55 protein-coding genes, 2 tRNA genes and 1 other RNA gene (1 of these 58 only partly in view) are annotated in these 55,683 nt (G+C 69.2%); 29 read left to right on the top strand and 29 right to left on the bottom strand.

Annotation, left to right across the window (positions count from 1 at the left end; genetic code table 11):
• From murD to mraZ, 8 genes are all read right to left on the bottom strand, one after another.
• A protein-coding gene (gene murD / locus BLW27_RS02730; RefSeq protein WP_089878905.1) for a UDP-N-acetylmuramoyl-L-alanine--D-glutamate ligase crosses the window boundary here: on the bottom strand, window positions 1-1,142 show its 5' portion. The gene continues 304 nt to the left of window position 1, outside the view; 1,142 of the gene's 1,446 nt are visible here — the first part of the coding sequence; its start codon is at window positions 1,140-1,142; its stop codon lies beyond the left edge, outside the window.
• 37 nt (window positions 1,143-1,179) lie between these two features.
• On the bottom strand, window positions 1,180-2,262 hold the full coding sequence (gene mraY, locus BLW27_RS02725; protein WP_089878901.1) for a phospho-N-acetylmuramoyl-pentapeptide-transferase: 1,083 nt from the start codon (window positions 2,260-2,262) through the stop codon (window positions 1,180-1,182).
• 9 nt (window positions 2,263-2,271) lie between these two features.
• Window positions 2,272-3,720, bottom strand: coding sequence for a UDP-N-acetylmuramoyl-tripeptide--D-alanyl-D-alanine ligase (locus BLW27_RS02720; protein WP_089878898.1), 1,449 nt, complete (start codon window positions 3,718-3,720; stop codon window positions 2,272-2,274).
• Window positions 3,721-3,734: 14 nt separating this feature from the next.
• Window positions 3,735-5,231, bottom strand: coding sequence for a UDP-N-acetylmuramoyl-L-alanyl-D-glutamate--2,6-diaminopimelate ligase (locus BLW27_RS02715; RefSeq protein WP_089878895.1), 1,497 nt, complete (start codon window positions 5,229-5,231; stop codon window positions 3,735-3,737).
• 124 nt (window positions 5,232-5,355) lie between these two features.
• Window positions 5,356-7,152, bottom strand: coding sequence for a peptidoglycan D,D-transpeptidase FtsI family protein (locus BLW27_RS02710; protein ID WP_089878891.1), 1,797 nt, complete (start codon window positions 7,150-7,152; stop codon window positions 5,356-5,358).
• Window positions 7,149-7,505, bottom strand: coding sequence for a cell division protein FtsL (gene ftsL / locus BLW27_RS02705; RefSeq protein ID WP_089878888.1), 357 nt, complete (start codon window positions 7,503-7,505; stop codon window positions 7,149-7,151). Before ftsL ends, BLW27_RS02710 begins: the two co-directional genes overlap by 4 nt.
• 3 nt (window positions 7,506-7,508) lie before the next feature.
• Window positions 7,509-8,489 carry a 16S rRNA (cytosine(1402)-N(4))-methyltransferase RsmH gene (rsmH, locus tag BLW27_RS02700; RefSeq protein WP_089878886.1) on the bottom strand — a complete coding sequence of 327 codons (981 nt, stop codon included), beginning with the start codon at window positions 8,487-8,489 and terminating at the stop codon, window positions 7,509-7,511.
• Window positions 8,490-8,492: 3 nt separating this feature from the next.
• On the bottom strand, window positions 8,493-9,002 hold the full coding sequence (gene mraZ, locus BLW27_RS02695) for a division/cell wall cluster transcriptional repressor MraZ (RefSeq protein ID WP_089878883.1): 510 nt from the start codon (window positions 9,000-9,002) through the stop codon (window positions 8,493-8,495).
• A gap of 702 nt (window positions 9,003-9,704) precedes the next feature.
• Here mraZ and BLW27_RS02690 point away from each other — a divergent pair.
• The 3 genes from BLW27_RS02690 (at window position 9,705) to BLW27_RS02680 (ending at window position 12,301) form a co-directional block, all read left to right on the top strand.
• On the top strand, window positions 9,705-10,499 hold the full coding sequence (locus tag BLW27_RS02690) for a TatD family hydrolase (RefSeq protein ID WP_089878880.1): 795 nt from the start codon (window positions 9,705-9,707) through the stop codon (window positions 10,497-10,499).
• A complete protein-coding gene (locus BLW27_RS02685) occupies window positions 10,496-11,293 on the top strand; it encodes an MBL fold metallo-hydrolase (protein ID WP_089878878.1) in 798 nt (265 codons plus the stop codon). Before BLW27_RS02690 ends, BLW27_RS02685 begins: the two co-directional genes overlap by 4 nt.
• Before the next feature lie 78 nt (window positions 11,294-11,371).
• A complete protein-coding gene (locus tag BLW27_RS02680) occupies window positions 11,372-12,301 on the top strand; it encodes an AEC family transporter (RefSeq protein ID WP_089879699.1) in 930 nt (309 codons plus the stop codon).
• Between the two features lie 73 nt (window positions 12,302-12,374).
• Here the strand turns inward: BLW27_RS02680 and BLW27_RS02675 are convergent, their stop codons facing one another.
• A complete protein-coding gene (locus BLW27_RS02675; RefSeq protein ID WP_089878876.1) occupies window positions 12,375-13,061 on the bottom strand; it encodes a thiamine diphosphokinase in 687 nt (228 codons plus the stop codon).
• A 248-nt stretch (window positions 13,062-13,309) separates the two neighbouring features.
• On the opposite strand from BLW27_RS02675, the gene BLW27_RS02670 reads away from it, so the two are divergent.
• A complete protein-coding gene (locus BLW27_RS02670) occupies window positions 13,310-15,703 on the top strand; it encodes a hypothetical protein (RefSeq protein WP_143042196.1) in 2,394 nt (797 codons plus the stop codon).
• Between the two features lie 30 nt (window positions 15,704-15,733).
• Here BLW27_RS02670 and BLW27_RS02665 read toward each other — a convergent pair whose 3' ends face one another.
• The gene (locus tag BLW27_RS02665) at window positions 15,734-15,964 is read right to left on the bottom strand and encodes a DUF2842 domain-containing protein (protein WP_089878871.1); all 231 of its coding nucleotides are present in this window, start codon (window positions 15,962-15,964) and stop codon (window positions 15,734-15,736) included.
• A 10-nt stretch (window positions 15,965-15,974) separates the two neighbouring features.
• Window positions 15,975-17,270, bottom strand: a complete 1,296-nt coding sequence (locus tag BLW27_RS02660; protein ID WP_089878869.1) for an adenylosuccinate synthase — start codon at window positions 17,268-17,270, stop codon at window positions 15,975-15,977.
• 198 nt (window positions 17,271-17,468) lie between these two features.
• On the opposite strand from BLW27_RS02660, the gene secG reads away from it, so the two are divergent.
• The 13 genes from secG (at window position 17,469) to BLW27_RS02595 (ending at window position 30,320) form a co-directional block, all read left to right on the top strand.
• Window positions 17,469-17,834 (top strand): preprotein translocase subunit SecG, encoded by a 366-nt coding sequence (gene secG / locus BLW27_RS02655; RefSeq protein WP_089878866.1) that lies wholly within the window; start codon window positions 17,469-17,471, stop codon window positions 17,832-17,834.
• 168 nt (window positions 17,835-18,002) lie between these two features.
• Window positions 18,003-19,646, top strand: a complete 1,644-nt coding sequence (locus tag BLW27_RS02650; RefSeq protein ID WP_089878863.1) for a CTP synthase — start codon at window positions 18,003-18,005, stop codon at window positions 19,644-19,646.
• Between the two features lie 52 nt (window positions 19,647-19,698).
• Window positions 19,699-20,169, top strand: coding sequence for a hypothetical protein (locus BLW27_RS02645; protein WP_089878860.1), 471 nt, complete (start codon window positions 19,699-19,701; stop codon window positions 20,167-20,169).
• Window positions 20,170-20,310: 141 nt separating this feature from the next.
• Window positions 20,311-21,096 carry a 23S rRNA (adenine(2030)-N(6))-methyltransferase RlmJ gene (gene rlmJ, locus BLW27_RS02640; RefSeq protein ID WP_089878857.1) on the top strand — a complete coding sequence of 262 codons (786 nt, stop codon included), beginning with the start codon at window positions 20,311-20,313 and terminating at the stop codon, window positions 21,094-21,096.
• Window positions 21,097-21,250: 154 nt separating this feature from the next.
• Window positions 21,251-21,691 carry a tellurite resistance TerB family protein gene (locus tag BLW27_RS02635; protein WP_089878854.1) on the top strand — a complete coding sequence of 147 codons (441 nt, stop codon included), beginning with the start codon at window positions 21,251-21,253 and terminating at the stop codon, window positions 21,689-21,691.
• An 82-nt stretch (window positions 21,692-21,773) separates the two neighbouring features.
• Complete coding sequence (locus BLW27_RS02630) at window positions 21,774-22,562, top strand: ABC transporter ATP-binding protein (RefSeq protein ID WP_089878851.1); 789 nt, start codon at window positions 21,774-21,776, stop codon at window positions 22,560-22,562.
• A gap of 112 nt (window positions 22,563-22,674) precedes the next feature.
• Complete coding sequence (locus BLW27_RS02625) at window positions 22,675-23,400, top strand: transporter substrate-binding domain-containing protein (protein WP_089878848.1); 726 nt, start codon at window positions 22,675-22,677, stop codon at window positions 23,398-23,400.
• An 84-nt stretch (window positions 23,401-23,484) separates the two neighbouring features.
• On the top strand, window positions 23,485-24,366 hold the full coding sequence (locus BLW27_RS02620) for an ABC transporter permease (protein ID WP_089879696.1): 882 nt from the start codon (window positions 23,485-23,487) through the stop codon (window positions 24,364-24,366).
• A gap of 154 nt (window positions 24,367-24,520) precedes the next feature.
• Window positions 24,521-25,327, top strand: coding sequence for an ABC transporter permease (locus BLW27_RS02615; protein ID WP_089878844.1), 807 nt, complete (start codon window positions 24,521-24,523; stop codon window positions 25,325-25,327).
• 107 nt (window positions 25,328-25,434) lie between these two features.
• Window positions 25,435-26,781 (top strand): glutamine synthetase family protein, encoded by a 1,347-nt coding sequence (locus BLW27_RS02610; RefSeq protein WP_089878841.1) that lies wholly within the window; start codon window positions 25,435-25,437, stop codon window positions 26,779-26,781.
• 23 nt (window positions 26,782-26,804) lie between these two features.
• The gene (locus BLW27_RS02605) at window positions 26,805-27,488 is read left to right on the top strand and encodes a type 1 glutamine amidotransferase (RefSeq protein WP_089878838.1); all 684 of its coding nucleotides are present in this window, start codon (window positions 26,805-26,807) and stop codon (window positions 27,486-27,488) included.
• Entirely contained in the window at window positions 27,485-28,846 is a 1,362-nt protein-coding gene (locus BLW27_RS02600; RefSeq protein WP_089878835.1) for a glutamine synthetase family protein, read from the top strand. Before BLW27_RS02605 ends, BLW27_RS02600 begins: the two co-directional genes overlap by 4 nt.
• 172 nt (window positions 28,847-29,018) lie before the next feature.
• On the top strand, window positions 29,019-30,320 hold the full coding sequence (locus BLW27_RS02595; protein ID WP_089878833.1) for an NAD(P)/FAD-dependent oxidoreductase: 1,302 nt from the start codon (window positions 29,019-29,021) through the stop codon (window positions 30,318-30,320).
• 12 nt (window positions 30,321-30,332) lie between these two features.
• Here BLW27_RS02595 and phaR read toward each other — a convergent pair whose 3' ends face one another.
• Both phaR and xseA read right to left on the bottom strand, forming a co-directional pair.
• Window positions 30,333-30,911, bottom strand: a complete 579-nt coding sequence (gene phaR, locus BLW27_RS02590; protein WP_089878830.1) for a polyhydroxyalkanoate synthesis repressor PhaR — start codon at window positions 30,909-30,911, stop codon at window positions 30,333-30,335.
• A gap of 89 nt (window positions 30,912-31,000) precedes the next feature.
• Window positions 31,001-32,539, bottom strand: a complete 1,539-nt coding sequence (xseA, locus tag BLW27_RS02585; RefSeq protein ID WP_089878827.1) for an exodeoxyribonuclease VII large subunit — start codon at window positions 32,537-32,539, stop codon at window positions 31,001-31,003.
• Window positions 32,540-32,662: 123 nt separating this feature from the next.
• Between xseA and BLW27_RS02580 the strand changes: the two genes are divergently transcribed.
• Together BLW27_RS02580 and purD are read left to right on the top strand one after the other, a co-directional pair.
• Window positions 32,663-33,967, top strand: a complete 1,305-nt coding sequence (locus BLW27_RS02580) for a glycosyltransferase family 4 protein (RefSeq protein ID WP_089878824.1) — start codon at window positions 32,663-32,665, stop codon at window positions 33,965-33,967.
• 58 nt (window positions 33,968-34,025) lie between these two features.
• Window positions 34,026-35,291, top strand: a complete 1,266-nt coding sequence (gene purD / locus BLW27_RS02575) for a phosphoribosylamine--glycine ligase (protein WP_089878821.1) — start codon at window positions 34,026-34,028, stop codon at window positions 35,289-35,291.
• Window positions 35,292-35,475: 184 nt separating this feature from the next.
• On the opposite strand, the gene BLW27_RS02570 is transcribed toward purD, so the two are convergent.
• The 4 genes from BLW27_RS02570 to mgtE form a co-directional block, all read right to left on the bottom strand.
• Window positions 35,476-36,159, bottom strand: a complete 684-nt coding sequence (locus tag BLW27_RS02570; RefSeq protein ID WP_245710752.1) for a hypothetical protein — start codon at window positions 36,157-36,159, stop codon at window positions 35,476-35,478.
• A gap of 135 nt (window positions 36,160-36,294) precedes the next feature.
• Complete coding sequence (locus BLW27_RS02565) at window positions 36,295-36,816, bottom strand: DUF2799 domain-containing protein (protein ID WP_089878818.1); 522 nt, start codon at window positions 36,814-36,816, stop codon at window positions 36,295-36,297.
• Window positions 36,817-36,882: 66 nt separating this feature from the next.
• Window positions 36,883-37,458: a 5-formyltetrahydrofolate cyclo-ligase gene (locus BLW27_RS02560; protein ID WP_089878815.1), complete on the bottom strand. Its 576-nt coding sequence runs from the start codon at window positions 37,456-37,458 to the stop codon at window positions 36,883-36,885.
• Window positions 37,459-38,850 carry a magnesium transporter gene (gene mgtE, locus BLW27_RS02555; RefSeq protein ID WP_089878813.1) on the bottom strand — a complete coding sequence of 464 codons (1,392 nt, stop codon included), beginning with the start codon at window positions 38,848-38,850 and terminating at the stop codon, window positions 37,459-37,461.
• Between the two features lie 136 nt (window positions 38,851-38,986).
• On the opposite strand from mgtE, the gene guaD reads away from it, so the two are divergent.
• Window positions 38,987-40,279, top strand: coding sequence for a guanine deaminase (guaD, locus tag BLW27_RS02550; RefSeq protein ID WP_177177804.1), 1,293 nt, complete (start codon window positions 38,987-38,989; stop codon window positions 40,277-40,279).
• Window positions 40,280-40,282: 3 nt separating this feature from the next.
• On the opposite strand, the gene BLW27_RS02545 is transcribed toward guaD, so the two are convergent.
• From BLW27_RS02545 to BLW27_RS02535, 3 genes are all read right to left on the bottom strand, one after another.
• Window positions 40,283-40,762 carry a CAP domain-containing protein gene (locus BLW27_RS02545; protein WP_177177803.1) on the bottom strand — a complete coding sequence of 160 codons (480 nt, stop codon included), beginning with the start codon at window positions 40,760-40,762 and terminating at the stop codon, window positions 40,283-40,285.
• Between the two features lie 165 nt (window positions 40,763-40,927).
• A complete protein-coding gene (gene hisN / locus BLW27_RS02540) occupies window positions 40,928-41,731 on the bottom strand; it encodes a histidinol-phosphatase (protein WP_089878805.1) in 804 nt (267 codons plus the stop codon).
• 82 nt (window positions 41,732-41,813) lie between these two features.
• Window positions 41,814-42,191: a helix-turn-helix domain-containing protein gene (locus BLW27_RS02535; protein WP_089878802.1), complete on the bottom strand. Its 378-nt coding sequence runs from the start codon at window positions 42,189-42,191 to the stop codon at window positions 41,814-41,816.
• Between the two features lie 297 nt (window positions 42,192-42,488).
• Between BLW27_RS02535 and BLW27_RS02530 the strand changes: the two genes are divergently transcribed.
• A complete protein-coding gene (locus tag BLW27_RS02530; RefSeq protein ID WP_089878799.1) occupies window positions 42,489-43,457 on the top strand; it encodes an NADPH:quinone oxidoreductase family protein in 969 nt (322 codons plus the stop codon).
• 61 nt (window positions 43,458-43,518) lie between these two features.
• Here the strand turns inward: BLW27_RS02530 and BLW27_RS02525 are convergent, their stop codons facing one another.
• The 3 genes from BLW27_RS02525 to BLW27_RS02515 form a co-directional block, all read right to left on the bottom strand.
• Window positions 43,519-44,508 carry a Gfo/Idh/MocA family protein gene (locus BLW27_RS02525; protein WP_089878796.1) on the bottom strand — a complete coding sequence of 330 codons (990 nt, stop codon included), beginning with the start codon at window positions 44,506-44,508 and terminating at the stop codon, window positions 43,519-43,521.
• 57 nt (window positions 44,509-44,565) lie between these two features.
• Window positions 44,566-45,459, bottom strand: a complete 894-nt coding sequence (gene rpoH / locus BLW27_RS02520) for an RNA polymerase sigma factor RpoH (RefSeq protein WP_089878793.1) — start codon at window positions 45,457-45,459, stop codon at window positions 44,566-44,568.
• A gap of 219 nt (window positions 45,460-45,678) precedes the next feature.
• On the bottom strand, window positions 45,679-46,707 hold the full coding sequence (locus BLW27_RS02515) for an RluA family pseudouridine synthase (protein ID WP_089878790.1): 1,029 nt from the start codon (window positions 46,705-46,707) through the stop codon (window positions 45,679-45,681).
• Between BLW27_RS02515 and BLW27_RS02510 the strand changes: the two genes are divergently transcribed.
• Window positions 46,706-47,044, top strand: coding sequence for a DUF6476 family protein (locus tag BLW27_RS02510; RefSeq protein ID WP_089878787.1), 339 nt, complete (start codon window positions 46,706-46,708; stop codon window positions 47,042-47,044). The genes BLW27_RS02515 and BLW27_RS02510 overlap by 2 nt on opposite strands.
• Before the next feature lie 64 nt (window positions 47,045-47,108).
• Entirely contained in the window at window positions 47,109-47,588 is a 480-nt protein-coding gene (locus BLW27_RS02505; RefSeq protein ID WP_089878782.1) for a hypothetical protein, read from the top strand.
• A gap of 37 nt (window positions 47,589-47,625) precedes the next feature.
• On the opposite strand, the gene BLW27_RS02500 is transcribed toward BLW27_RS02505, so the two are convergent.
• Window positions 47,626-47,702: transfer RNA gene (locus BLW27_RS02500), tRNA-His, on the bottom strand.
• 142 nt (window positions 47,703-47,844) lie between these two features.
• On the opposite strand from BLW27_RS02500, the gene BLW27_RS02495 reads away from it, so the two are divergent.
• Complete coding sequence (locus tag BLW27_RS02495; RefSeq protein WP_089878778.1) at window positions 47,845-48,054, top strand: DUF6324 family protein; 210 nt, start codon at window positions 47,845-47,847, stop codon at window positions 48,052-48,054.
• Here BLW27_RS02495 and BLW27_RS02490 read toward each other — a convergent pair whose 3' ends face one another.
• Window positions 48,055-48,489: an MmcB family DNA repair protein gene (locus BLW27_RS02490; RefSeq protein WP_089879685.1), complete on the bottom strand. Its 435-nt coding sequence runs from the start codon at window positions 48,487-48,489 to the stop codon at window positions 48,055-48,057.
• A gap of 129 nt (window positions 48,490-48,618) precedes the next feature.
• Between BLW27_RS02490 and BLW27_RS02485 the strand changes: the two genes are divergently transcribed.
• The 3 genes from BLW27_RS02485 (at window position 48,619) to ssrS (ending at window position 50,934) form a co-directional block, all read left to right on the top strand.
• A complete protein-coding gene (locus tag BLW27_RS02485) occupies window positions 48,619-49,947 on the top strand; it encodes a hypothetical protein (protein ID WP_245710751.1) in 1,329 nt (442 codons plus the stop codon).
• Window positions 49,948-50,691 carry a COG3904 family protein gene (locus tag BLW27_RS02480; protein ID WP_089878773.1) on the top strand — a complete coding sequence of 248 codons (744 nt, stop codon included), beginning with the start codon at window positions 49,948-49,950 and terminating at the stop codon, window positions 50,689-50,691. It abuts the gene before it with no gap.
• Between the two features lie 87 nt (window positions 50,692-50,778).
• Window positions 50,779-50,934: non-coding RNA, 6S RNA (gene ssrS, locus BLW27_RS22060), on the top strand.
• A 307-nt stretch (window positions 50,935-51,241) separates the two neighbouring features.
• Here ssrS and nusB read toward each other — a convergent pair.
• The 4 genes from nusB to rlmB form a co-directional block, all read right to left on the bottom strand.
• Entirely contained in the window at window positions 51,242-51,715 is a 474-nt protein-coding gene (gene nusB, locus BLW27_RS02475) for a transcription antitermination factor NusB (RefSeq protein ID WP_089878770.1), read from the bottom strand.
• Window positions 51,712-52,224, bottom strand: coding sequence for a 6,7-dimethyl-8-ribityllumazine synthase (locus BLW27_RS02470; protein WP_089878765.1), 513 nt, complete (start codon window positions 52,222-52,224; stop codon window positions 51,712-51,714). Before BLW27_RS02470 ends, nusB begins: the two co-directional genes overlap by 4 nt.
• Window positions 52,224-53,351, bottom strand: a complete 1,128-nt coding sequence (gene ribB, locus BLW27_RS02465) for a 3,4-dihydroxy-2-butanone-4-phosphate synthase (protein WP_089878762.1) — start codon at window positions 53,349-53,351, stop codon at window positions 52,224-52,226. The genes BLW27_RS02470 and ribB overlap by 1 nt, the downstream gene beginning before the upstream one ends.
• Window positions 53,352-53,419: 68 nt before the next feature.
• On the bottom strand, window positions 53,420-54,208 hold the full coding sequence (gene rlmB / locus BLW27_RS02460) for a 23S rRNA (guanosine(2251)-2'-O)-methyltransferase RlmB (protein WP_089878759.1): 789 nt from the start codon (window positions 54,206-54,208) through the stop codon (window positions 53,420-53,422).
• A 128-nt stretch (window positions 54,209-54,336) separates the two neighbouring features.
• Here rlmB and BLW27_RS21105 point away from each other — a divergent pair.
• Window positions 54,337-54,420 (top strand) — tRNA-Tyr (locus tag BLW27_RS21105).
• A 52-nt stretch (window positions 54,421-54,472) separates the two neighbouring features.
• Window positions 54,473-55,591, top strand: a complete 1,119-nt coding sequence (locus BLW27_RS02455) for a site-specific integrase (RefSeq protein WP_089878755.1) — start codon at window positions 54,473-54,475, stop codon at window positions 55,589-55,591.
• The last annotated feature ends 92 nt before the right edge of the window (window positions 55,592-55,683 follow it).

Raw genomic sequence — 55,683 nt, 5'->3', positions numbered from 1 at the left:
CGCGGAAAGGCCCGCAGCGCCTGTAGCGCCGCGTCCACGTTGGTCGCCTTGCTGTCGTTGACGAAGCGCACGCCGCCCCGTTCGCCGACCAGCTGGCTGCGATGGGGCAGACCTTCGAAGCTGCGCAGCCCGGTCTCGATCTCGCGCGGACCCAGGCCCAGCGCCCGCAGCGCGCCGAAGGCGGAACAGGCGTTCTGGTGGTTGTGCGCGCCGGGCAGCCCCTTGATGTCGCGCAGGTCGATCGAGGCGACCTGCCGGCCCTTGCGCCACTCGGTCAGGAACCCCTTGCGCGCGTAGACGAGCCAGCCCGGCCCGGTCAGCTTGCAGCCGCTCGCGACCCGGATCACGCGGTCGTCGGCCCGCCCCTCGGCGAGCTGGCCCGCCATGTAGCGCCCCTCGATCTCGTCCACGCCGATCACGGCTCGGTCGGGTCCACCCTCGGCGAAAAGGCGGCGCTTCGCGGCGAAGTAGCCGCCCATTCCGGCGTGGCGGTCCAGGTGGTCGGGCGTCAGGTTGGTGAACACCGCGACATCCGGCGTCAGAGCGCGGGCAAGTTCGGTCTGATAGCTGGACAGTTCCAGCACCACGACGCCCCCGTCGCCCGGCGGGTCGATGTCCAGCGCGCCGCGGCCGATATTGCCCGCAAGCTGGCATTCGCGCCCGGCGGCGCGCAGGACGTGGTCGATCAGTGCCGACGTCGTGGATTTTCCGTTCGAGCCGGTCACCGCCACCACCCGCGGCGCGCGGTCGAAGCCGTCCCAGTCGTCCGTCGCCAGCGACCGGAAGAACAGCCCGATGTCGTTGTCTACCGGCACCCCGGCCTCGAGCGCGGCGGCCACGGCGGCGTTCGGCTGCGGGTAAAGATGCGGGATGCCGGGCGAGACGACCAGGCAGGCCACGTCCTCGAACGCGGTCGGATCACGCAGGTCGCGACAGGCAAAACCCTCGGCCTCGGCGCGTTCGCGGGTTTGCGGCGTGTCGTCCCAGACGACCACGTGAGTGCCGCCCGCCTCCAGTGCCCTCGCCGTCGCAAGGCCGGACCGGCCCATGCCCAGAACGGCGACAGTCTGGTCCTCGAAGCCCCTGACTGGGATCATCGCGCGTCTCCACTTGCCGCGCCGGATCGTCCCGGCGCAGCCCATCGCGTAGCGCGCCCGATCGGCCCGCGCAAGCCGCCGCTCAGCGGACCTTCAATGTGGCCAGACCGATGATCGCGAGGATCAGCGAGATGATCCAGAACCGGATGACGATCTGCGGCTCGGCCCAGCCCTTCTTCTCGTAGTGGTGGTGGATCGGCGCCATCAGGAACACGCGCTTGCCGGTGCGCTTGAAGTAGAGCACCTGGATGATCACGCTCAGCGCCTCGACCACGAAAAGCCCGCCGACGATGCCCAGCACAAGCTCGTGCTTGGTGGCGACGGCGATGGCGCCCAGCGCGCCGCCCAGGGCCAGTGACCCGGTGTCACCCATGAACACGGCGGCCGGCGGCGCATTGTACCACAGGAAGCCCAACCCGCCCCCCACGACGCCGGCGGCGAAGACGAGAATCTCGCCGGTGCCGGGAACGTAGTGGACTTCGAGGTATTCGGTGAAGTCGACGCGCCCCACCGCATAGGCGATGACCCCCAGCGTCGCGGTCGCGATCATCACCGGCATGATCGCCAGCCCGTCAAGCCCGTCGGTTAGGTTGACGGCGTTCGCCGCCCCCACGATCACGATCATCGCGAAGGGCACGAACAACGCGCCCATGTACAGCAGCGTGTCCTTGTAGAACGGCAGCGCCAGCGCGTTCGTCAGCTCGTCCGGGTGGACCCAGGCCGACCAAAGCGCGGCGATCAGCGCGACGCCGAAGCCGATCGCCAGACGGATCTTGCCCGATACGCCGTCGACGTTCTGCTTGCTGACCTTGGCGTAGTCGTCGGCGAAGCCGATCAGCGCGTAGGACAGCGTGACGAACAGCACGATCCAGATGAAAGGATTGTCCAGCCGCGCCCAGAGCAGCGTCGAGGTCAGCACCGCGCCGATGATCAGCAGACCGCCCATCGTGGGCGTGCCTGCCTTGATGATGTGCCCCTCGGGTCCGTCGGCGCGGATTGGCTGGCCCTTGCCCTGCGTGCGACGCAGCGCGTTGATCAGCGGCAGGCCGAACAGGAATCCGAAGATCAGCGCTGTCATGAATGCGGCGCCCGCGCGGAAGGTAATGTAGCGAAAAAGGTTGAACACCCCGCCGCCGTCGCTCAGTTCGGTGAGCCAGTAGAGCATCGCAGATTCCTAAAGATCGCCGCCCGCCGGGGCGTGTCCCATTTTCCGGATGGCGTCAACCACGCGCGCCAGCCCGACCGATTGAGAGCCCTTGACCAGCACCACGTCGCCGGCGTCAAGCTCGCTTGCCAGCCCGGTGGAGGCCTCGGCCGCAGAGTCGCAGCACCGCCCGCGCTTGCGCTCGGGCAGCGCTTCCCACAGGTGGCGCATCAGCGGACCGATACAATGCACCACGTCGATGTCGCGCATCGCCGGCAGGTCGGCGACGCCCGCGTGCAGCGCCCCCTCGGTCGCGCCGAGTTCCTTCATGTCGCCCAGGTAGGCAATCCGGCGGCCGCGGTCCTTCTTGCCCAGCCCATCGCGCGTCCGCGCCGCGGCCAGCACTTCCAGCGAGGCGGCAAGCGAGGCGGGGTTGGAATTGTATGCATCGTCGATCAGCTCGAGACTGAGATCCGTCGCCACCGGATCGAGATGGATCACTTCGCGCGCACCGCGGCCCGCGCCCGCGCGCCACTGGCCCAAGGCCGTGACCGCAAGCGCCGGGTCGAGATCCAGCGCATCGGCCACCGCCAGCACGCCCATGGCGTTTACCGCGAAATGCCGGCCCGGCACCATGACCTTGAACAGCCTCTTGTCGCCCGGCGCCAAACCGGTGACCACCGTGCAGTCGTCACCGATGCGGGCTTCGAGCATGCGGTAGGCCTGACCTTCCGCCTCGCCGAAATCCACGACGCTGGCGGCCTTCTCCTGCGCCCGCGCACGCAGGACGTCGCTGACCTCGAGATCGCCGCGGAGCACGGCGGTGCCGCCGGGTTCCAGACCGTCGAAGATCGCCGCCTTCTCGTGCGCGATGCCGCTCAGGTCGTCGAAGGCAGCGAGATGCGCGGGCGCCACGATGGTCACCACCGCTACGTGCGGCCGCGCGAGGCGCGACAGGGGCGCGATCTCTCCGGGCGCGTTCATGCCGATCTCGATCACGGCGAAATCCGCGTCCGCCGGCATCCGCGCCAGCGTCAGCGGCACGCCCCAGTGGTTGTTGTAGCTTTTCTCGGCGGCGTGCACGCGGCCCAGCGCGCCAAGTAACGTGCGCAGCATCTCTTTGGTCGAGGTCTTGCCGACGGACCCGGTGACCGCCACGACTCGGCCGGTGAAGCGCGCGCGCCCTGCCCGGCCAAGCGCCTCGAGCCCGCGCTGCACGTCGTCCACGACCAGCAGCGGCGCGTCGTCGGGCAGACCGTCGGGGACGCGGCTGACAAGGGCGGCCGCGGCTCCCTTGGCCAGCGCGTCCACCACGAAATCGTGCCCGTCGCGCGCCGAGGTCAGCGCCACGAACAGGTCGCCGGGCTCGATTGTACGCGTGTCGATCGATACACCCGTGGCGCTCCAGGCGGCGGTTGCCCGTCCGCCCGTGGCAGCCGCCGCGTCGGCCGACGTCCAGAGCGTCGCGTGTCCGCTCATCCCACACTCTTCCGTCATGATCTCCGCCCGTCCAGCGCCGACACCACGACGCTAGCCTGTTCGGCGTCGTCGAACGGATAGACCGTGTCGCCGACGATCTGCCCCGTCTCGTGACCCTTGCCGCAGATCAGCAGCGCGTCCCCCGGCCCCAGCGCGTCGACGCCGCGCAGGATCGCCTCGGCCCGGTCGCCAACCTCGAGGACTTTCGCCGAACCGCTGTCCCGCGCGCCGGCCAGTACGGCGGCACGGATGGCGGCCGGGTCCTCGGATCGGGGATTGTCGTCGGTGACAATCACCATGTCGGCCTCCTGCGCCGCAGCGCGCCCCATCAGCGGGCGCTTGCCGGTATCGCGGTCGCCGCCGGCGCCGACGATGGCCACGAGGCGCCCCATCACATGCGGGCGCAGCGCTGCACAGGCCTTGGCCACCGCATCCGGCGTATGGGCATAGTCGACGAAGGCGGCGGCGCCGTTGTCGCGCGTCGCGGCCAGCTGCATCCGGCCGCGCACCGTGCCCAGCATCGGCAGCATGTCGAAGACGTCGTCGGCCTCGGCTCCGCACGCGATGACAAGGCCGGCGGCCAGCAGCACGTTCTCGGCCTGAAAGCCGCCGATCAACTCCAGCCGCTCCTGCCGGGCGCGCCCGTGCCAGCTCAGCCGGATCTCCTGCCCGGTCGCGTCGAAGCGCTGCGCCTCGAGGCACAGGTCCGCGGCCTGCCGCCCGACAGTGATGACATCCTGCCCGCGCGCCTTGGCGATCGCCAGCATGTCGACGCCGCGCGGGTCGTCGATGTTGATCACCGCCGTCCCGTCCTCGGGCAGCACGCGCGAGAACAGCGCGGCCTTCGCCGCGAAATAGGTTTCGAAGTCCGGGTGATAGTCCAGGTGGTCCTGCGTGATGTTGGTGAAGCCCGCCGCCCGCAGGGTCACGCCATCCAGCCTGCGCTGGTCAAGCCCGTGCGAGGACGCCTCCATCGCGGCGTGGCTGATGCCGGCCTCGGCCGCGCCGGCCAGCACGCGGTGCAGGGTGATCGGCTCGGGCGTGGTGTGGCGCAGCGGGGTCTGCCAGTCGCCCTCGACGCCCGTCGTGCCGATGTTGACGGCGCGCAGGCCCAGCTCTTGCCAGATCTGGCGGGTGAAGCTGGCGACCGAGGTCTTGCCGTTGGTGCCGGTCACCGCGACCATGCTTTCCGGCTGCGCGCCGAACCACAGCGCCGCAGTGCAGGCGAGGGTCGAGCGCGGGTCGGCGGCGACGATCAGGGCTGCGTCAGAAGCGTCCAGCGCGGCCTCGGCGATGCGTGCGCCCTCCGCGTCGGTCAGGATGGCGCCCGCGCCGTTGCGCAAGGCGGCGTCGATGAAGGTGGCGCCGTGGATGCGCGTGCCTGGCATCGCCGCGAAGAGGCACCCGTCGACCACGTCGCGGCTGTCGACGGCAAGACCCGTCACCTGCGCCTCGCGTCCGCCGCGCGCCGTCAATCCCAGCTGCGCCAGGCTTTTCGCCCGCTGCCCCATGTCGCGCCCCCAATCGGTTCGTTTGCCCCCAGATACGCGAGCGGCCCGCCGCTCGCCAGAGGCGACTTGGCCTTGACGGCCGAAGGCTGCGCATCGGCGTCCGCGCGGGGCCTTTCGGCACCGGTCAGTTGGACGACAGCACCATTGTCTCGGGCGCGGCATCGAGGCCGGGGCCATAGTCCGGCCGCAGGTCCAGCAACGGCGCGATGCGCGCGATCATCTCGGCGGCCACCGGCACTGCGGTCCAGCCGGCCGTGCGGCGCGGTTTCTCGCCCGAGGTCTCGACCGGCTCGTCCAGCGTGACGATCAGCACGTAGCGCGGCTCGTGGGCCGGGAACATCGCGGCGAAGGTGTTGATCACCTTGTCGTCGTAGTAGCCGCCGCCGTTCTCGCGCGGCTTGTCCGCAGTGCCGGTCTTGCCGGCGACGTGGTAGCCCGGCACGTCGCCCATCGACGCGGTGCCCCGGGTCACCACGGCGCGCAGCATGCGCTGCGCCGCCTTGGCGCTTTCCGCGCCGAGCACTCGTTCGCCCCGCTGCGGAGCGTCCTGGCGCAGCAGGGTGGGCTTGACGGCAAAGCCGCCGTTGGCGATCGCCGCGTAACCTGCCGCCAGGTGCAGCGGTGAGCTGGACAGCCCGTGCCCATAGGAGATCGTGACCGAGCTGAGGTCGGTCCAGCGCGCTGGCAGAAGCGGCTTGCCGCCGGGGGCCTCGACCATCTCGAACGGCACGGGGTCGAAGAAGCCCAGCCGCTTGAGGAAGGCCTGCTGCCGCTCGGTCCCGATTGCCAGGGCCAGGCGCCCGGTGCCCCGGTTCGACGACTTGATGATGATGTCGGCAACCGACAACTCGCCGTAGTTCTTGTTCTCGAACTCGCCGATCCCGTGCCCGCCGACCCGGAAGGGCGGCCGCGTGTCGATGACAGTTTCAGACGTCACAAGGCCTAGGTCCATCGCCTGCGCGGCGGCGAAAATCTTGAAGGTCGAGCCAAGCTCGTAGACCCCCTGCACCGCGCGGTTGAACAGCGGGCTGTCGCCCGGACTGCCCGCGACCGGCGCTGCGGGGCGGCTGTTTGGGTCGAAATCGGGCAGCGAGACCAGGCTGATCACCTCGCCGGTATGGGCATCCATCAACACGCTGGCGGCGCCCTTGGCGTTCATCAGCGACATGCCCGCCTCGAGCACGCGTTCCGATGCGGCTTGCACCGTCAGATCCAGCGCCAACTCCAGAGGCGCGCCCTCGCGCGCGGGGTCGCGCAATTCCTCGTCGAAGAACCGCTCGATTCCGGCGCGGCCGACCACCTCGGCCGAATGCACGCCCTCGATGCCGTAGCCCGCGCCGCCCAGAACATGCGCGGCCAGCGCGCCGTTGGGGTAAAGCCGCATCTCGCGTGGGCCGAACAGCAGGCCGGGTTCGCCCAGGTCGTGGACGGCCTGCATCTGCTCGGGGCTGAGCTTGCGCTTGACCCAGACGAAGGTGCGCTTGCCGGTGAAGTCCTTCAGCAGGCGCTCATGCGACAGGTCGGGGAAGATCTGCGCCAGTTCGGCCGCGGCGCGCTCGGGTTCGATCATCTGGTGGGGATGTGCGTAAAGAGAGTGCGTCTCCATGTTCTTGGCGAGCACCCGGCCGTGCCGGTCGACGATATCGGCGCGGGTGGCAATGATCGACGCGCCGGTCGCCTGCGCGCGCGGCTCCTCGGCCTCGGAGGCGGCCAGGATGCCCATGCGAGCGCCCACCAGGCCGAAGGCGCAGAAGAACATGACGCCCAGCACCAGCAGGCGGCCCTCGGCACGGATGCGGGCGCGATCGCGCATGTCCTCGTGGCGCAGGCGGCGGTTCTCGCGCTCGATGGCGTCGGGGTTCTCGCCCTTCTGACGGGCTTCCAGGATGCGGGCCAGCGGGCGCAGCGGGATCCGGGTCATGGCTGGTTGGCTCCTGCGCTGGAGACTTCGATGCTGTCGGTGATGTCGATCTGGTCGAGCATCGCGGGTGCGACGCGGCGCAGTTCGCGCGGGTCCGAGAATTGCTCGGCCCGGAGCGGCATCAGCCCCAGCCGGTCGAAGTTCAGCTCGGCCAGGTCGCGCAGGCGGTCGGGACGGTTGAGATAGGCCCACTCGGCCTCGAGCACCGCCAGCCGTTCGCGCGCGGCGCCGATCTGGCGCTGCAGACCGGCGACGCGGTCCAGCTGCGCCTGTGTCGCATAGTTCTCGCGGTAGGCCCAGAAGCCCGAGCCGATGACGGCGATCGCGGTGAGAAGGAACAGCAGAGTGCGCATTCCCTAACGTCCTTTCGGAAGGTCCGGCATTGAAAGGGCGCGCGCGTCGATGGCGCGCGCCGGGGCGTCTGTGCGCCGCGCCACCCGCAGCTTGGCGGACCGGGCGCGCGGGTTGTCGCGGGTCTCGTCGGCATCCGGGCCCACGGCCTTGCGGGTCAGCGGCACGAACGGGTCGTCCGTGGGCGCGGTGTCTTCGGTGGCGGCGTAGCGGTTGACGCGTTCCTTCTTCGCGCCGTGCTCCTGAAAGAAGCGCTTGACCATGCGGTCCTCGACCGAATGGAACGTCACCACCGCCAGCAGCCCGCCGGGCTTCAGCGCGCGTTCCGCCGCCATCAGCCCCTGCCACAACGCCTCGTATTCGGCGTTCACCGCTATGCGCAAGGCCTGAAAGCTGCGGGTGGCGGCGCGGCTTTGGCCGGGCTTGGGGCGCGGAAGGCATCGCTCGACGATCTCGGCCAGGCGCAGGGTGCCGGTGATGGGCGATTCAGCGCGCGCCCGCACGATGGCCTTGGCGATGCGGCGCGAGGCGCGCTCCTCGCCGAAATGATAGAGAATGTTCGCCAGTTCGGCCTCGGGCGCCTCGTTGACGATGTCCGCGGCGGTCGGGCCGGCATCACCCATGCGCATGTCGAGCGGCCCGTCGCGCAAGAACGAGAAGCCGCGCTCGGGCCGGTCCAGCTGCATAGAGGATACGCCGAGGTCCAGCACCACGCCGTCGACCGGCGTGCCGGTCGCCTGGTCCATCTGCGCGAAGTTGCCCTTGTGGAAGGTCACGCGCTCGGCCAGCGACCCCAGTCTTTCGCGCGCGAGTTCGAGCGCCGAAGGATCGCGGTCGATGCCGATGACATGGTCCGCACCCGCCTCGAGCAGGCCGCGCGTGTAGCCGCCCGCGCCCAGCGTGCCGTCGATCCACGTGCCCGAGACAGGCGCCACGGCGCGCAGGAGCGGCGCCAGCAGGACGGGGACATGCGGCGCGCCCGCCACGGCCTAGACCTCGACTCCGGGGTCGAGCAGCATCAGCGGATCGAAATCGTCCGGCAGGTCGTCGAGGAACGCCTCGGTCCGGGCCTGTTCCTCGGCCTCGTAGGTGGCGGGGTTCCAGATCTCGAACGTGTCGCCCGACGCGATGAAATACGCCTCGTTCGACAGGTCGATTTTGCCGCGCAGCTTGACCGGCAGGACGATGCGCCCGCTTTCGTCTACCGAGGATTGCACTGACTGCCCGCTGAACAGCTTCTCCAGCACGCGCCGGCGCTGCGAGCCGCGCGGCATGGCCGCGATCTGCTCGTCGACCTCTTCGATGGCCTCGACCGTGTAGCACTGAAGGTATTTGCGGCGATGGTCGCCGTAGACGATCACGAAGTTGGGGCACTTCCCCTCGACCCAGTCGGGATCGCCGGCCTCGAGCACGCGACGAAAGCCCGCCGGGATGGAAACTCGGCCCTTGCCGTCCACCTTGTGGGTGCCTTCGCCTCTGAACTTCAGCCTGCGGCCCACTGTCCCTGCGGTCCCTTCATGCGCCCCCCGTGAAACGGAAAGCGGCGGGTCGATCTGCTGCCACCGATCGACCCGCCGCCCGACCCGCTTCCGGCGGGTATGTCCGATCGCACGCGCCACCTGGGGGGATGTCTGCTCGCCCGCGCGCCGGATCCTTTGTCACGATGAAGGGCGGGCCTGTATGATGCCTGCCTTTGTTATCGTTGGGAGTTCTGCATCGGGGTCTTTGTTGCCCCTTAAACCGTCCCTCATCGTGTACATAGGGATGCCATGGGAATTCATCCCACGCAACAAGTTTTTGCCGCAGTGACACAGGTCAACGCTGATCTACCTGAGGGCAAATACGCGGAACTTAACGGTCTTTTAAGGTGCTTTAGCAGATCTCGATGGCCGGTAGGGATCTTACACTACATCTTGCGAGGCCCCCCTCGCTGCAATTCGTACCGTGAAATCCCGAAAAATCTGAAGCTGAGCCTAGGCGATCTTTCCGGAGCACGAGGAATCCCGCGAATCTCTGCGCCGAATCCACCTCAATCCGCGCCAAAGGCCACCGACGAAGCATCTTGATTCCGTAGGGTGGCGTGAATTCCCGTGCTCAGATGCCGTCGTTCCGGGAACCTATCCCGCCCGGTCGCGTCCATCCGGCCGCGCCTTGACCCCGTTCGCCGGCGCCGATACCTCGCCAAGACAAGAGAGGCGCCCATGAAGACCATCACCGACAGCCACTGCCACCTGGACTTTCCGGACTTCGACGACACGCGCTCCGAAGTCGTCGCCCGCGCGCGCGAGGCCGGCGTGCACCGCATGGTCACCATCTGCACCCGCCTGCGCAACGAACCCGCCGTGCGCGCCATCGCCGAAGCCAACGAACCCGTCTTCTACGCCGCCGGCACGCATCCCATGTCCGCGGCCGAGGAGCCGATGGCAACCGCCGACCAGCTCGTCGCGCTGGCCAAGCACCCCAAGATGGTAGGCATCGGCGAGACCGGGCTCGACTACCACTACACCGCCGACACGGCCGAGGTGCAGCGGCAAAGCCTGCGCATCCACATCGAGGCGGCGCAGGAGACCGGCCTGCCGCTCATCATCCACGCCCGCGACGCCGACGACGACATGGCCCGCATCCTGCGCGAAGGCTACGAAGCCAGGCCCTACAGCTGCGTGATGCACTGCTTCTCCTCCGGCGAAGCCCTGGCGCGCGCCGCGCTGGACATGGGCTTCTACCTGTCGATGTCCGGCATCGCCGCCTTCCCGAAGTCGAAGGAGCTGCGCGCGATCTTCTCCGCCGCACCGCTCAACCGTATCCTGGTCGAGACAGACAGCCCGTACCTCGCGCCGCCGCCCCATCGCGGCAAGCGCAACGAGCCCGCCTACACCGTGCACACCGCCAAGGTCGGCGCCGAGGCCTTCGGCCTGACCTACGAGGACTTCGCCGCCGCAACCGAGGCGAACTTCGACCGGCTGTTCTCGAAGGCCGCCGCGTGGGCTCCCGCATGACCGAGCTGCGCTTCACCATCCTGGGCTGCGGATCGTCGGGCGGCGTGCCGCGGCTGGGCGGCCACTGGGGCGAATGCGACCCGGAGGATCCGCGGAACACTCGGCGGCGCTGTTCGCTCCTGGTCGAGCAGGAAGGCGACGCGGGCACCACCCGCGTGCTGATCGACACCACACCCGACATGCGCCAGCAGCTGCTGGATGCGGGAGTGGGCGAGCTCGACGCGGTGATCTGGACGCACAGCCATGCCGACCACGTGCACGGGCTGGACGACCTGCGCCAGATCGTCTTCAACATGAAGCGTCGCCTGCGTGTCTGGGCCGACGGCGACACGCAGAACGACCTGATCTCGCGCTTCGGCTACGCGTTTATCCAGCCCGCGGATTCGCCCTACCCGCCGATCCTCGACCTGCACACGATCGACGGGCCGGTCACGATCGACGGCGCCGGCGGCGCCGTCATGCTGACGCCGTTCAAGGTCAACCACGGCAGCATTGACGCGCTCGGCTTCCGCATCCGCGACCTCGCCTACCTGCCGGACGTCATCACCATCCCCGACGAGGCATGGGACCACCTGCAGGACCTTGACTGCTGGATCCTGGACGCCCTGCGCCGCAAGCCGCATCCGACCCATGCGCACCTGGACCTGGCGCTCGAATGGATCGCCCGCGCCGCGCCCCGCCGCGCCATCCTGACCAACATGCACATCGACCTCGACTACGCGACGGTCGAGGCGGAAACGCCGGACCATGTCACCCCCGCCCATGACGGGCTGGTCGTTCGCTATGCGCTCTGAGCGCTCCGCCGCCGCGCCTCTTCGGCCTGAAAGCATACCCGCGAGGGGCCCCCGCCTGCTGCCTTGCGCTTGCGCGACATGCAGGCGCTGATCGACGTCATCCTGCCGGTCTTCCTGGTGATCGGCGCCGGCTACGCGACCGTCTGGCGCGGCCTGCTGGGCGAGGACACGATCGACGGGCTGATGGCCTTCACGCAGAACTTCGCGATCCCCATCCTGCTGTTCCGCGCGATCTGGACGCTCGACCCGGGCGGCGACTTCGACTGGGCGATCCTGTTCAGCTTCTACACCGGCTCGGCCGCCGGCTTTGCAGTCGGGCTCCTGGGCGCGCGGTATCTCTTCGGCCGCGACTGGGAGGACAGCGTCGCCATCGGCTTCTGCTGCCTCTTCGCCAACTCGCTGATGATGGGCCTCGCGCTGACCGAACGCGCCTACGGCCCGGATTCGCTTCAGGCGAACTACATCATCATCGCGATGCATTCACCCTTCTGCTACGGCATCGGCATCACCGCGATGGAGATCGTCCGCGCCCGCGGGCGCCCGGCGCGGGAACTGCCCGGCACCGTGGCGCGCGCGATGTTCCGCAACGCGCTGGTGATCGGCATCCTCCTGGGGCTGGCCGCGAACCTGACCGGCCTCGCCCTGCCCGTGCCGGTGACGGACGCGATCGACATGATCGTGCGCACCGCCCTGCCCGCGGCGCTGTTCGGCATGGGCGGCGTGCTCTACCGGTACCGCCCCCAGGGCGACGGACGGATCATTGCGTTCATCTGCGTCGTCACGCTGATCATGCACCCGACGATCACCTGGACGCTGGGCACCCTGACGAGCCTGTCGCGCGACGCCTTCCGTTCGGCCGTGATCACGGCCGCGATGGCGCCGGGCATCAATTCGTACGTCTTCGCCAACATGTACGGCCGCGCGCGTCGCGTGGCGGCGTCCAGCGTGCTGGTCGCCACGGCCTTGTCGGTCCTTACCGCGTGGTTCTGGCTGTCGATCCTGCCATGACTTGCGCGGCCTGCGGGTCGGCGGGCGGGCGATGCCATCCCGCAGGGAGGGCGAGAGCCGACACCGACCCTCATCAAACCCGTGCGGGCCATCCCAGAGTCTGATCGCCCAGCGCCGCCTGCAGGGCCGGCAACTCCGTCGCCGGCAGGATCAGAACCATGCCCGGCGCGTCGAATTCCAGCCGAACCGGCCCTGAAACCTCGTTCGAGGTGCCGATCACGCCGTCGGGGGCAAGGACCAGGCCGTCGATCGGCCAGCGCAGCCCCTCCGATTGCCCCGTCACCCGCGCCATGGGAAACAACGAGACTCGCGTGCCCGCCTGCAAGTCCAACGCCAGCGCCGGCGGCGCCAGGACCGCCACGTCGGGCCGTCCCACCAGGATGCAGCGCCGCTCGGGCCGCCGCGCCAGCACGCTCAGCACTGCAAGCTGGTGGTCCAGCCGCGCGCCGAGAAAGCCGTGCGCGAACACCAGCGGCGCATCAATGTTGCGCAGCGCCTTGTCGAAATCCGTGCTATCCTGCTCGGCGATCCGGTGCACCAGCCGCGCCGGCATCCGAGCCAGGCCAAGGTCCGGCAACGAGTCCATGTCCCCGATCACTGCGTCGGGGATCACGTCCATCGCCAGCAGAGCGAGCGCACCGCTGTCGGCGGCCACGCGCACCGGACAGTCGTCCAGCGCGGCGCGCAACGCGTCCGGGTCGGTGGGTCCGCCGCCGACCAGAAGGACCGGCGCCGCGCTGGATACAATTGGCGCTTTCATGGCGCGTTAATCGCGGATGCCGATACAGAACACAATCCGGCCATCAAATGATACGCTTCGGAACAAGGAATCGGTCAGCTTTCGACGTGGCAGTCGTGGTAAACGTTGCCTGACCTCGCATTAAAAGGCAGCTCATGGGCGGCTCAAGCAAGATCCTGACGGTCAAGTACGGCACCTTCTCCTGCACGGCGGAGGGGTTCGAGGATCCGTTGGGCGCCGTGAAGGATGCCACGCACTTCTTCCGCCACGTGGTCAAGACCGACCGCTTTTTCGGAGCCGAGCCACCGCGTTTCGATCCGGACCTGGCCGAGGAGATGCTGCGCCGCCAACTGGCGTCCGATCTGCGCGACGGGCACCTGACGGTGCGCGCGGCCCCGACCAGGCAGGCGGCCCTGCCCGCGGATGCGGTGAGCGCTGCCGGCGCGGTGCCGGCCGGGCCTGCAGGCCACGGCAGCGCAGACAGCGCCGGCGACGGCGACGCGCCGCCGCGCAGCGATAGTGTCGCGGCCGAATGCGAGGATGGTTGCGAGGATGGTTCGGACGACGCAGGTTCGGACGAAACGGATTTGCCGCCGGCCGATCCACTGGCCACCCCCTGCGAAGAGCCGGCCGACGCTGCCGCGCCAAGCGCGGAGGAAGCGGACGATCCGATCGCCGCGAAACTGGCGCGTATCCGCGCCGTGGTCGGTGCGCCACCTCGCGAAGCCGCTGATCCCGAGGGTCACGCCGCCGCCGCGGATGCCCATCACACGGCACATGCCCACGTCGCGCAAGTATCTGGCGAGGATGCGGCGCAGGACCTTGGCTGCGCCCCCTATGCCAGCGCCGAACAGGCCGTCGCCCACGCGCAGAGCGCGGCATCGGACAGCGCCCGGCACGAAGACGACGGCCATTCCTTGTCCGCGCCGGACGCGGCCACGGGACCGTGCGACACTGCGTCGGACGCCCCGATCGGCGCGTCGTCCGGGGAGACTGCCAGCCCCGTCTCCGAAGGGGCCCCCGCCACCTTCGACTGCGACGACACCACTGCCGCGCAGCGGTCGGACGATGGCGAATGCCTGACGGCGTCCTGGCCACAGAGCGTCGATGCATGGACGCCCGAGCTCGGGCGCACGGCCGTTGATCCGACCTCCACGGCTTCGGCCGAGCCGGATGTTTCCGAAGCCGCCGTGGCTGATAGCATTCCCGAGGCCAGCACCGGGAGCGCGCCGCAAGACCGGCCTTCCCCGGACGCGCGACCGACTGAATCCGAGGTGCCTGAGCCCGTGCAAGCCGACACGGCCGATGCGCATGGCACCGAAAGCACTGGCGCGCAACCTGACGATACGGCCGCGCCCGTCCGGGGCGAGCGTGGCGACGACACGATCGCGAACGGTGGTGCAGGCGCCTCCGTGGAAGGCGCTGCGGAAGACGGCAAAGCCGTCCCCGTCCGCGAAGACGTGACGCCAGAGGATCCCAAAGACCGCCACGCGTTCGCCGCGGACGGCGCGCAGTTGGAAAGCGATGCCTGGGCCGCGGATGCCCGCGCCGAGACCGAATGCGACGACGCCGGGGACGCCTTGTCCGAGGCGGCCGACCTTACGCAGGCGGAGGAGCCGCACGATCACGCGCGCCCGCCTCTTCTGGGCGCGCTCTCCGACCGGCTTCGCGCGGAAAGCAGCCTGCCCGCCGAGGAAGAAGAGGATCTTGCCCGGGAGCTGGCGGCCGTGCGCGCCGAGCTTCAGGCCTCGACCGGCACAACCCCCGCCAAGACTCCGTTCCGGCTCGACAATCCGATCCTGCCCGAGGAGGACGGAGAGCCTTCCGAGGAAAACATCGACGCCGAGCACGCCAGCGAGCCTTCCGAAGATACCCGCAGTGACGAACACGACGGGGCCGATGACAATTTCCTCGCCCGGGCATCCGCCGGCGCGCGCAAGGCCGTGCGCCTGGCAAGCCCCGCGCGTGCCATGCTGACCGAAAACTTGGTGGGTGACACTGATGCGTCGCGGCTTCTGGCGCAGACGGATTCGCAACTCGACGAGCCCGAGGGCAACCGCCGGCGCAGCGCCATCGCCCATCTGCGCGCCGCGGTCGCCGCAACGCGGGCGGACCGGGCGCTGCAACCAGACGACACCGACGCCGAGACGGCGCGCTATCGCGAAGACCTCGCAAAGGTGGTGCGTCCCCGCCGTCCGAAGGTGCTACGCACGATCCGCACGGAGCGGCCGTCGGCCGAACCCGCGGCGGCGCCGCTGCAGCTGGCGGCGCAACAGCATGTGGACGACGCGCCCTCCCAGCCGGTGCGCCCGCGCCGCGTCAGCATCGCCGACGACATCGGGCCGCTTCCCGGCTCCGACCCCCAGGACGATGCGGGGAGCGGATTTGCCGATTATGCGGCCTCGGTCGGCGCCACGCAGCTGCCTGACCTTCTCGAGGCGGCGGCCGCGTACATGGCCTTCGTCGAGGGGCGCGACCAGTTCTCGCGCCCGCAACTGATGACCGTCCTTCAGCGCGTCGAGGACGGCACCGCCACGCGCGAGGAGCGGCTGCGCAGCTTCGGCCGCCTGCTGCGGGACGGAAAGATCGAGAAGACGCGCGGCGGCCGGTTCACGGCCTCCGAACGCATCGGGTTCCAACCCAAGGCTCGCCAGGCAAGCTGAGACGGCATCGGAAGGCCGTTGGCTATACTGTCAGTCTTCGTCGCGGCGCGTGTCGGGATCGGGCTGCCCCACGCCTCGGAAAACGAAGCGGAAGGGAAGCGCCCAGAGGACGCCCAAGGCGATGTAGACCAGCAGTTCGAGCCAGATCGGCGGCCGGTCCAGCCACGTCATCACCGTAACCGCCGCCACCACGTAGACCGGCAGGCCGACCAGCAGGACGACCAGCGCCCAGCGTTTGCGTGCCTTGTATCCCAATGCCATGGCTTGCCAGCTAGTCCGCAAAGGGATCGGTGACAAGGATCGTGTCGTCGCGCTCGGGCGAGGTGGACAGCAGCGCCACGGGACAGCCGATCAGCTCCTCGACCCGCCGAACATACTTGATCGCCGCGCCGGGAAGATCCGCCCAGGAGCGCGCGCCCTCGGTGGATTCGCTCCAGCCTTCCATCTCTTCGTAGACGGGGGTGCAGCGGGCCTGCTCGTCGGCGGCGAAGGGCAGGTAATCCAGACGCTTCCCGTCTAGGTCGTAGCCGACGCAGATCTTCAGCCGCTCGAACCCGTCCAGCACGTCCAGCTTGGTCAGCGCGATGCCCTTCACGCCGCTGGTCGCGCAGGTCTGGCGCACCAGCACCGCGTCGAACCAGCCGCAGCGGCGCTTGCGGCCGGTCACCGTGCCGAATTCACGCCCGCGCGTCCCCAGCCGTTCGCCGTCGGCATCGTGCAGCTCGGTCGGGAACGGCCCCTCGCCCACGCGGGTCGTGTAGGCCTTGACGATGCCCAGGGTGAAATCGATCGCGTCCGGCCCGACACCGGTTCCGGTGGCGGCCTGCCCGGCGATCACGTTGGACGAGGTGACGAAGGGATAGGTGCCGAAGTCGATGTCCAGCAGCGCGCCCTGCGCGCCCTCGAACAGGATGCGGTGGCCGGCGCGGCGGCGCTCGTTGAGCACCTTCCAGACCGGACCGGCATAGGGCAGGATCTGCGCGGCTATCTCCTTCAGCCCTGCCAGCAGCGCGTCGCGGTCCACCGGCTCGATCCCGAGGCCCCGGCGCAGCGGGTCGTGGTGCTGCAGCGCGCGGTCGATCCGCGCCTCCAGCGTCGCCTCGTCCGCCAGGTCCGCCACGCGCACCGCGCGCCGGCCGACCTTGTCCTCATAGGCCGGGCCGATGCCGCGGCCGGTGGTGCCGATCTTGGTCCCGGCCGAGGCCGCCCCTTCACGCGCACGGTCCAGCTCGCCGTGTATAGGCAGGATCAGCGGCGTGTTCTCAGCGATCATCAGCGTCTCGGGCGTGATCTCGACGCCCTTCGCGCGGATCGCCTCGATCTCCGAGATCAGGTGCCACGGGTCCAGCACCACGCCGTTGCCGATCACCGACAGCTTGCCCGTCCGCACCACGCCCGAGGGCAGCGCGTTCAGCTTGTAGACCGTCCCGTCGATCACCAGCGTGTGGCCGGCATTGTGCCCGCCCTGGAAGCGGCAGATCACGTCCGCCCGGCTCGACAGCCAGTCGACGATCTTGCCCTTGCCCTCGTCGCCCCATTGCGCGCCCACGACGACCACGTTAGCCATGCGACCACCCTTTCATGCCGGTCCAAACGTGCCCCCTATAGCGGTGCGGCACGGCGCGCGAAACCCGCGAAACGCGCTCGCGTCCGCGGTCCGCCCATCCGCCTGCCCCAAGGCGCCGCCGAAAGCGCCGCACACGGTTGCGCGGCCTGCGCGCTTGGCATAGACACCGCGCCAACGCCCTTCGCACCGCAGGTCCTCATGGAAAACGTCCTTCTCATCGTGCTTCTCCTTCTCGCGCTCGCACTCGTGGGCGTGGTGCTGCTGCAGCGCTCGGAAGGCGGCGGTCTGGGAATGGGCGGAGGCGGCGGCCCGGCAGGCCAGCGCGCGGGGGCGACCGCCCTGACCAAGCTGACGTGGCTGTTCGGCATCGCCTTCATGGCGATCTCGCTGGCGCTGACGATCCTAGCGGCGCGCGACGCGGACGGCACGTCGGTCATGGACCGCGTGGGCGGTCAGGCGCCCCTCGCCGACACTGCCGAGCCCGACGCGCTGGACACCGACGCGCTTCTGCCACCGCCTTCGGACGTCGATCCGGACGCACCGCTGGTGCCGCGCGCCGACTAGTCACAACCCCTCGGGATACAACCGGCGGCCGCAACAGCATCTTGCGGCCGGCTGGACAACATTGTCCGAATCCTCTACGGATCAAATCCCGTGATGCTGCCGCCAACCGGGCGGCGGGTGGCCTGATTTCAGGTCCGATTATCCTTAAAAATCACGGGGTTCGCCCAAATGGCACGCTTCATATTCATAACCGGTGGTGTTGTGTCCTCGCTTGGCAAGGGGTTGGCCTCGGCGGCCCTGGGCTCGCTTCTGCAGGCGCGGGGTTTCTCCGTCCGGTTGCGCAAGCTCGACCCCTACCTGAACGTCGATCCCGGCACGATGTCGCCCTTCGAGCACGGCGAGGTCTTCGTCACCGACGACGGCGCCGAGACCGACCTGGACCTGGGCCATTACGAGCGCTTTACCGGCGTGCCCGCGCGGCGCACGGATTCCGTCAGTTCGGGCCGGATCTACACCAACGTGCTCGAAAAGGAGCGCCGGGGCGACTATCTGGGCAAGACGATCCAGGTCATTCCCCACGTCACCGACGAGATCAAGGATTTCATCTCGATCGGCGAGGACGAGGTCGACTTCATGCTGTGCGAGATCGGCGGCACGGTCGGCGACATCGAGGGTCTGCCGTTCTTCGAGGCGATCCGCCAGTTTTCGCAGGACAAACCGCGCGGCCAGTGCATCTTCATGCACCTTACGCTGCTGCCCTTCGTGAAGGCATCTGGCGAGCTCAAGACCAAGCCCACGCAGCACAGCGTGAAGGAGCTGCGCAGCATCGGCATCGCGCCCGACATCCTCGTCTGCCGCTCCGAAGGGCCGATCCCGCAGAAGGAACGCGAGAAGCTGGCGCTGTTCTGCAACGTGCGCCCCGACAGCGTGATCGCTGCACTCGACCTGGCCTCGATCTACGAGGCGCCGCTGGCCTACCACCGCGAAGGGCTGGACCAGGCGGTGCTGGACGCGTTCCAGATCACCCCCGCGCCCAAACCCAACCTGTCCAAGTGGGAGGACGTGGTCGACCGCATCCACAACCCCGAGGGCGACGTGACCGTGGCCATCGTCGGCAAGTACACCCAGCTAGAGGACGCCTACAAATCCATCGCCGAGGCGCTGACCCATGGCGGGCTCGCCAACCGGGTCAAGGTGCGCGTCGAATGGGTCGATGCCGAGCTCTTCGACCGCGAAGACCCCGCTCCGCACCTCGAGAAGTTCGACGCGATCCTGGTGCCCGGCGGCTTCGGCGAACGCGGCACCGAAGGCAAGATCAAGGCGGCGCAGTTCGCGCGCGAGCACAAGGTGCCCTACCTGGGCATCTGCCTCGGCATGCAGATGGCGGTGATCGAGGCGGCGCGCAACGTCGCCGGCGTCGCCAAGGCGGGTTCGGAGGAGTTCGACCACGAAGCCGGAGAGAAGCGCTTCGAGCCGGTCGTCTATCACCTCCGAGAATGGGTGCAGGGCAACGAGAAGGTCAACCGCCGGCCCGACGACGCCAAGGGCGGCACGATGCGGCTGGGTGCCTACGACGCGGTGCTTCAGACCGGATCGCGCGTGGCCGAGGTCTACGGCACGACCACGATCGACGAACGCCACCGGCACCGCTACGAGGTCGACATCAAGTACCGCGACAAGCTCGAGGAAGCAGGCTTGTGCTTCTCGGGCATGTCGCCCGACGGCCGCCTGCCCGAGATCGTGGAATGGCCGGATCATCCCTGGTTCATCGGCGTGCAGTTCCACCCCGAGCTGAAGTCGAAGCCGTTCGATCCGCACCCGCTGTTCCGCGACTTCGTGCGCGCGGCCAAGGAATCGTCGCGGCTGGTCTGACCGGGGCGTCGGAAATCCGGAACTCCGGCGACGGCGTCGCCGTTCGCAGACCATGACCGCGCGCCGTGACCTCAACCTGCACGAAGGCTCGCGCATCCCGCCGATGGACGCGTTTCTCGCCTACGGCGCGATGCTGCCCTTTCCCGCGGCCTTCGTCGTCGCGCTTGCCGCGCCGTTCCTTGCCGGGGCGGCGGTGCTGGGCGCGCAGCTTTGGGGCGCGGCGCTGCTGCTGTTTTTCTCGGGCGTGAGGCGGGGCCTCAGCTTCCGCACCCCCGGCGGCGCCACGGGGCCGCAGATGGCGGCCTTCGCCGGACTGTTCTCCGCCGGCTTCGTCGCCCTTCTGCTGCCCGCTGCCTGGGCGTTGCCGCTGATCCTGGTGGCGCTGCTGCTCATGGCCGCCATCGACCCGGTGGCCGCGCGGCGCGCCGAGGCTCCGCTCTATTTCGAGCGGCTGCGCCCGCCGCAGCTTGCCGTCGGCGTGGCCGGGCTTGCAGGGCTGACGGCGATGGTCGTGCTTTTCTGAATGCCGATGCTCGTGCTCCACACGATCCGCACGGGCCCGCTTGATGCCCGGCGGCGGCCCGCCTACTGTTCCGCCGTGGCTCAGTCCGACGCATCAGCCCCCGCCCCGAGGCGCGCGGCCCCCACGGGGCCGTGACCGGCGATGCTGTCCTACCAGCACGCCTATCACGCGGGAAACCTGGCGGACGTGCACAAGCACGCGCTTCTGGCCTCGGCGCTGGATTACCTGACCCGCAAGGACAAGCCGCTGAGCTACATCGAAAGCCATGCGGGCCGCGGGCTCTATGACCTCGACAGCGCCGAGGCGCGGCGCACGGGCGAGGCCGAGGGCGGCGTCGCGCGGGCCGAGCACTGGTTCGGCGCCGACCATCCCTATGCAAGCGCGCTGGCGGCGGTGCAGGCGGCGCACGGGCCCTCGGCCTATCCCGGCTCTCCCATGATCGCGCGGCACCTGCTGCGCGACACCGACCGCATCCACCTGGCCGAGCTTCACCCGGCCGAGCATGCCGCCCTGGAGGCCGCGCTGAAGGCGCCCAACGTGCGCGTCCACCGGGCCGACGGGCTGGACCTGGCGCACAGCCTGTGCCCGCCCACCCCGCGCCGGGGCCTGCTGCTGATCGACCCCAGCTGGGAGATCAAGCAGGACTATGCCGACCTGCCCCGCCATATCGGCCGGATCACCCGCGCCTGGAACGTGGGCATCGTCATGCTTTGGTACCCGATCCTGCGCGACCCGGTGCATCCGCCGATGCTGCGGGCGCTGGCACGCGACCACCCGGCCGCCCTGCGGCACGAGGTGCGCTTTCCCCCGGTCCGCGAGGGGCACCGCATGGTCGGCTCGGGGATGTTCGTGGTGAACCCGCCCTTCGGCCTGGCCGAGGCGGCGGCGCAGCTGGACCCGTTCTTCGCGGCGCTGACCCGATCCTGAATGGCGGCCCGATGCGGTGTCCCACGGTGGGACATCAGGGCGCCCCAGGAATTTCAATGGGTTGCAGAGACGGATTCATACCTCGTTAGGATTTGATCGCCCAGGCCGCATCCTGCCGTTTGCCGATCGCTGCCGCAGCGCCTACATGGAGTCCATGTTCGCAGACTTCCTCAATCGCCTGACGGCGCCCGAACCCGACCCCATGCCCGACGAGGACGCGCGGCTGGCGCTGACTGCATTGCTGGTGCGCGTCGCCCGCTCGGACGGGGATTACGACAACGCCGAACGCGCCTGGATCGACCGCATCGCGGCGCAGCGCTACGGCATGTCGCCCTTCGAGGCCTCGAAGCTGCGGGGCGAGGCCGAGCGGCTCGAGGCCGAGGCCCCGGACACGGTGCGCTTCACCCGCGCGATCAAGGACGCTGTCCCCCACGAGGCGCGCATCGGCGTGATCGAGGCGCTGTGGCAGATCGCGCTGGCCGATGGCGAGCGCGACGCGCACGAGGACTCGATCCTGCGGATGGTGTCGAATTTCCTCGGGATCAACGATCGCGACAGCGCGCTGGCCCGCCAGCGCGTCGAGGGCGCTGGCTGACAACGCGCGCGTTCACGGCTTTGCGGATTGCACAGGGGCGGTGTTTTGCGGCAGTTTGCCCCGAACCGCCGAAAGGACCCGCATGCCCGAGCAGACCGCAGACCAGCCGCCCGTCATCGAGATCCGCAACCTGCACAAGGCCTACGGCGCGCTCGAAGTCCTGAAAGGCGTCGACATCACCGCGCCGGCGGGCACGGTCGTTTCGCTGATCGGTTCGTCGGGGTCGGGCAAGTCCACCCTGCTGCGCTGCTGCAACCTGCTGGAAGACAGCCAGCAGGGCGAGATCCTGTTCCAGGGCGAGCCCGTGCGCTGGCGGGGCGAAGGCCACAACCGCCGGCCGGCCGACGGCAAGCAGGTGCTGCGCATCCGCACGAACCTGTCGATGGTGTTCCAGCAGTTCAACCTGTGGTCGCACATGACCATCCTTCAGAACGTGATGGAGGCACCGCTGACCGTGCTGGGGCGCGACCGCGCCGAGGTCGAGCATGCGGCGCGCGGGTATCTCGAGAAGGTGGGCATCGGCGACAAGGCCGATGCCTGGCCCGCGCAACTGTCGGGCGGTCAGCAGCAGCGCGCCGCGATTGCCCGCGCCCTGTGCATGGAGCCGCAGGCGCTGCTGTTCGACGAACCGACCAGCGCGCTGGATCCCGAGCTTGAACAGGAGGTGGTGCGCGTCATCAAGGCGCTGGCCGACGAAGGCCGCACCATGCTGATCGTCACCCACGACATGCGCATGGCGGCGGACGTGTCCGACCACGTGGTGTTCCTGCACCAGGGCCTGATCGAGGAGGAAGGCCCCCCCGAGCGGCTGTTCGGCGCGCCGCAATCCGAGCGGCTGCAGGGCTTCCTTTCGGCGACGATGCCCGCCTGAGCCGGAGCGCGTGACCGCACGGCCCCCTTGCCATCGACGGCGATTTGCCGGACCTTCCGGCGCAGTCCGGTGTCCGGAGACGGGTGCCGCAAGAAACTCAGGGAGATTTCCGATGAAGACGCTTATCCTCGGCACGACGGCGCTGGCCTTGTCCGCCGGCATGGCCTTCGCGCAGGACACCGTGCGGCTGGGCACCGAAGGCGCCTACCCTCCGTACAACTACCTCGACGATTCGGGCGAGGTCGCGGGCTTCGAGCGCGTGCTCGGCGACGAGCTGTGCGAGCGCGCCGAGCTGACCTGCGAATGGGTCACCAACGACTGGGATTCGATCATCCCGAACCTGGTCAGCGGCAACTACGACGCCATCATCGCCGGCATGTCGATCACGCCCGAGCGTGAGGAGGTCGTCGACTTCACCCAGAACTACACGCCGCCGTCGCCCTCGTCCTTCGCCGCGATGAGCGAGGACGTGGACCTCGAGACCGCGGTGATCGCGGCGCAGACCGGCACGATCCAGGCCCAGCACGTGTCGGGCATGGAGGGCGCGACCCTGGTCGAGTTCCCCAACCCCGACGAGGCCGTCGCCGCCGTGACCACGGGCGAGGCCGACGCGATCATGGCCGACAAGGACTTCCTGATCCCGGTGGTCGAGGATTCGTCGGACATGGTGTTCGTGGGCGAGGACGTGCCGCTGGGCGGCGGCATCGGCATGGCGTTCCGCGAAAGCGACCCCGAGCTGCGCGCGCAGTTCGACGCCGCGATCCAGTCCATGAAGGACGACGGCACGCTCAACGAGCTGATCGCCGAGTGGCTGGGCGAGGATTCGCCGAAGTTCTGATCCGGAACGGCGGGCCGCGGCCCGCCCTTCCCCTTCATGCGGGCGGCGCGGCAGCGCGGCGCCCGCGACCGGGAGATCCGAGACATCTTTTCCTTCTGCTCTGATCCCGCCACGCTCGACGGCATCGCCTGGTATCTGTGCTACCTGACCACGGGCAAGCACATGGCCTTTTATGTCTCGTTCGGGACCGTGCTGCTGTTGCTGGCGATCACCGCGCCGGCGGCGATGGCCTTCGGCTTCGGCGGTGCCATGGCCGCGCGCTCGCGCATCCCGCCGGTGTCGTGGCTGGGCAAGGGCTATATCGCGATCGTGCGCGGCGTGCCCGACATCGCGTTCTTCCTGTTCTTCGTGATCGCGCTGGACCAGGCGTTCGAGTGGACGCGCCACCAGGTGCTGTGCCCGGACTGGGACCAGCCGGTGCGGCAGGGCAACGACTTCGTCGTCTGCGACGCGGCGAAGCTGCCGCTAGGCAACGCGCCGCAATGGGTGCACGAGCTCTATGGCTTCGGCGTGGCGGTGCTGACCTTCGCGATCGTCTTCGGCGCCTTCGCGGCGAACGTGCTGTACGGCGCGATGCGCGCGGTGCCGCGCGCGCAGATCGAGACCGCCGAGGCCTATGGCCTGACCCGGCGGCAGGCGTTCCGCCGCATCGTGGTGCCGCAGATGTGGGTCTACGCCCTGCCCGGCCTGTCGAACCTTTGGATGGTGCTGATCAAGGCCACGCCGCTGCTGTTCCTGCTGGGGATCGAGGACATCGTGTTCTGGGCGCGCGAACTGGGCGGCGCCAAGACGCCGCGCTTCACCGACTACCCGCACGGCGACTGGCGGGTCTGGTACTTCCTGGCGCTGCTGGTGTTCTACCTGGTGTTCACGCGGGTGTCCGAGATCGTGCTGGACCGCGTCATGGCCCGGCTGAGCCGCGGCCAGGCGACGGCGGCCGGCGAAGCGCAGAGAAAGGCGGCCTGATGGCGGACGTGGTTCGGGGCCCGGGGCCCCGTCGCCCGGTGGCGGCGATTCAGGAACGGGGGCCTTGCCCGCGTCGTCCGGGGACGGCTTTCGTCGCTCGTTCCCGCACCGATGAAACGGCGGGCGCGGCGCGTTCCGTCGGGCGGGGTGTCTCGTGAGCTGCTGGGAGACGATCGCGGATTACGGGCTTCGGTCGATCGGCATCGGCGAACGGCTGCTGCCGCGCAGTGATTTCACGCTGTGCCAGCAATTCGTGCTGATCGGCTCGGGGCTGATCTGGAACGTGTATTTCGGCGTGCTGGCGCTGTCGGCCGGGTTCTTCCTGGCGACCACCGTGGCGTTGGGCAAGGCGTCGTCGAACCCGGTGGCGCGCACGCTGTCGACGTGGTTCATCTTCGTGTTCCGCGGCTCGCCGCTGTTCATCCAGTTCTTCTTCGCCTATTTCGCCTTCCTGTCGCTGAAGTCGGTCTCGCCCGTCTTCGACCCGTTCACCACCGCCTGGGCGGGCGCGCTGGTCGTGCTGTTCCTCAACACCGCCGCCTATTCCGGCGAGATCTTCCACGGCGCGCTGCAATCGATCCCCCGGGGCGACACCGAGGCGGCGGATGCCTACGGCTTTCACGGCTGGGCCAAGTTCCGCAAGATCACCTGGCCCACCATGCTGCGGCTCGCCTGGCCCGCCTACACGAACGAGGCGATCTTCCTGTTCCACGCCACGACGCTGGTGTTCTTCTCGGGCTTCCCGGCGTGGCAGCAGCGCGGGGACGCGCTCTATTACGCCAGCTATTTCGCGGACAAGACGTTCAACCCGTTCGTGCCCTACCCGATCCTCGCGGGATATTTCATCCTGCTGACGCTGGGCATCATCGGGCTGTTCGGGCTGGTGAACCGGCGGCTGAACCGGCATCTGCCGTCCTCCGTGCGCCCCAAGGTCCGGTTTCGGCCCAACCTGATCCGCTGAGCCGCGCCGGGCGGTTCGGAATCCGGAACGGCGGCGATCGACGGCCCCCCTTGCCAACGCGGGGGACGGCGGGTTACGAATTTGATCAAATCTGACACGAGGCCCCCATGCCCGCTCCTTCGCTCGACTGGCTGCGAACCCATCCCGAGGTGCGCACGATCCGTGCCGCCGCCTGCGACCTCAACGGCGTGCCGCGCGGCAAGCGCGTGCCCTCGCGTTATGCCGAGAAGGTCGTTACCGAAGGCACCCGCTTTCCGATGTCGGCGCTGAACCTGGACATCTGGGGCGAGGACATCGACGACAGCCCGCTGGTGTTCGAGACCGGCGACCGCGACGGGGTGCTGCGCCCGACCGACCGCGGCTTCGTGCCGATGCCCTGGCTCGAGGCGCCCTCGGCGCTGCTGCCGATCTGGATGTACCACGAGGACGGCCGCCCCTTCGACGGCGATCCGCGCCACGCGCTGGCGAGCGTCGCGCAACGCTACCGCGCCCGCGGTCTGACACCGGTCGTCGCGGTCGAGCTGGAATTCTTCCTGATCGACGATTCCACGCGCACGCTGCAGGTGCCGGTCTCGCCCCGCTCGGGCAAGCGCCGCAAGGCGGCCGAGATCCTGTCGATCCGCGCGCTCGATGCCTTCGACCAGTTCTTCACCGAGCTCTACGAGGCCTGCGAGGCGATGGACATTCCCGCCGACACCGCGATTTCCGAGGCGGGGCTGGGGCAGTTCGAGATCAACCTGGTGCACACCGACAACGTGCTGCGCGCGGCCGACGACGCGTGGCTGTTCAAGTGGCTGGTCAAGGGGCTCGCCCGGCGACACGGCTTCGCCGCGAGTTTCATGGCGAAACCCTATGAGGATTACTCGGGCTCGGGGATGCACGCGCATTTCTCGGTGCTGGACGCGGCGGGGCAGAACATCTTCGACGACGGCGGCGCGCGCGGCACCGCGGCGCTGCATCACGCCATCGCCGGCTGCCTGCGGGCGATGCACGACAGCACGCTGATTTTCGCGCCGCACCTGAACTCCTATGACCGGCTGGTCCCCGAGGCGCACGCGCCGTCCGGCATCAGCTGGGCCTACGAGAACCGCACCGTGGCCATTCGCGTGCCCGCCGGCGCGCCGGCCGCGCGACGGATCGAGCATCGGGTGGCGGGCGGCGACGTGAACCCCTACCTGGCGCTGGCCGCCATGCTGGGCGCCGCGCTGACCGGGATCGAGGACGAGATCGCGCCGCCCGAGCCGGTGACCGGCAACGCCTACGCGCTGGACCTGCCGCGCATCCCGACCGAATGGGGCGACGCGATCGACGCGTTCGAGAAGTCGGACCTGATGAAACGGATCTTTCCCGACATGCTGATCCGCAACATGGTGCTGACGAAGCGGCAGGAAAAGCTGTACATGGGCGAGCTGACGCAGCCCGAACAGACCGAGATCTACCTCGACACGGTCTGACAAACCCGAAAACCTGGTGTTTCATGCATATCGGTATCCTCAAGACCGGCCACACGCCACCCGACCTCGAACCCGAACACGGCGATTACGGCGCCATGTTCCGCCGCCTGATGGCCGGGGAGGGCTTTTCCTTCACAACCTGGTCGGTGGTCGACGGCGAGTTTCCCGACAGCCCCGAGGCGGCAGATGGCTGGCTGATCACCGGCTCGCGCCACGGCGCCTACGAGGATCACCCGTGGATCCCGCCGCTGGAACAGTTCATCCGCGACGCGTTCGAAGCCGACCGCCCGATCGTAGGCGTGTGCTTTGGCCACCAGATCATCGCGCAGGCGATGGGCGGCAAGGTCGAGAAGTTCCCCGGCGGCTGGTCCGTCGGGCCGCAGGTCTACCACTTCCCGGACGGCCCGCGCACAGTTCAGGCGTGGCACCAGGACCAGGTGACGCAGGCGCCCGAGGGCGCGCAGACCGTCGCCAGCAGCGTTTTCTGCACCCATGCGGCGCTGCTTTACCCGCGCAAGGCCTACAGCGTGCAGCCGCATCCGGAATTCGACGACGCCTTCGTTCTGGGGCTGATCGAGACGCGCGGCAAGGGCGTGGTGCCCGACGCGCAGCTGGAACAGGCGCGCGACACGGTGGGCGCGCCCCTGGACGACGCCGCCCTGGCGCACCAGTTCGCCACCTTCTTCCGCGAAAGGCGCATCGCATGAGCGACGAATGGATCTCGCGCCTGCCCGAGGCGGCGCAGCGCTACCTCGAAGGGCGCCGGCTGGACGAGGTCGAGTGCATCATCTCGGACCTGCCGGGCATCGCGCGCGGCAAGGCGGTGCCGGCGTCCAAGTTCGCGCGCCTGAAGCATTTCCACCTGCCGGATTCGATCTTCTTCCAGACGATCACCGGCGACTGGGGCGAGGCCGCCGGCGAAGAGGGCTTCATCGAGCGGGACATGATCCTGCGTCCGGACATGAGCACGGCGACCGCGGCCCCCTGGACCGGCGACTGGACGCTGCAGGTGATCCACGACGCCTTCGACCGCAAGGACCGTCCCGTCTCCTGCGCACCGCGCAACATCCTGCGGCGGGTCTGCGACCTCTACAAGGCGCAGGGCTGGAAGCCGGTGGTCGCGCCCGAGATGGAGTTCTTCCTGATCGCCCGCAACCTCGACCCGGCCAAGGACATCGAGCCGATGACCGGCCGGTCGGGCCGTCCGGCGGCGGCGCGGCAGGCCTATTCGATGACCGCGGTGGACGAATTCGGTCCCGTGATCGACGACATCTACGACTTCGCCGAGGCGCAGGGCTTCGAGATCGACGGCATCACGCAGGAAGGCGGCGCCGGCCAGCTCGAGATCAACCTGCGCCACGGCGACCCGGTGCGGCTGGCCGACGAGGTGTTCTTCTTCAAGCGCCTGATCCGCGAGGCGGCGCTGCGGCACAACTGCTTCGCCACCTTCATGGCCAAGCCGATCGCCGACGAGCCGGGTAGTGCGATGCACATCCACCACTCGGTGCTGGACCTGGAGACGGGCCAGAACCTGTTCTCGGGTCCGCAGGGCGGCGAGACGGACGCGTTCTACCACTTCATCGGCGGCTTGCAGAAGCACATGCCGGCGGCGATCGCGGTGCTGGCGCCCTACGTGAACTCGTACCGCCGCTACGTGCGCGACCACGCGGCGCCGATCAACCTCGAATGGGGCCGCGACAACCGCACGACGGGGATCCGCATCCCGCTGTCGGACACGCAGTCGCGCCGGGTCGAGAACCGGCTGGCGGGGATGGATTGCAACCCCTACCTGGGGATCGCCGCGTCGCTGGCCTGCGGCTACCTCGGGATGATGCAGGAGGTGCGCCCGTCCAAGCAGTTCCGCGGCGATGCCTACGAGGGCGAAGGCGACATCCCGCGCGTCCTGGGCCAGGCGCTGGACATGTTCGACGCCGCCAAGGACCTGCACGACATCCTGGGCCCGGAGTTCGCGCGCGTCTATTCCATCGTGAAACGGTCCGAGTACGAGGAATTCCTGCAGGTGATCAGCCCGTGGGAGCGCGAGCATCTGCTGCTGAACGTGTGACGCAGCGCATGAGCCGGCGGCGTGATCCGGCTAAGCGCCCCGCGGGCGTGCGGGAACGCTTGCATTCGGGGCACGCAGGCCCCCGGGGGCGTTTCGCCCCCCGGACACGGCCCGGGGCGTTCCGCGCCGGGCCGCCAAGGATACTTGACCAGGGAAACACCAGGAGCCGCGAATGAACCTGCTTTATGCCAACGACGCGCGCGGCGCCTATCCCGACAGCTGGTATGCCGCGACGGTCGATCCGTTGCCGCCCTTCGCTCCGCTCGAGGGCGACGTTCGCGCCGACGTGTGTGTCGTTGGCGGCGGCTATACCGGCCTGTCGGCGGCGCTGCACCTGGCCGAGGCGGGCCTGTCCGTGGTGTTGCTGGAGGCGCAGCGCGTGGGGTTCGGCGCCTCGGGGCGCAACGGCGGGCAGCTGGGCTCGGGTCAGCGGCAGGACCAGGTGACGCTCGAGAAAATGGTCGGACGCGACGATGCGCGAAAGTTCTGGGACCTCGGCCAGGGGGCCAAGGCGCTGGTGCGCGATCTGGTGTCGCGCCACGGGATCGAGTGCCATATCAGGGACGGCATCGCCTGGGCCGGCGAAAGCGCCGGCTCGGTGGACGAGTTGCATCGCTATGCCGGCCACATGGACCGGCACTACGGCTACCCGCTCGAAGTGCTGGACCGCGAGGCGTTCCATGCCCTCTGCCCCAGCCCGGCCTACCGGGGCGGGATCCTCGACATGGGTGCCGCGCATCTGCACCCGCTGGCCTTCGCGCTTGGCCTCGCGCGCGCGGCGTCGGGCGCGGGTGCCGTGATCCATGAAGGCGCGGAAGTGCTGTCGATCGACGACGAGGACGGCGTGACCCTGCGCACCGCGCAGGGCAGCGTGCGCGCGGACCACGCGATCCTGGCCTGCAACGGCTACATGGGCGGGCTCGCGCCGCAGGTGGGCGCAAAGGTCATGCCGATCAACAACTTCGTCGTCGCGACCGAGCCGCTGGGCGACCGCGCGGCCGAGGTTCTGACGCGGGACGTCGGCGTGGCCGACGACAGGTTCGTGGTGAACTACTTCCGGCTCAGCCATGACAAGCGCCTGCTGTTCGGCGGCGGCGAGAGCTATGGCTACACCTTCCCGCGCGACATCCGCGCCACCGTGCGCAAGCCGCTGCTGCGCGTCTTCCCGCATCTGGCCGACGTGCCGCTGACCCATGCCTGGGGCGGCACGCTGGCGATCACCCGCAAGCGCATGCCGCATCTGGCGCGGATATCGAAGCACGTGCTGTCGGCCTCGGGCTATTCCGGTCACGGGGTGGGCAACGCCACGCAGGCGGGCCGCCTGATGGCCGAGGCCGTGCGCGGCCGGTCCGAGGGGTTCGATACCTTCGCCGCCCTGCCCGCGCCCGCCTTCCCCGGCGGCGCATCGCTGCGCAACCCGCTGCTGGTGCTGGCGATGAGCTGGTTCGCGATGCGCGACCGGCTGGGGGTCTGAGCGGCCGCCGCCCTAGCGGTTCATCTTCGACAGGCGCGTCTGAAGCTCGTGCAGCTGGCGCTTGATCGCGTCCAGGTCGTCGTCGTCGTCGCCGGCCTCGTCGCTGCCGGGGCCGCCGCCCGGACCGGACCAGTTCGCGCCCATGCCCGTGCCCATGCCGCCGCCGGTCATCGCCTTGAGGAACGCCGCCTGCTGCGCCTGCATCGCGTCAAAGCCGGGGACCTTGGCCATCGGATTGATGGCGCTCATGTTCTCGACCCACTTGCTCTGGCTGTCGCGGAACGCCTCGAACGAGGCGGCCAGGAATTGCGGCACCATGCTGGTCTGCGCGGTGGTGTAGCTGCGCACGAGATCAGTCAGCACGTTGATCGGCAGGACGGATTCGCCCTTGCTTTCATGCTCGGCGACGATCTGGAGAAGATACTGGCGGGTCAGGTCGTCGCCCGACTTCAGGTCGACGATCTTGACCTCGCGCCCGTCGCGAATGAAGCCGGCGATATCCTCGAGCGTGACGTAGTCCGACGTCTCGGTGTTGTAGAGCCGGCGGCTGGCGTAACGCTTGATCAGAAGCGGTTTTTCCGTGTCGGCCATCGGCTTCCCTCCCGGGCTTGACGCAAGTGTCGAAAGCTTAGGCGAGTGCCGCGCAAAAGAAAAGCGCGGCCGCATCGGGCCGCGCGTGTTCAGAACAGCGAACCCTGTTCGGGCTTGGGCGCCTTGGCGGGTCCACGCTTCGGCGCGCTGCCGCCGATCTTCAGCCGGCCGTCGTGGAACTCGATCTCCAGCGCAGTGGCGTTCTCGGCCGCTTCCTTGTTCGTCACCACGCCGCCGTCGCCGCGCACCACCGCGTAGCCGCGGCGCAGCGTCTCGCGGTAGCCCAGCGTCTCGCGCAGGCGGTCCAGCGCGTCGAGCTTGCGGCGCGCCTCGGCCAGCCGGGCGGCCTGCGCCTCGTCGAGGCAGCGCGACAGGTCGTCCAGCTTGGCCCGGTGCTGCGCCACGTCGCGCGCCAAGACCTGCGGGCGAAGCCGCGCTGCCTGCTGCGCGAAGGCTTGCCGGCGGTTCGCGATCAGCCGCGACAGGCAAGGCGACAGCCGGTGCGCGCGGTCGTTCAGGCGCGCGCGCTCGGACGCGATGGCGCGGGTCAGCAGGCCGGGGCGCAGGGTGCCGCACTCGCTCAGCCGCAGGCGCCGGCGGTCCACGCCGCGCGACAGCGCAGCGGGCAGGCGGTCGGCCAGCACGTCCAGCCGCTGGCGCGGGTTCTGCAGCAATTCGTCCGCCCGCGGCAGCGCGCGCGACAGGTCGCGCAGGCGCTGGCGCCGCGCGTCGGCCCGGTGGCCCATCGCGCGGGCCATGCGGGCCTGCACGTCGCCGACCCAGGCCGCCAGTTCCAGCCGCACCGGCACCGCCATCTCGGCCGCGGCCGAGGGCGTCGGCGCGCGCCGGTCGGCGGCGTGGTCGATCAGCGTGGTGTCCGTCTCGTGCCCCACGGCCGAGATCAGCGGGATCGCGCTGGCCGCCGCGGCGCGCACGACGATCTCCTCGTTGAAGCCCCACAGATCCTCGACCGAGCCGCCGCCGCGGGCGACGATCAGCAGGTCCGGCCGGGGCAGCGCGCCACCGGGCGTCAGGCGATTGAAGCCCTCAATGGCGCGGGCGACCTCGGGCGCGCAAGCCGCACCCTGCACCGCCACCGGCCAGATCAGCACCTTGCGCGGGAACCGGTCGCGCAGCCGGTGCAGGATGTCGCGGATCACCGCGCCCGAGGGCGAGGTCACGACGCCGATCACTTCCGGAAGGTAGGGCAGCTTGCGCTTGCGCGCGGGGTCGAACAGCCCCTCGGCCTGCAACGCGGCGCGGCGCTTTTCCAGCATCGCCATCAGCGCGCCCATGCCGGCGGGGCGGATGTCTTCGATGACGATCTGGTATTTCGACTGGCCGGGGAAGGTGGTCAGGCGGCCGGTGGCGATGACCTCCATGCCCTCCTCGACCGGCGTCTCCTGACGCGCGGCGACGCCCTTCCACATGACGCCCGAGATCACGCTGCGGTCGTCCTTGAGGTCGAGGTACACGTGCCCCGAACGCGGCCGCGACACCCGCCCAACCTCGGCCCGCACGCGGACATGGCCGAATTCGCCCTCGATGATGCGCTTGACGGCGCCGGACAGTTCCGAGACCGAAAATTCCGGCGTGTTGCCCGCGCCCGCGTCGTCGATCAGGTCCATCGCCCGCACTCCCTGCCCGTTTTGCGCCACACTAGCGAACCAAGCGACGGGCCGAAAGCACCCGGCGTGGACAAGGGCGCCGCACGCGGCCTAATCACGGGGCACGGGCAAGGAGGCGCGGGCGTGCAGGCAGGGACAGTCGACAGGCGGCCGCGGGTGCTGCTGCTGGCGGACGATTTCAACCCCGAATGGCCGTCGCTGCCGGTCGTGGGCTACAAGTACGCCCGCGCGTTGTCGCGCGTCTGCGACGTCACCGTCGCCACGCATGTGCGCAACCGCCCGAACGTCGAGGCGGCGGGCCCGCCGATGGAGGTGGTCTACCTCGACAATGAGTGGATCGCGGCGCCGATGCACCGGCTGGCCACGCGCCTGCGCGGCGGCGATCAGGTGGCTTGGTCGACCTCGATGGCGATGGGCTACCTGCCCTACCTCGCCTTCGAGCGTGCGGCCTGGCAGCATTTCCGCGCCGCCCTGCACGCGGGCCGGTTCGACCTTGTCCACCGGATGACGCCGATGACGCCGACCATGCCCAGCTGGATCGCGCGGCGCCTGCCGGTGCCCTTCGTGCTGGGGCCGCTCAACGGCAATCTCGACTGGCCCCGCGCCTTCGCCGCCGAACAGGCGCGCGAGCGCGAGCGCCTGCGCGCGCTGCGCGGCCTCTACCGCGTGCTGCCCTATGCCCGCTCGACCTACGACAGCGCGGCGGCCGTGCTGTGCGCGTTCGAGCACACCCGCACAGACCTTGCCTGGGTCGAGGATGCGCGGATCGTGCCCTTCCCCGAGATCGGCTTCGACGCCGACCTGTTCCACGCCGGCGGCGCCGCGCCGGCCGGGGCGCGCGACCCGCAGGGCCGGCTGCGATTCCTGTTCGCAGGACGCCTCGTGCCCTACAAGCTGCCCGAGCTTCCGGTGCTGGCGTTCGCCCGCCACCCTGCCCTGCGGGCGCACAGGCTCGTAATCCTCGGCGACGGCCCCGAACGCCCGCGGATCGAGGCGCTGATCGCCGAGCACGGGCTTCAGGATTGCGTCACCCTGCACGGCCGCACCGATCAGGCGGGCGTGGCGAACTGGATGCGCAACTGCGATGCCTTCGTCTTTCCCTCGATCCGCGAACTGGGCGCGGGCGTGGTGATCGAGGCGATGGCCAGCGGCATGGACAGCATCGTCACCGATTACGGCGCGCCCGGTTGGCTGGCCGATCAGGGTCGCGGCATCACGGTGCCGATGGCGCCGCTGGACACGCTGGTCGACGGCTTCGCCCAAGCGATGCTGGACGCCGCCGACGACCGCGCCGGCATGGCAGCGCGCGCGGAGACGGCACGCCGCTTCGCCGAAGACGGGTTCATCTGGGACGCCAAGGCCGCCCGCACCCGCGACATCTACGAAGCGGTGCTTTCGGGCGCTCCATTGCAAGGCCTGGGATACTGACCTTCCCTTGCCCGCGCGCGCTGGCTATGAGGCGGGCCAAGCAACGGAGGCGCGGTCCATGAACATCCTCATCCTCGGCGGCGGCGGGCGCGAACACAGCCTTGCCTGGGCCGCGCTGCAGAACCCCAAGTGCGACAAGCTGATCGTGGCGCCGGGAAATGCCGGGATCGCGCTGATCGCGGAATGCGCCGACCTGAACATCCTGGACGGGGGCGCGGTGGCCGAGTTCGCGGGCGAGAACGCCATCGACCTCGTGATCATCGGCCCCGAGGCGCCATTGGCCGCGGGCGTGGCCGACGTGCTGCGCGGCGCGGGCTTCCCGGTCTTCGGCCCTTCGGCCGCCGCCGCGCGGCTCGAGGCGTCCAAGGCCTTCACCAAGGAAATCTGCGACGCGGTGGACGCGCCCACGGCCCGCTACGGCCACTTCACCGATGCCGAGGCCGCCAAGGCGCACGTGCGCGACCAGGGCGCGCCGATCGTGGTCAAGGCCGACGGGCTGGCCGCCGGCAAGGGCGTGATCCTCGCCCGAACCGAGGACGAGGCGCTGGAGGCCATCGACGACATGTTCGGCGGCAGCTTTGGCGCGGCCGGCGCCGAGGTGGTGATCGAGGAGATGATGACCGGCGAGGAGGCATCTTTCTTCGTGCTGGTCGACGGCGAGACCTGCCTGCCCTTCGGCACCGCGCAGGACCACAAGCGGGTGGGCGAAGGCGACACCGGGCCGAATACCGGCGGCATGGGTGCCTATTCCCCCGCCCCGATCATGGACGACGCGGTCACGCGACGCGCGCTGGACGAGATCGTGCGCCCGACCATGGCCGAGATGGTCCGCCGCGGCACGCCCTATTCCGGGGTGCTCTACGTGGGCCTGATGATCGAGGAGGGCGCGCCACGGCTGGTGGAGTACAACGCCCGCTTCGGCGACCCCGAATGCCAGGTGCTGATGATGCGGCTGGGCGGCCAGGCGCTGGACCTGATCCATGCCTGCGCCGAGGGGCGGCTGGCCGAGGCGCAGGTGACCTGGGCCGACGACCACGCCATGACGGTGGTCATGGCCGCCGCGGGCTATCCCGGCGCCTACGACACCGGCACCACGATCGGCGGGCTGGAAAGCCTGCCCGAGGACAGCTTTCACCAGATGTTCCACGCCGGCACGGCCCGGCAGGAGGGCCGGATCGTGTCGGCCGGCGGCCGGGTGCTCAACGCCACTGCCCGGGGTGCGACCCTGGCCGAGGCGCGCGACCGCGCCTATGCGCTGGCCGAACGCGTGGACTGGCCCGACGGGTTCTACCGCCGCGACATCGGTTGGCGCGCGCTGGGCTGACGGCAACTGGGGGCGCTGCCTCGCCCCTGGCCGCCCGGTTCGTGCTTTTCGGTTGCGCCGCCGCATCCGGCGAGATCCGCGGGACGCGCAGACGACGTGGCGCCCGACCCGAGGCCGGCCGCCCGGCACATGCCGCGCCGTCCCGCCCCCCCACGCCCTGACCGTGCGGCAGGCCCGTATTCGGTCAACCGGGGTCGCGCAGACGCTCCAGATGCCCGGCGCGCACGGCGTCGAGGTGGATGACGCCCAGTTGCGCCGGCACGGTGGCAAGCCCGAGGAGGCGCGCGATCGCGAAACGATGCCTGCCGCCGCCCGAGCGGAGAGGTTCGCCGTCCCGCGCGATATGAAAGAAGATGCCACCGTGCTCCCGCCGGAAGCGTTCTGGCAGTTCTTGACGCGCGCGAAGCCGTCCGGTGCGGAGGGCTTCCTCGTAGACGCGGTCAAGGGCTTCGTACCGGGCGAAGATGTCCTGCGACGTGCGCAACCCCTCGGATACGCCCTTCTGCGCGATGATGGCGAGATGGTAGTCCACGATCCCCGTTTCCGCCCAGCTCATCCCGCGCACGAAACGATCGTGGATGACGCGCGCGGCACGCGTTTCGGGAAGCGGCTTGCGCGACTGGTCCCAGTCGCCGCCGACGACCAGACCGCTGTGTCTGCGTTGGTAAGAGGGCGCTGCGGAACCGTCGGACTGGTAGACATGCCGCACGTCGAGGGGAGAGACGAAGATGCATTCGTCGCTCAGAGGCGCGCCGGGCCCGAAGCGCAACCGGTTCCACCGATCCCTCAGCGCCTTGTGCGGAACGCGTGCCGCGAGCGTGCGCGACAGGGTCCTCGCTTGCACGGGAGGGTAGTCTGGAAGGGCCATTCCGGGAACCCCGACAACAGGCAGGACGAGTTCGATAGTAACGGAATTGCAAAAGCAGATCGGCACGAAGGCGTCAACAGAGGCCGGATCAAGCCGCCATGTCGCTCCCGCTTCCGGGTTTCGCCCGGCCGCCCGTCAGAACCGCGCCACCGCGTTGCGCCGCGTCTCGAGCATGTGGCGGCGCAGATCGAGCAGGTTCAGCCGCGACAGCAGGGCACCGCGCGTCGCCGGGTCGTCGGCTGCGACGATGCGCGCACGGATGTCGTCCGCCTCGCGCCGAAGGTCGCGGATCTCCTCGGTCAGGTGGTGATAGCGGCGCCCCCTGGCGTTCGCCTGCTCGAGGACGGGCAGTCGCGCCGCGGGGCAGACCGGCGACAGCCGCGCGCCCGACCGGCCGACCTCGTAGGCGTTGAGCGGCGTGCAATAGGCGGTCAGACCCGCCTGGCGCCCGCGCTCCCACGCGGCGCGGTCGGGGGTCACGCCGGTGTCGGCGCAGGCCTTGGCGTGATTGACGATGAAATCGGCGGTGCGGCCGGCCCGGCCGTCCCGCTGGCCAATCTCTTCCCAGTTGCCCGCCAGGCACTCCTTCTCGCTGAGCGAGGCGCAGGCGGCGAGTGACATCAGAAGCGCGAAAGCGGCGATGAGGCGAAGAGGCACGGCGGTGGCTTTCCCAGGAATCTGCCGCCCACGGTGCGCCCGGCCGGGCGTGCCGTCAACAATCCATCACGACGACGAAGCGAAAGCCTCGGGCGAGATGATCTCGGCCTCGGTCACGATCAGGTCCAGCGGCTGGTCGGTCGGCTCCAGCGGCAGGCCCTCTGCCTCCTGCGCGGCGAAGGCGAAGCCGATGGCGGTGCGCGACCCGCGCGCCCGTAGGGCCGCCAGCGTCCGGTCGTAGTAGCCGCCGCCATAGCCCAGCCGGTTGCCCGCGCGGTCGAAGGCCAGCAGCGGCACGATCAGCACGCGGGGCTCCAGGAACTCCGGCTCGGCCGGGGTCGCGGCGCCGAACGGGCCCGGCACGAGCGTCGCGTCGGGCGTCCAGCGCGCGAAGCGCAGCGGCAGGCCGGGCCCCTCGATCACCGGCACGCAGACCGGGCCGTGGCGCGCGGCCTTGGCCATCGCGGGGCGCGGGTCGATCTCGGTCCGGATCGGCAGGAAACCGGACACGCAGGCGCCGCGGTGCCGCGCCAGCACCTGGTCGAGCACGGCCCACGCATCGGGCGGCGCCGACTCGAACGCCGCCTTGCGGCGCGCCAGCGCGGCCTTGCGCGCCGCGGACTTGCGATCCTCTATAGACATCTACAGCAGCACCGCCGCCGCCAGCCCGAGGAAGGCGAAGAAGCCCACCACGTCCGTGACCGTGGTCACGAAGGGCCCCGATGCCAGCGCCGGGTCGATCTTGAGGCGTTCGAGGATCAGCGGGATCGCGATTCCGCCGAAGGCCGCCGCGATCTGGGTCAGAAGCATGGCGCTTCCGATCACGACCGCCAGCATCGGCACGCCGAACCAGACCCCCGCCACCAGCGCCATGATGAAGCCGAACAAGGCCCCGTTCAGTGCGCCCACGACGATCTCGCGCCGCACGATGCGCAGCGCGTTGCTGCCGGTCAGGTCGCGGGTCGCGATCGAGCGCACGGCCACGGTCATGGTCTGCGTGCCGGCATTGCCGCCCATCGACGCGACGATCGGCATCAGCACCGCAAGTGCCACCATGCTGTCGATCGTGTCCGAGAACAGGCTGATGACGAAGGACGCGAAGATCGCCGTCAGCAGGTTCACGAAAAGCCAGGTCGCCCGGCCGCGCAGCGTTTCCAGCACGGTGTCCGACAGGCTCGCCTCTTCGCTGACGCCGGCCAGGCGCAGGATGTCCTCCTCGTTCTCTTCCTCCAGCACGGCCATCGCGTCGTCGATGGTGATGACGCCGACCAGACGCTCGGTCTCGTCCACCACGGGGGCCGAGATCAGGTGGTACTGGTTGAACGCGTAGGCCACGTCGCCCTCGTCCTGCAGGACGGGGATGATGCGGAAATCGTCCGAGGCGATGGTGCGCAGTGCGACGGCGCGGCTGGACCCCATGAGCTTGCCGAGTGCGACCTTGCCTACCGGGCGCAGCTTCGGGTCGACCAGGAAGATGTGGTAGAACTGTTCGGGCAGGTCGTCGCTGGCGCGCAGGTAGTCGATCGCCTCGCCCACGGTCCAGTGCTCGGGAGCCATGACGACCTCGCGCTGCATCAGGCGACCGGCCGAGTATTCCGGGTAGGTCAGCGATTGCTGCACCGCCGCGCGGTCGCTGGCGCCGAGCGCGCCCAGGATCGCGTCGCGCTGCTCGGGGTCGAGGTCTTCCAGAAGGTCGACCACGTCGTCGCTGTCGAGATCGCGCACCGCCTCGGCCAGAACCTGCGGGCTGAGCAGGCCGATCATTTCCTCGCGGATCGTCTCGTCGAGCTCGGACAGGATGTCGCCGTCGAACTCGCGGCCGTACAGTGCGACGAAGCGCCGGCGGTCGCCGGGCTCGATCTGTTCGAGAAGGTCGGCGATGTCAGCCGGATGCAACGGCTCCATCAGCGCGATCAGCTGTTCGCGGTCGCCCTCCTCGACCGCCTGCCGGACCTGCTGCACGGACTTGATGTCAAGCGCGTAGGCGTCGTCGGGATCGGGATCGGGCGCCAGTACTTCCGGCTCTTCCAGCATCACCGCCCTCCATCTGCTTGCCGCTGCCTCCGCGGGATTCTAGGGCAGTGCGGCGCGAGGTAAAACCACATTCGCCGGGGCGTTGTGGCCCGCGGTGCACGCGCCTAATGTGACGCGTCCGAACCGGAGAGAGCTCTTGACCGAAACCATCCTGCACCTGGGCCAGACGATCCGGTTCGACGGCGACGCGCTGCGCGACGGCCCGTCCGCCGCGCGCCACGAGCGCCACGGCGCCATCGCCGTCCGCGATGGCCACATCGTCGCGGCGGGGCCCGCCGATACGCTGCGCGCCGAGCATCCGGGTGCCCGCGTCGAGCATCACGGCGCGGGGCTGATCCTGCCCGGGTTCGTCGACGCGCACGCGCATTACCCGCAGACCGGCATCATCGCCAGCTGGGGCAAGCGGCTGATCGACTGGCTGGAGACCTACACCTTCCCCGAGGAGATGCGCTTTGCCGATCCGGCCTACGCCGCCGACGTGGCCGCGCGCTATCTCGACCTGCTGATCGAGCACGGCACCACCACGGTCTGCAGCTTCTGCACGATCCACCCCGCCTCGGTCGACGCGTTCTTCGCCGCCGCCGAGGCGCGCGGCATGCGCGTGGCCGCCGGCAAGACCTGCATGGACCGCAACGCTCCCGAGGGCCTGCGCGACACCGCGCGATCGGCCTACGACGATTCGGCGGCGCTGCTGGCGCGGTGGCACGGACGCGGGCGCGCCGACTACGTCATCACGCCGCGCTTCTCGCCCACCTCGACGCCCGAACAGCTCGAGGCGATGGGCGCGCTGTGGGCCGAGAACCCCGGCTGCCTGATGCAGACCCACCTTTCGGAACAGACGGACGAGATCGCCTGGGTCAAGTCGCTGTTCCCCGAGGCGCGCGACTACCTCGACACCTACGAGCGCTTCGGCCTGCTGGGGGAACGCGGCCTCTACGGCCACGCCATCCACCTCGAGCCGCGCGAGCGTGACCGCCTGCGCGAGGCCGGCGCCGCGCTGGTCCATTGCCCGACCTCGAACACCTTCATCGGCTCGGGGCTGTTCGACCTGGCGGGGCTGACGGCCGAGGGCCAGCGGATCGGGCTGGCGACCGATACCGGGGGCGGCTCGTCCTTCTCGATGCTGCGGACGATGGCGGCGGCCTACGAGATCGGGCAGCTGCGCGGCACGCCGCCCCACCCCGCGCAATTGCTGTGGCTGGCGACCGAAGGCTCGGCGCGGACGATGCACATGGCCGACCGCGTCGGCGGGCTCGAACCGGGGCGCGAGGCGGATTTCGTCGTGCTCGACCTCGCCTCGACCCCCGCGATCGCGCAGGCGACCGCGCGCGCCGAGGATATCTGGGAGGCGCTGTTCCCGACGATCATGCTGGGCGACGACCGCGCCGTCGCCGGCACCTGGGTCCTGGGCCGCCGCCTGAAGGGATGAGGCCTAGCAACCGCGCCGGCCCAGAACCAGTACCCAGATGTCGCCCTCGGCCCGCGCGAGGCCGTAGCGCGTGTGCTTGGGCGAGATCATGTTGCGGTAGTGCCCGGGCGAGACGCGCCAGCTGGCCAATGTCTGCGCCAACGAAGTCTGCCCCATGGCGAGGTTTTCGGCGATCGAGCAGTAGTTGAAGCCTGCGCGCTCGGCCCGCTGCCCGATCCGGCTGCCGTCCGAGCCGCGATGCGCGAAGAAGTTGTTCCGCGCCATGTCCAGCGCGTGGGCCTGCGCGACCCGGTTCAGCACCTCGGACTGCACCACGGGGTGAACGCCCGCCTCGGTCCGGTAGGCGTTCAGCGCCGTCGTCTCGACCGGCGCGTTGCGGCTGACGGTCTGGATCGGCTCCGGCGGTTCGCCGTACGTGATGGTGACGGGCACGGGCACACAGGCCGTGCATAGCAGCGACGTGGCCAGCACAAGATATCGCACCGGTTTTCTCCTTCGATGATCTGCGGCCGTCCGGATCCTCATGGCTCCGTCATGGCCCATGGCTCATGCCACCCGCTCAACCATCGATTAATTCCCTACGCAATCGATCAACCGCACAGTGTGCCAATGATCGGCGGGGTCCCGCCAGCTTCGGCGGCGGGATGCCTATGTTGCATTCAGCAGCGCCAGCGCCTGCGCGTGCAGGCCTGCATTGGCGGCGGCGATGACCCGACCGCCCTGGGCGACCGGGCTGCCGCGCCAGTCGGTGACGATACCGCCGGCCGCCTTGATCACGGCAAGGGGTGCCTGGATGTCGTAGGCCTGAAGCCCCGCCTCGATCACCACGTCGATCTGGCCCGCGGCCAGCAGCGCGTAGGCGTAGCAATCCATGCCGTAGCGGACCAGCTTCACGCTGTCCGCCACCCGGACGAAGGCGGCGCGCTCGTCTGCAGAGCCGATCTCGGGAAAGGTCGTGAACAGGACGGCATCGGCCAGCGCGGGCGTCGGCCGCGTCGCAAGCGCGCCGCCGCCATGCGGACCGCTCCAGCCCGCCGCGCCGAACCCGCCCCAGAACCGCTCCTGCGTGTAGGGTTGGTCGATGATGCCGAATTCGGGCCCCTCCGCCCCGCCCACGGCAATCAGCACGCCCCAGGTCGGCGTTCCGGACATGAAGCCGCGCGTGCCGTCGATCGGGTCGAGCACCCACGTCAGGCCGCTGTCGCCATCGGTGAGGCCGAATTCCTCGCCCAGGATCGCGTCCTGCGGCCGGCGCCGCGCCAGCACCTCGCGCATGGCGCGCTCGGCGGCGCGGTCGGCCGCGGTCACGGGGTCGAACAGGGCGGCACCCTTGTCCTCGATCGCCAGCGCGGCGGTGCGGAAATAGGGAAGGATCGCTTGGCCCGCGGCGTCGGCCAGCGCATGCGCTGTCTCGGCCAGTTCGGCCCGAAGGGTCGGCTGCGTCACGGCCATCGGTCACTCCTCGCGCCAGGCGCGCAAGGGCGGTCACTCCTTGCGCTTCACGCGCAAGGGCTAGCCCGGCGGCGCGACGGGCTCAAGCCACGTCCGACAGCACCCGTGCCAGTTCGAACAGGCGCCGGCGCTGGTTCTCGGGGATCGCGTAGTACGACCGCACCAGGTCCAGCGCCTCCTTGTCGGCCAGGATGTCGGCCGGCACGTTGTCCTGGCCGTGGACGGCCTTGGCGTTCTCGGCCTCCTCGATCCCCTCGAAGAAGGCGCTGACCGGCGCATCCAGCGCCTCGGCGATGTCCCAAAGGCGCGACGCCGACACGCGGTTGGCGCCGGTTTCGTATTTCTGGATCTGCTGGAACTTGATCCCGACCCTGCCCGCCAATTGCTGCTGTGTCATGCCGATCAACCAGCGCCGCTGCCTGATTTTCTTGCCTACATGAACATCGACCGGATGCGCCATGAATCATTTCCTCGTGTAAATTTCACCGACGTTAGCACCCCGTCGCCTCGGAACAAGAGAAAGGGCACGCGACACGGGCCACCTCGCCGGGGAAAGATCGTCCATTGATAGACCGGCATCTGCATCCAGATCAACCCAAGGTATCGCCTCCGAATGCAGTATCAACTTAAAAAGAAACTCATTTTCCAAGCGGGACGTTACGGCACCGATCGCCCCGGCGGCTCGTCCGGCAGGGTGCGGTTTGACACCTGCCGGGCGATTTGCGCAGATGCCGCGACACGAGATGCGGAGTCCGCCATGCGCGCCTACCAGGTCACATCCTTCGACGCACCGCTCGGGCTGACGGAGATGCCCGTGCCCCCGCCCGCCCCGGACGAGATCCGCCTGCGGATCGCCGCCTGCGGGCTGAACTTCGCGGACCTGCTGATGCAGAAGGGTGAATACCAGGACACCCCCGCCCTGCCCTTCGTGCCGGGGATGGAGGTGGCGGGTCTGGTCGATGCGGTGGGCGCCGACGTCGCCGGTTTCCAGCCCGGCCAGCGCGTGGCGGTCTTCGGCGGCCGCGGGGGGCTTGCGGAATACGGCTGCTTTCCCGCCGACCGCGCGGTGGCGCTGCCCGACACGATGGGCTGGCGCGACGCGGCCGCCTTCCAGATCGCCTACGGCACCAGCCACGTCGCGCTGGACCACCGCGCGCACCTCGTCTCGGGCGAGACGCTGCTGGTGCTCGGCGCCGCCGGCGGCGTGGGCCTCACCGCGGTCGAGATCGGCAAGCTGATGGGCGCGCGCGTGATCGCCTGCGCGCGCGGCCGCGACAAGCTGCGCGCCGCCCACGAGGCCGGCGCCGACCACCTGATCGACGCGACCGACACCGACATCCGCGACGCCGTGCTGCAGCTGGGCGGCGCCGACGTGGTCTACGATCCGGTGGGCGGCGCGCAGTTCGACGCCGCCTTCCGCGCCTGCCGCCCCGAGGCGCGGATCCTCACCATCGGTTTCGCCTCGGGCGAGGTGCCGCGGATCAAGGCCAACCACCTGCTGGTCAAGAACCTGACCGTGATGGGCCTCTACTGGGGCGGCTACCTCGCCTTCCGGCCCGAGGTGCTGACCAACTCGCTGCGCATCCTGATCGACTGGCACCGCCAGGGCCGCATCCGCCCGCATGTCAGCCACGCGCTGCCCTTCGACCAGGTCGAGGCCGGCCTTGCCCTGCTGCGGGACCGCCGCTCGACCGGCAAGGTCGTCATCGAGATCGCCGACCTCTGAGACGCGCGCCCGGCGGGACGGCGGGCGGGGCGACGCCCGCAGGGCGAGCGCCGTGTCGCCGTCACACCGCCCGTTCGGCGGCGTAGACCCGGTCGATCATGTCCTGCGTGCCGCGGCCGAATTCCAGCGGCACCGTCACCTCGGCCCCCTCCAGCACGCAGCGGTTGAACGCCTCGACCTGCGTCACGTAGTGGTCGGCCTTCGGATAGCGCCACTCGGTCACCTCGGACCCGCCGCCGCGGTGATCCACGCGCGACAACATCACCCGCGCCTCGCCGAAGACCCGCGGGTTGAACGGCGCCGACAGGCGGATCACGCCGCCCTCGCCGTGGAAGGTCACCTCCTGCCACGGCGCCGCTCGCATCGAGACCATGCCCGCGTAGTGGAACGACGGGAACCGCGCGGTGACATGCGCCCAGACGTCGACGCCATTCTCGCGCCGGATGCGGGAATCGAGGATCTCCTCGGGCTCTTCCCCCGTCACCAGCCGCACCGAGCCGAAAATGTAGACGCCGATGTCCGGGATCGCCCCGCCGCCGGTATCGACCCGGTTGCGGATGTTCGACGTCTCGTCGCGGTTGTCGAAGCTGAAGCTGGCGGTGACGTTGACGAGCTTGCCGATCGCGCCGTCGCGATACAGATCGCGCGCCTTCTGCCATTGCGGGTGGTGCGGGATCATGAACGCCTCGACCACCGTCAGCCCCGAGCGGTCGCGGGCGGCGATGACCTTGTCGTAATCGGCGACGCACAGCCCCAGCGGCTTCTCTACCAGCACATGCTTGCCCGCATCCAGCGCGCGGAGCGTCCAGTCGACGTGCATGTGGTTCGGCAGCGGGATGTAGATCGCGTCGATCTCCGGATCCGCCAGCAGCGCGTCATAGCTGTCGTGCACCCGCAATCCCGGGGCCATCGACAGGAACGGCGCGGCCTTCTGCCGGTCGCGGGTCGCCAGCGCGTCGAAAGTGCCGCCCTCCGCCACCTGGAAGGCCTGCGCCATCGTCGTGCGCGCCAGCTTCGCCGCGCCCAGAATGCCCCATCTCACGTGTTCCATGTCCGTCCTCCCTGATCCGCCGATAGCGGTATCAGCGAGGACGCATGGCGTGCAAGATCAGGCGTTCATCATGCCCTGCTGCTTGGCCAGGTCGCGCATCTTCTTCTGAAGCTTCTCGAAGGCGCGCACCTCGATCTGGCGGATGCGCTCGCGGCTGACGTCGTAGACCGATGACAGGTCCTCGAGCGTCACCGGCTTCTCGGACAGGCGCCGCTGCGTCAGAATGTCCTTCTCGCGGTCGTTCAGGACGCTCATCGCCTCGAGCAGCAGCGCGCGGCGCGATTCCAGTTCGTTCCGCTCGGCATAATCCTCTGCCTGGTCGGCACTCTCATCCTCGAGCCAGTCCTGCCACTGCATCGAGCCTTCGCCCTCGGACCCGACGGTGGCGTTCAGCGACGCGTCGCCGCCCGACAGCCGCCGGTTCATCGAGATCACCTCGTCGGTGGACACGCCGAGATCGGTCGCGATCTTCTCGACATGCTCGGGACGCAGGTCGCCCTCTTCAAGAGCGCCGATGCGCGACTTGGCCTTGCGCAGGTTGAAGAACAGCTTCTTCTGCGCCGACGTGGTCCCCAGCTTCACCAGGCTCCACGACCGCAGGATGTATTCCTGGATCGATGCGCGGATCCACCACATCGCGTAGGTCGCCAGCCGGAACCCCTTCTCGGGATCGAAGCGCTTGACCGCCTGCATCAGGCCCACGTTCGCCTCGGAAATAACTTCGGCCTGCGGCAACCCGTAGCCGCGGTAGCCCATTGCGATCTTCGCGGCCAGACGCAGGTGCGAGGTCACCATCCGGTGCGCGGCCTCGGTATCGCCATCCTCGACCCAGCGCTTGGCCAGCATGTATTCCTCTTCCGGCTCCAGCAGCGGGAAGCGCCGGATCTCCGACAGGTAGCGGCTGAGGCCGGCCTCCGGCGACGGCGCCGGCAGATTGGCATAGTTGCTCACGACACGTCCCTCCATCACGGCCCGATGTTATCGGGCTTAACATTCCAGATAGTCGCCGGCCGCGCACGATTCAAGCAAGTCGAAGCCCGATTCGCAGACGCTGCCAGCATCCTGTTACCGTTCACTTAAAGAAGAAATCCACGCGCGTAAGGTTGCATCGCCCGCCATCACAGCCCTGTGCGCAGGTGTAACGTCACGCGGCGCTCCGGCGGGCGCCCGTCACCCGGCGCCGCGCAGCGCCTCTATCAGCGCGGCCAGGTCCTCGGGCGGGTCGGCGCGGAACGCCATCGGCGCGCCATCGGCCGGATGGTCGAAGCCCAGATCGGCCGCGTGCAGCGCCTGCCGGGAAAAGCCCTGCGCCACCGCCAGCGCGTCCAGCCCCAGCGCCTTGACCGACAGCTTGCGCCTCCCGCCATAGACCGGATCACCGATCAGCGCGTGACCCGCATGCGCCATGTGCACCCGGATCTGGTGCGTGCGCCCGGTCTGCAGCCGGCATTCGACCAGTGCCGCGGCGGGCGGCATGCCGAACCGCTCCAGCACCCGCGCCCGCGTGATCGCGTGGCGCCCGTGCCCGTCGAAATAGACTGCCTGCCGCTGCCGGTCGGTGCGGTGCCGCGCCAGCCCCGAGGTGATGGTGATCGCCCCGCTCTCGATCGACACGCCGCGCGTGCCCAGCAGCCGCGGATCGGCCTGGTCCGGCACCCCGTGCACCACCGCCAGGTAAGCCCGGCGCACCGAGTGGTCGGCGAACTGCGCGGCCAGCGCGTGATGCGCACGGTCGGACTTGGCCACCACCAGCAGGCCCGTCGTGTCCTTGTCGATCCGGTGCACGATGCCGGGGCGCTTCTCGCCGCCGACGCCGGACAGGTTCCCGCCGAAATGGTGCAGCAGCGCGTTGACCAGAGTCCCGTCGGGCGAACCGGGCGCGGGATGCACCACCATGCCGGCGGGCTTGTTTACCACGATCAGGTCGTCGTCCTCGTGCCGGATGTCCAGTGCGATGGCCTGCGCCTCGACGTGGTAGTCCTGCGGGGCGGGCACGGCGATGGCGATCTCGTCGCCTTCCTCGACGCGCGCCTTGGGATCGCTCAGCACCTCGTCGCCGCGCGTGACCGCACCCTCGGCGATCAGCCGCGCCAGGCGCGTGCGCGACAGCGCCGCGTCCTCTGGCACATCGCGCGCCAGCGCCTTATCAAGGCGCGGCGGCGGCGCGGCCGCGATGGTGACGTGAAGGATCCGGTCCATGTCTTCACTCCGGCCCGGCGAAGGCGAGCTTCCCGAACCGCCCGCGCTGCGGCTGCTGCGCCGGCTGGTGACGGTCCTGATGGTGGTGATGATCGGCGCGACGGTGACGCTCACCGCGCTGGTCTGGCACCGCTATAGCAACGCCCGCGCCCCCTTGCCAGAGCGCATCGCCCTGCCCGACGGCACCACCGCCACCGCCTTCACCCAAGGCCCGGACTGGTATGCCGTAGTCACCGCGGACAACCGCATCCTGATTTTCGACCGCGCCACCGGCGCGCTGCGCCAGACGATCGCGGTCACGCCCGCGCCGGCCGACGCGCCCGGGGGCTCGCCTTGACTCGTTCCCGGCATCCCCCATACTGGCACAACTTATTGGAGAGGAACCGGGTCTCGTTGATCGCATGGCGTATCATCCCAACCACACTGCCTGCGCGCGGTCGACGCTCGTCGCCACCCTGGAAACCTTCGAGGTCCGCCAGCTGCACGGCATGTTCTACATCCGCCAGCCGCGCGCGCTCGGGCTCGAGACGCACCAGACCTTTCTCGACTGGCTCTACGGCCTGGGTCCCGAGGCCAGCCTGACGCCGGTCATCCACGACATGCGCGCCTGCGACTTCGACCAAATCGGCACCGAGACCGTGAAGGCCTGGGTGCACCAGGGCTCGCGCAACCGGTCGCGCAGGACGACCCCGCGGGCGATCGTGGTCGGCTCCGAATCCGCCTTCGGCACGATGCGCATGTTCCAGATCCTGTCCGACGCCCGCAGCGTCACCGACGAGACCAAGATGCTGTTGACCTATTCGCTCGCCGAGGCCGTCCGCTGGCTGCGCCACCACCGCCAAAGCGCCCGCCTGCGCCGCGCGGCCGCGTCCGGCGGGTAGCAACCCCGTCGGGGCGGGTCAGTTGCGGTGGGGATGATGGTACCGCCTCCCCGGCTCGAACGGGGGACCTCTAGATCCACAATCTAGCGCTCTAACCTACTGAGCTAAGGCGGCACGCACGCGCCGAATACAAAGAGGCCGGATCGATTGCAAGACAGAAATCCGCCTCCTTGCGCGACTCCGCCCCGCCCCGCTTGCAAATCGCGCGACGCGGCGCTAATCGCTTTGGCCTGCCAGACAGCGGAAGGCTTGCGCCATGGGCATCAACGACGAACGCGACATCGAGGCCAACCTCCAGATCGGGCCGACCGACATGGGCCAGGTGCGGCTTTTCGTGAGCGCCGACAACGGCATCGAGATCCCGATGGATTTCGACCCCGAGGAAGCCGAGGAGATCGTCGACGAACTCCGCGCCGCAATCCAGGCCGCCCGGCGCGTCAAGCCCAGGTCCAAGCCGCGCCGCTAGCTACACGTCCCCCAGCACCGCGCCCGGATCGCGCATTCCGTGCAGGCGCCGCGCCGCGTGCTGCGCGAAGCGCCGGATCACCGCGTTGCGCCGCGCGCCCGTCAGCTTCGTCTCGGGTCCCATGCGCAGGATCTCGGCGTCGTAGGCGTCGGCGATGATCAGACCGGTCTCGTCCGGCAGGCGCTCGGTCGGGAAATCCTGGTCCACCGCCCAGAAGTACCGGTCGCCCCATTCTAGGTAGCCTTCCCACTTCGCGTCCGAGGTGAAGTCGGCGACGCTCGACTTGCACTCGATCACCCACAGCGCCCCCTTGGGGCCCAGCGCCATGACGTCCAGCCGCTTGCCGCGCTCGGGACAGAACTCCTCGACCACCGAGAAGCCCAGGCTGGCCAGGTGGCGGCACACGCCCCGCGCCAGAAGCTGGCCCGGCTTCATCTCTGCCATCGGGGATCTGTCGGTCGGGTCGATCATGCCCCGAATATGAACAAGCCGTGAACAAACGCAACCCCGCTTTCCTTCCGCAATCGGCGCGACTAGCGTCGTCGGGCATCGACGGAGACCGCCATGCCGCAGGATTTCGACACCGACCACGCGCACGACCAGGGGCGGGACGGCGACCACCGGATCATCCGGGCCGAGGCCCGCAACGTCCGCGCCGCGCGCGAGCTCGAGGATCATCTCGGTTGGCTCGACACCTTCACCGGCACGGCGCTCGGCGTGCTGGCGGTGGCCTCGGGCATCTACACCTATCTCGGGGTGTCCTCGCTGCTGGACGAGAACGGCGCCATGTCGGTCTTCGCCGCCATCGCCTATTCCACCGCCGTCTCGGTCGGCATCTTCGTGTTCTGGTCCTACATGATGCGGCTCTTCCCCTCGGTCCGCACGGCCGCCGCGCGCACCGGGCTGTTCGCCGCGATGGGCCTAGGCAGCCTCGCCATCGTCGCCATGTCGTCCTGGCTGAACGCCGCGGCGCTGGCCGGGTCGGCCGCCGTCGAACAGCACCTCGCCGAGACGGTGCAGGACTACCAGGCCAGCCTCGAGCGCGCGCACGAGGTCGCCCTGTCCGCGCAGGCGCTGGAACGCGACGTCGCCCGCGTGCGCCAAAGCTTCGAGGACCTGTCCGAGCAGGAGGCGCAGGGCTCGCTCTCGGGCCTCGCCGGGCGCGGCGCGGTCTTCCGCGTGCTGCGGCAGAAATCCGACGAACTTGCCACGCTTGAGGCGCAGATCGCCGCCCAGACCCCGCTGGTGGAAAACGCCTTCGACGAGGGCAACCAGATCCTGTCGCGCATGCGCTCGCTCACGGTCGAGCCGGGCCCGGTCGAGGCCCGCTCGGTCGAGTTCTCCGAGGCCGCCGTGCGCCTCCAGGGCATCATCAGCGAACTGCGGCAATTGTCCGTCGCCCCGCTGGTGCAGCGCGCGGCGCAGGACCTGTCGCAATCGGTGGTCCTGCCCGAACTCGACGCCAGCACCGACGCGGCGCGCGACAGCCAGTCCGCCACCATCGGCTCGGTGCTCGAGGTGCTGGTGCAGCGCGCGGCCACGCTGGAACAGGCCGCGCAACAGGTCATCGCCCTGCAACCCGCGCCCGAGATCGACTACACGCCCCTCTCGGCCGCCGACGCCGTGATCGTCTACGCGCGCAACTTCGTGCCCTCCTGGGCGGGCGCCATCGCGATCGACCTGCTGCCGGCGGTGCTGGTCTTCATCGTCGCGATCACCCGGTCCGCCATCCGCCATGGCCGCGAGGGCACCGGGGTCGAGGACACGATGACCCTGGCCGAACTGCGCGCCGCCCTGCACGCGATGCGCGAGATGGAGGGCGCGATGGCCCCCCTCCCGCGCGACGCCCCCGCCCGCACGGGGCCGCCACGCGTGCACGACGCGGCCGAGTAGATGCCGCGCAACGCCATAGCCCGCACGCTGATGGGCGTGCTGATCTTCCAGCTCGGCATCGCCGCCTTCCTGATCCTGGGCGACATGCGGCTGGGCCGGATCGGCATTCCCGATTTCGGCCCCGACGCGCCCGGCCTGACCGAACCCGTCCGCCCCGGCGACCAGCGCCGCACCTACGCCCCGCGCCGCGACCGGCCCGCCGTGCTGCCCGCCCGCGACCCCGGCAACCTGCCCGACCGGCTGGTCCTCACGCCCGAGGACGGCCCGACCTGGCGGCTCGAGGGCGAGATCGCCGAGGGCGACGCCGCGCGCATCGCCGACCTTCTGGCCGAGGCCGACCCGCCCATCGAGACGCTGATCCTGCAAAGCCCCGGCGGCACCGTGTCCGAGGCGCTGGTGCTGGGCCGCGCCCTGCGCCGCCTGGGCATCGCGACCCGGATGCTGTCGGGCGAATACTGCCTGTCGGCCTGCCCCTACCTGCTGGCCGGCGGGGTCACGCGGCAGGTCCATCCCGACGCCTCGGTCGGCGTGCACCAGCACTTCTACGGCCGCAACGTCCTGCTGCCCGCCTTCGTTGCGGTCGAGGACATCCAGATCAGCCAAGCCGAGGTGATGGATTACCTCGACGAGATGGGAATCGACCCGATGGTCATGCGCCACGGCCTCGGCACCCCGCCGGACGAGATCTACATCCTCGTGCCGGACGAGCTCGAACGCTACGGGTTCACGACCCCCGAAAGCTGACGAAGCACGGCGCGTCCCAACACGGCGAACGCTTTCTTCCGGCCCCTCTTGTCAGCGGGCGGGCACAGGCTTACCTCTGCGCTCAGGCGGGTTCTGCCCTTCTCGTGAACGGGTACATTCCGGTGGCCTTAAGCAAATCCGAGGGAGCTGGCTCTGGCGAGGCCCTGGTCTCGCTACCTGGCGCCCACCTGTACATACAGGTCCTCGGGAATGCACGACCCACACGGTTGGCGCGGTTCCCGCCGCTATTATCTTCGAGCTCGTCGCGCGCCGTGTAAGAAGTCGGGCCCAAAGGGGACAGCGTCCCCCGACGCGACGACGAGTGTCAAGGCGGCTCCGCCCCTTCGCCCAACGCGACGACAAGGGACGAGGGCGCTCCGACCCCGCCGCTTTGCGGTTTCTCCCCCGAATTTTAGAGACAGAAGACGCAGGCGCGCGACGCGCCCGCGCGACGGCGGATCGTTACCGAAAGGTAAAACCGTCTCTGCAAGCCATTGATTTCTATAAGGCAGAAGGATGTCCCACCGTGGGACACCGTGTTTTGGCACCCCTAGAACGCCTCCGGCTTCGCCTCGCGCGCCATGTGGTCCAGAACCGCGTTGACGAAGCGCGGCTCGCGCCCCTCCGGATAGAACGCCTCGGCGACCGAGACATATTCCGCGATCACCACCTTGGGCGGCGTGTCCAGCGCCACCAGCTCGGCCCCGCCCGCGCGGAACAGCGCCCGCAGCGTGGTGTCGATCCGGTCGATCGGCCACTTGGCCACCAGCGCGCGGTCGGTCATCTGGTCGATCTTCGCCTGCCAGTTGATCGCCTGCTCGGTCACCTCGGTGAAGAGGTCCACGTCGCCCTCGGCCATCTCGTCGCCCTCGGGCGTCGTCGCGCCGAAGCGGAAGTCGAGGAACTCGCGCCGCACGGCGTCGACGCTGGCATCCGACTGCTCCATCTGGAACAGCGCCTGCACCGCATAAAGCCGCGCGGCGCTGCGCATCTTGCGTTTCTGGTTCCCGGAAAGCTCGGTCATGACGCGTCTCCGGCGACGAAGCCCACGCCCGCGCGCTGGCCGCCCCAGTGCCGCGCCAGCGCCACCAGGTGCAGCGCGGCCGCCGCAGCCCCGCCGCCCTTGTTCTGGCCGTCCAGCCGCGCGCGCGCGTCGGCCTGCTGGCGGTTCTCCACCGTCAAAATGCCGTTGCCGATGCACAGCCCCTGCAGCCCCAGCAGGGTCAGCCCGCGCGAGCTGTCGTTGCACACGGTCTCGTAATGCGTGGTCTCGCCGCGGATCACGCAGCCCAGCGCCACGTAGCCGTCGAAGTCGCTCATCCGCCCGGCGATGCCGATCGCCGTGGGGATTTCGAGCGCGCCGGGCACCTCGACCGTCTGGTGCGACGCGCCCGCAGCCTCGATCTCGGCGCGCGCGCCGGCCAGAAGCTGGTCGGCGATGTCCTTGTAGTAGGGCGCGACCACGATCAGCAGCTTGACCGGCCGGTCGAACTCGGGCCGCGGCAGGGTGTGGTATTCTTCCGATCCGGCCATCAGCCAAGCTCCGATATCTTGCGGGTGCCGACGATCTCCAGCCCGTAGGCCTCCAGCCCGACCACCTTCGGCGTGGGCGAGTTCGTCAGCAGCGTGAGTTTCGACAGCCCGAGCGAGGACAGGATCTGCGCCCCCAGCCCGTATTGCCGCAGCGTGCGGGGCGAAACCTCTTCGCCCACGTCCATCTTCATTGAGGTGTCGCGCAGCAGCACGACGACGCCGCGCCCCTCGGCGGCGACGGCCTCCATCGCGTGCTGGAACTCGTGCGCGCGACCCTTCGGGCCGGTGCCGATCACGTCCAGCATCGGGTCCATCGCGTGCATCCGCACCAGCACCGGCTCGGGGCCGGAAATGTCGCCCTTGGTCAGCACGACATGCTCGTCGCCATGTGTCTCGTCGACATACACGCGTAACGCCCATTCGCCGCCGAACTCCGAGGTGATCGTCTGTTCGGTGCGGACCTTCACCAGGTTGTCGTTGCGCCGGCGGTAGGCGATCAGGTCGCTGATCGTGCCGATCTTCAGCCCGTGCCGCTGCGCGAAGGCCACCAATTCGGGCAGCCGCGCCATGGTGCCGTCGTCGTTCATGATCTCGCAGATCACGCCCGAGGGGTTCAGCCCCGCCAGCCGCGCCACGTCGACGGCGGCCTCGGTATGGCCGGCGCGCACCAGCACGCCGCCCGCCTTGGCGCGCAGCGGAAAGACGTGGCCCGGCGTGGCGATGTCGGCCGCGCCCTTGCTGGCATCGATCGCCACCTGGATCGTGCGCGCCCGGTCGGCGGCGGAAATGCCGGTGGTCACGCCCTCGCGCGCCTCGATAGAGGTGGTGAACGCGGTTTCATGCCGGCTGGAATTGTTCGTCGACATGAGCTGCAGCCCCAGATCGCCGATCCGGTCGCCGGTCATCGCAAGGCAGATCAGCCCGCGACCATACAACGCCATGAAGTTCACCGCGTCCGGGGTGGCCCATTGCGCCGGGATCACCAGGTCGCCCTCGTTCTCGCGGTCCTCGTGGTCGACCAGGATGAACATGCGCCCGGACCGCGCGTCGTCGATGATCTCCTCGACCGAGGAGATAGCGTCGCGCCAGTTCTCCTCGACCGGTCCCGGGGTCTCGTAATCCGCCATGTGGCCTCCGTTTCGTCACCGCGCCAGATAAGCCAGCCCGGCCGCGATGGCCAGAGCAAAGCCTAGGCTCAGGGCGCCTGCACGCGCGGCAGGCTTGCATAGAGCGCGACCGCCGCCGCGTTCGACACGTTGAGCGACCCGAACGCGCCCGCCGCCGCGATCCCGACCAGCGCGTCGCAGCTTTCCTTCGTGCGCGGCCGCAGGCCCGGCCCTTCCGCGCCCAGCACCAGCGCGACGGGGCGGTCGCGTCTGCCGTCGAGCGCGGCCTCGATCGTGGTCTCCGCCGTACCGTCCAGCCCCAGCACCAGCCAGCCCATGTCGCGCAGCTCGAGGATCGTGTCCGACAGGTTGCGCACCCGCAGGTAGGGCTGGCGTTCCAGCGCGCCGCTCGCGGTCTTGGCCAGCGCGCCTGTCTCGGGGGCGGCGTGGTGGCGCGGACCGATCACCGCCTGCGCGCCGAGCACCTCGGCCGAGCGCAGGATCGCGCCCACGTTGTGCGGGTCGGTCACCCGGTCGAGCAGCACCAGCCTCGCGCCCGGCCCGCCCTGCGCCACGTCCTCGACCCGCCCCCAGTCTAGCGGCACCACCTCGAGTGCTGCGCCCTGGTGTACCGAGCCGGGATCGAGCGGCGCCTTGAAGCTGCGCGGGTCGTGGATCTCGGGCTCCATGCCGCTCTGCTCGATGGCGTCGGACAGCTTCTCGGCAGCGTTCGGCGTCACGATCAGGCGCAGGCGTTCGCGGCGCGGGTTGACGAGCGCGTCGCGCACCGCGTGCAGGCCGAAAAGCCAGACGGTGCGCGCCTCCTCGGCCTTGGCCTCGCGCTCCTTCTCGACCACCCATTTCGGCTTTTTCGCCATGCTACATACCCCTGTCCGTAGCCTTCGGCCATCGCATGCACGCCGGCGCAAGGGCAAGGCATTTCCGGGTTGACGGGGCAAAACCGCCCTAGTAATCACGCGCTCACACCGGAACCAACGGTGCCGGTGGGCGACAGGCCGCAAGGTGTGGCAGGGGACTGTAACTCCCTCGCGGAGACGCACGCCAGGTTCGATTCCTGGGTCGCCCACCATAGCCTTTAGTTTTCAATGGCTTACCCTCCCTCATGTAAGGGAAAATGAGCCATGAATCGCATACTTCCGAAGGGCATTTTCAAGCGCGGCAGCACGTATGCATTGCGCTACTCTGTGCCGTCAGAACTCCAGGAATTGGTAGGCAAGAAAGAGATCGTTCGGAGCCTCGGGACGGCCGATCTAGGCGAGGCGCTGGCGCTCAGAAACGAGAAGCTTTCGGAAATTCGCGAGGGACTTTTCGCGACGGATGAACCCAAGGCTTCGACGCCGAAAACTTCGGGCTTCCAGAACCAACCTACGGTGCGCTCTACGGCCCACCGATGGCTCTCCGAAAGCGACGGCATCAAGAACACGACGCGGCAGCGGTACAATTACATCCTGGAGCGGTTCGCGGCTTTCACCGGGAATGCCCCGGTCACGACGATCAACCGTTCGGTTGCACTCGCCTACATGGATCACCTTCGCGCGACACCCTCCCACCGCACAGGGGAACCGCTGTCGGATCGCAGCCTAGCCACCCATCAAATCTGCCTCGCGTCCTACTGGCGCATCCTAGAACACTGGGGGCTTGTCGATGGCGACATGAAGAACCCCTTCTCGTCGCTTCTTCGCCGTCTTGCGGGGCAGAAGAAGAAGGCAGACCCGAGAAAGAAGAACCTACGCCCTGTCACCCGAGACGAAGCCGAGGCCCTAATTGCCTTCATCAAGGGGAACAACCGGCTCAAGTACCAGCATGAAATGATAGTCACAGTTCGGTTGCTGTGGGTGACCGCCTGTCGCCTCGGGGAAATCGCGGGGCTTTCGCTGAGCGACATTGACGACCGAGGCGACCACATCCGCTTGAACATCACCGGGGCCAAGACCGAAGCGGGAAACCGGACGGTCATGCTTGTCGGGGAAGCGGACTGTGACTTGCTCAGAGCCACCGTACGCCGCGCTCTGGTGACCGAGCCGTCATGCCCAGAAAACCGTGGCATACTATTCCCTCGCTTGCTCAGAGGCGGCTATGACAAGACCCTCACACACTATCTAGGAAAGGCTCTCGAACACGCGCGGAAGAACTTGGACTTGAACGCGGACGAATGGGACATGCACTCCTTCAGACGCACCGGCGTATCCGCTTTGATTAATTCAGGTGTCTCAAGGGAAGCCCGAAACCTGGCGGTGTGAACTGGCCCCCGTTTCGACCGGACACTCGGGCATAACCATGGAGGCTTAGGCATATGCCTAAGCACGTGCTTATGTCTGACTATGAGATCATT

It is taken from the genome of Citreimonas salinaria (assembly GCF_900107235.1).
Classification (GTDB): domain Bacteria; phylum Pseudomonadota; class Alphaproteobacteria; order Rhodobacterales; family Rhodobacteraceae; genus Citreimonas; species Citreimonas salinaria.
The sequence above is the reverse complement of the archived record's forward strand: the minus strand, read 5'-3'. Positions and strand labels throughout refer to the sequence as shown.

Excerpts from the sequence above, each read along its gene's own strand:
- BLW27_RS02455 (WP_089878755.1), top strand. The coding sequence starts at position 54,473 with ATGAATCGCATACTTCCGAAGGGCATTTTCAAGCGCGGCAGCACGTAT.
- BLW27_RS02625 (WP_089878848.1), top strand. The coding sequence starts at position 22,675 with ATGAAGACGCTTATCCTCGGCACGACGGCGCTGGCCTTGTCCGCCGGC.
- BLW27_RS02720 (WP_089878898.1), bottom strand. The coding sequence starts at position 3,720 with ATGAGCGGACACGCGACGCTCTGGACGTCGGCCGACGCGGCGGCTGCC.
- BLW27_RS02485 (WP_245710751.1), top strand. The coding sequence starts at position 48,619 with ATGCCGCAGGATTTCGACACCGACCACGCGCACGACCAGGGGCGGGAC.
- BLW27_RS02685 (WP_089878878.1), top strand. The coding sequence starts at position 10,496 with ATGACCGAGCTGCGCTTCACCATCCTGGGCTGCGGATCGTCGGGCGGC.
- mgtE (WP_089878813.1), bottom strand. The coding sequence starts at position 38,850 with ATGCTGGAAGAGCCGGAAGTACTGGCGCCCGATCCCGATCCCGACGAC.
- phaR (WP_089878830.1), bottom strand. The coding sequence starts at position 30,911 with ATGGCCGACACGGAAAAACCGCTTCTGATCAAGCGTTACGCCAGCCGC.
- purD (WP_089878821.1), top strand. The coding sequence starts at position 34,026 with ATGAACATCCTCATCCTCGGCGGCGGCGGGCGCGAACACAGCCTTGCC.
- xseA (WP_089878827.1), bottom strand. The coding sequence starts at position 32,539 with ATGGACCTGATCGACGACGCGGGCGCGGGCAACACGCCGGAATTTTCG.
- BLW27_RS02710 (WP_089878891.1), bottom strand. The coding sequence starts at position 7,152 with ATGACCCGGATCCCGCTGCGCCCGCTGGCCCGCATCCTGGAAGCCCGT.
- BLW27_RS02610 (WP_089878841.1), top strand. The coding sequence starts at position 25,435 with ATGCCCGCTCCTTCGCTCGACTGGCTGCGAACCCATCCCGAGGTGCGC.
- BLW27_RS02665 (WP_089878871.1), bottom strand. The coding sequence starts at position 15,964 with ATGGCATTGGGATACAAGGCACGCAAACGCTGGGCGCTGGTCGTCCTG.
- BLW27_RS02510 (WP_089878787.1), top strand. The coding sequence starts at position 46,706 with ATGTCTTCACTCCGGCCCGGCGAAGGCGAGCTTCCCGAACCGCCCGCG.
- BLW27_RS02605 (WP_089878838.1), top strand. The coding sequence starts at position 26,805 with ATGCATATCGGTATCCTCAAGACCGGCCACACGCCACCCGACCTCGAA.
- BLW27_RS02490 (WP_089879685.1), bottom strand. The coding sequence starts at position 48,489 with ATGAAGCCGGGCCAGCTTCTGGCGCGGGGCGTGTGCCGCCACCTGGCC.
- BLW27_RS02650 (WP_089878863.1), top strand. The coding sequence starts at position 18,003 with ATGGCACGCTTCATATTCATAACCGGTGGTGTTGTGTCCTCGCTTGGC.
- BLW27_RS02560 (WP_089878815.1), bottom strand. The coding sequence starts at position 37,458 with ATGTCTATAGAGGATCGCAAGTCCGCGGCGCGCAAGGCCGCGCTGGCG.
- rlmJ (WP_089878857.1), top strand. The coding sequence starts at position 20,311 with ATGCTGTCCTACCAGCACGCCTATCACGCGGGAAACCTGGCGGACGTG.
- BLW27_RS02595 (WP_089878833.1), top strand. The coding sequence starts at position 29,019 with ATGAACCTGCTTTATGCCAACGACGCGCGCGGCGCCTATCCCGACAGC.
- BLW27_RS02495 (WP_089878778.1), top strand. The coding sequence starts at position 47,845 with ATGGGCATCAACGACGAACGCGACATCGAGGCCAACCTCCAGATCGGG.
- nusB (WP_089878770.1), bottom strand. The coding sequence starts at position 51,715 with ATGACCGAGCTTTCCGGGAACCAGAAACGCAAGATGCGCAGCGCCGCG.
- BLW27_RS02680 (WP_089879699.1), top strand. The coding sequence starts at position 11,372 with ATGCAGGCGCTGATCGACGTCATCCTGCCGGTCTTCCTGGTGATCGGC.
- BLW27_RS02660 (WP_089878869.1), bottom strand. The coding sequence starts at position 17,270 with ATGGCTAACGTGGTCGTCGTGGGCGCGCAATGGGGCGACGAGGGCAAG.
- BLW27_RS02470 (WP_089878765.1), bottom strand. The coding sequence starts at position 52,224 with ATGGCCGGATCGGAAGAATACCACACCCTGCCGCGGCCCGAGTTCGAC.
- BLW27_RS02535 (WP_089878802.1), bottom strand. The coding sequence starts at position 42,191 with ATGGCGCATCCGGTCGATGTTCATGTAGGCAAGAAAATCAGGCAGCGG.
- BLW27_RS02600 (WP_089878835.1), top strand. The coding sequence starts at position 27,485 with ATGAGCGACGAATGGATCTCGCGCCTGCCCGAGGCGGCGCAGCGCTAC.
- BLW27_RS02715 (WP_089878895.1), bottom strand. The coding sequence starts at position 5,231 with ATGGGGCAGCGGGCGAAAAGCCTGGCGCAGCTGGGATTGACGGCGCGC.
- hisN (WP_089878805.1), bottom strand. The coding sequence starts at position 41,731 with ATGGCCGTGACGCAGCCGACCCTTCGGGCCGAACTGGCCGAGACAGCG.
- BLW27_RS02530 (WP_089878799.1), top strand. The coding sequence starts at position 42,489 with ATGCGCGCCTACCAGGTCACATCCTTCGACGCACCGCTCGGGCTGACG.
- BLW27_RS02635 (WP_089878854.1), top strand. The coding sequence starts at position 21,251 with ATGTTCGCAGACTTCCTCAATCGCCTGACGGCGCCCGAACCCGACCCC.
- BLW27_RS02505 (WP_089878782.1), top strand. The coding sequence starts at position 47,109 with ATGGCGTATCATCCCAACCACACTGCCTGCGCGCGGTCGACGCTCGTC.
- mraY (WP_089878901.1), bottom strand. The coding sequence starts at position 2,262 with ATGCTCTACTGGCTCACCGAACTGAGCGACGGCGGCGGGGTGTTCAAC.
- BLW27_RS02645 (WP_089878860.1), top strand. The coding sequence starts at position 19,699 with ATGACCGCGCGCCGTGACCTCAACCTGCACGAAGGCTCGCGCATCCCG.
- BLW27_RS02570 (WP_245710752.1), bottom strand. The coding sequence starts at position 36,159 with ATGGCCCTTCCAGACTACCCTCCCGTGCAAGCGAGGACCCTGTCGCGC.
- BLW27_RS02690 (WP_089878880.1), top strand. The coding sequence starts at position 9,705 with ATGAAGACCATCACCGACAGCCACTGCCACCTGGACTTTCCGGACTTC.
- BLW27_RS02630 (WP_089878851.1), top strand. The coding sequence starts at position 21,774 with ATGCCCGAGCAGACCGCAGACCAGCCGCCCGTCATCGAGATCCGCAAC.
- secG (WP_089878866.1), top strand. The coding sequence starts at position 17,469 with ATGGAAAACGTCCTTCTCATCGTGCTTCTCCTTCTCGCGCTCGCACTC.
- BLW27_RS02675 (WP_089878876.1), bottom strand. The coding sequence starts at position 13,061 with ATGAAAGCGCCAATTGTATCCAGCGCGGCGCCGGTCCTTCTGGTCGGC.
- BLW27_RS02525 (WP_089878796.1), bottom strand. The coding sequence starts at position 44,508 with ATGGAACACGTGAGATGGGGCATTCTGGGCGCGGCGAAGCTGGCGCGC.
- BLW27_RS02515 (WP_089878790.1), bottom strand. The coding sequence starts at position 46,707 with ATGGACCGGATCCTTCACGTCACCATCGCGGCCGCGCCGCCGCCGCGC.
- ftsL (WP_089878888.1), bottom strand. The coding sequence starts at position 7,505 with ATGCGCACTCTGCTGTTCCTTCTCACCGCGATCGCCGTCATCGGCTCG.
- ribB (WP_089878762.1), bottom strand. The coding sequence starts at position 53,351 with ATGGCGGATTACGAGACCCCGGGACCGGTCGAGGAGAACTGGCGCGAC.
- rlmB (WP_089878759.1), bottom strand. The coding sequence starts at position 54,208 with ATGGCGAAAAAGCCGAAATGGGTGGTCGAGAAGGAGCGCGAGGCCAAG.
- BLW27_RS02480 (WP_089878773.1), top strand. The coding sequence starts at position 49,948 with ATGCCGCGCAACGCCATAGCCCGCACGCTGATGGGCGTGCTGATCTTC.